Annotated in this window: 60 protein-coding genes and 1 tRNA gene (2 of these 61 running past the window's edge); 32 read left to right on the plus strand and 29 right to left on the minus strand. The window is 57.7% G+C overall.

Going from position 1 to position 55,418, the window contains the following annotated elements:
* Positions 1–533: the 3' portion of an aromatic amino acid exporter YddG gene (yddG, locus tag FHS21_RS22555; RefSeq protein ID WP_183664069.1), read on the plus strand. It extends 361 nt beyond the left edge of the window; only the last 533 of its 894 coding nucleotides appear in the window; its start codon lies off the left edge, out of view; its stop codon occupies positions 531–533.
* On the opposite strand, the gene FHS21_RS22560 is transcribed toward yddG, so the two are convergent.
* Both FHS21_RS22560 and gloB read right to left on the minus strand, forming a co-directional pair.
* Positions 497–931, minus strand: coding sequence for a cupin domain-containing protein (locus tag FHS21_RS22560; RefSeq protein ID WP_210283594.1), 435 nt, complete (start codon positions 929–931; stop codon positions 497–499). The two genes, yddG and FHS21_RS22560, sit on opposite strands and share 37 nt — an antisense overlap.
* Positions 931–1,701 carry a hydroxyacylglutathione hydrolase gene (gene gloB, locus FHS21_RS22565; protein WP_112523542.1) on the minus strand — a complete coding sequence of 257 codons (771 nt, stop codon included), beginning with the start codon at positions 1,699–1,701 and terminating at the stop codon, positions 931–933. Before gloB ends, FHS21_RS22560 begins: the two co-directional genes overlap by 1 nt.
* A gap of 104 nt (positions 1,702–1,805) precedes the next feature.
* On the opposite strand from gloB, the gene FHS21_RS22570 reads away from it, so the two are divergent.
* Positions 1,806–2,573: a class I SAM-dependent methyltransferase gene (locus tag FHS21_RS22570; protein WP_112523538.1), complete on the plus strand. Its 768-nt coding sequence runs from the start codon at positions 1,806–1,808 to the stop codon at positions 2,571–2,573.
* A 93-nt stretch (positions 2,574–2,666) separates the two neighbouring features.
* Here FHS21_RS22570 and metW read toward each other — a convergent pair whose 3' ends face one another.
* Positions 2,667–3,281 (minus strand): methionine biosynthesis protein MetW, encoded by a 615-nt coding sequence (metW, locus tag FHS21_RS22575; RefSeq protein ID WP_112523535.1) that lies wholly within the window; start codon positions 3,279–3,281, stop codon positions 2,667–2,669.
* Entirely contained in the window at positions 3,278–4,465 is a 1,188-nt protein-coding gene (gene metX / locus FHS21_RS22580; RefSeq protein ID WP_112523533.1) for a homoserine O-acetyltransferase MetX, read from the minus strand. Before metX ends, metW begins: the two co-directional genes overlap by 4 nt.
* A gap of 132 nt (positions 4,466–4,597) precedes the next feature.
* On the opposite strand from metX, the gene hisC reads away from it, so the two are divergent.
* The 4 genes from hisC to FHS21_RS22600 all read left to right on the plus strand — a co-directional run bounded on the left by hisC (position 4,598) and on the right by FHS21_RS22600 (position 7,427).
* Positions 4,598–5,698 (plus strand): histidinol-phosphate transaminase, encoded by a 1,101-nt coding sequence (gene hisC, locus FHS21_RS22585; RefSeq protein WP_183664071.1) that lies wholly within the window; start codon positions 4,598–4,600, stop codon positions 5,696–5,698.
* A gap of 145 nt (positions 5,699–5,843) precedes the next feature.
* Positions 5,844–6,776, plus strand: coding sequence for a prephenate/arogenate dehydrogenase family protein (locus FHS21_RS22590; RefSeq protein ID WP_183664073.1), 933 nt, complete (start codon positions 5,844–5,846; stop codon positions 6,774–6,776).
* A gap of 94 nt (positions 6,777–6,870) precedes the next feature.
* The gene (locus FHS21_RS22595; protein ID WP_112523527.1) at positions 6,871–7,131 is read left to right on the plus strand and encodes a type II toxin-antitoxin system ParD family antitoxin; all 261 of its coding nucleotides are present in this window, start codon (positions 6,871–6,873) and stop codon (positions 7,129–7,131) included.
* Positions 7,128–7,427 carry a type II toxin-antitoxin system RelE/ParE family toxin gene (locus FHS21_RS22600; RefSeq protein ID WP_112523524.1) on the plus strand — a complete coding sequence of 100 codons (300 nt, stop codon included), beginning with the start codon at positions 7,128–7,130 and terminating at the stop codon, positions 7,425–7,427. Before FHS21_RS22595 ends, FHS21_RS22600 begins: the two co-directional genes overlap by 4 nt.
* A 15-nt stretch (positions 7,428–7,442) precedes the next feature.
* Here FHS21_RS22600 and FHS21_RS22605 read toward each other — a convergent pair whose 3' ends face one another.
* Positions 7,443–8,552: a DUF2125 domain-containing protein gene (locus FHS21_RS22605; RefSeq protein ID WP_183664075.1), complete on the minus strand. Its 1,110-nt coding sequence runs from the start codon at positions 8,550–8,552 to the stop codon at positions 7,443–7,445.
* Positions 8,553–8,667: 115 nt separating this feature from the next.
* Here FHS21_RS22605 and FHS21_RS22610 point away from each other — a divergent pair, with 115 nt between their 5' ends.
* A complete protein-coding gene (locus tag FHS21_RS22610) occupies positions 8,668–9,186 on the plus strand; it encodes a gamma-glutamylcyclotransferase (RefSeq protein WP_112523518.1) in 519 nt (172 codons plus the stop codon).
* Between the two features lie 15 nt (positions 9,187–9,201).
* Here FHS21_RS22610 and tlpA read toward each other — a convergent pair whose 3' ends face one another.
* On the minus strand, positions 9,202–9,882 hold the full coding sequence (gene tlpA / locus FHS21_RS22615) for a thiol:disulfide interchange protein TlpA (RefSeq protein ID WP_112523515.1): 681 nt from the start codon (positions 9,880–9,882) through the stop codon (positions 9,202–9,204).
* Between the two features lie 35 nt (positions 9,883–9,917).
* Between tlpA and argH the strand changes: the two genes are divergently transcribed.
* The 4 genes from argH (at position 9,918) to FHS21_RS22635 (ending at position 15,715) form a co-directional block, all read left to right on the plus strand.
* Positions 9,918–11,318 (plus strand): argininosuccinate lyase, encoded by a 1,401-nt coding sequence (gene argH, locus FHS21_RS22620; protein WP_112523512.1) that lies wholly within the window; start codon positions 9,918–9,920, stop codon positions 11,316–11,318.
* Positions 11,319–11,397: 79 nt separating this feature from the next.
* A complete protein-coding gene (gene lptM, locus FHS21_RS22625; RefSeq protein WP_112523509.1) occupies positions 11,398–11,583 on the plus strand; it encodes an LPS translocon maturation chaperone LptM in 186 nt (61 codons plus the stop codon).
* 8 nt (positions 11,584–11,591) lie between these two features.
* On the plus strand, positions 11,592–12,857 hold the full coding sequence (gene lysA / locus FHS21_RS22630) for a diaminopimelate decarboxylase (RefSeq protein ID WP_183664077.1): 1,266 nt from the start codon (positions 11,592–11,594) through the stop codon (positions 12,855–12,857).
* Between the two features lie 290 nt (positions 12,858–13,147).
* Positions 13,148–15,715 (plus strand): TIGR02302 family protein, encoded by a 2,568-nt coding sequence (locus tag FHS21_RS22635; protein WP_112523504.1) that lies wholly within the window; start codon positions 13,148–13,150, stop codon positions 15,713–15,715.
* Positions 15,716–15,872: 157 nt separating this feature from the next.
* On the opposite strand, the gene hpt is transcribed toward FHS21_RS22635, so the two are convergent.
* Both hpt and FHS21_RS22645 read right to left on the minus strand, forming a co-directional pair.
* The gene (gene hpt / locus FHS21_RS22640) at positions 15,873–16,409 is read right to left on the minus strand and encodes a hypoxanthine phosphoribosyltransferase (RefSeq protein WP_112523501.1); all 537 of its coding nucleotides are present in this window, start codon (positions 16,407–16,409) and stop codon (positions 15,873–15,875) included.
* A gap of 94 nt (positions 16,410–16,503) precedes the next feature.
* On the minus strand, positions 16,504–16,884 hold the full coding sequence (locus tag FHS21_RS22645) for a hypothetical protein (protein ID WP_183664079.1): 381 nt from the start codon (positions 16,882–16,884) through the stop codon (positions 16,504–16,506).
* Positions 16,885–17,074: 190 nt separating this feature from the next.
* On the opposite strand from FHS21_RS22645, the gene ftsE reads away from it, so the two are divergent.
* The 4 genes from ftsE (at position 17,075) to FHS21_RS22665 (ending at position 20,346) form a co-directional block, all read left to right on the plus strand.
* Entirely contained in the window at positions 17,075–17,698 is a 624-nt protein-coding gene (gene ftsE / locus FHS21_RS22650; RefSeq protein WP_245426436.1) for a cell division ATP-binding protein FtsE, read from the plus strand.
* Positions 17,691–18,689 carry a cell division protein FtsX gene (locus FHS21_RS22655; protein ID WP_112523493.1) on the plus strand — a complete coding sequence of 333 codons (999 nt, stop codon included), beginning with the start codon at positions 17,691–17,693 and terminating at the stop codon, positions 18,687–18,689. Before ftsE ends, FHS21_RS22655 begins: the two co-directional genes overlap by 8 nt.
* Before the next feature lie 105 nt (positions 18,690–18,794).
* Positions 18,795–19,493, plus strand: a complete 699-nt coding sequence (locus FHS21_RS22660) for a YdcF family protein (RefSeq protein WP_246411146.1) — start codon at positions 18,795–18,797, stop codon at positions 19,491–19,493.
* Positions 19,494–19,560: 67 nt separating this feature from the next.
* On the plus strand, positions 19,561–20,346 hold the full coding sequence (locus tag FHS21_RS22665) for a lysophospholipid acyltransferase family protein (RefSeq protein WP_183664081.1): 786 nt from the start codon (positions 19,561–19,563) through the stop codon (positions 20,344–20,346).
* Positions 20,347–20,598: 252 nt separating this feature from the next.
* Here the strand turns inward: FHS21_RS22665 and FHS21_RS22670 are convergent, their stop codons facing one another.
* Positions 20,599–22,956: an alpha/beta hydrolase family protein gene (locus tag FHS21_RS22670; RefSeq protein ID WP_183664083.1), complete on the minus strand. Its 2,358-nt coding sequence runs from the start codon at positions 22,954–22,956 to the stop codon at positions 20,599–20,601.
* A gap of 277 nt (positions 22,957–23,233) precedes the next feature.
* Between FHS21_RS22670 and FHS21_RS22675 the strand changes: the two genes are divergently transcribed.
* Positions 23,234–23,392, plus strand: coding sequence for a hypothetical protein (locus tag FHS21_RS22675; RefSeq protein WP_183664085.1), 159 nt, complete (start codon positions 23,234–23,236; stop codon positions 23,390–23,392).
* Between the two features lie 69 nt (positions 23,393–23,461).
* Here FHS21_RS22675 and FHS21_RS22680 read toward each other — a convergent pair whose 3' ends face one another.
* The 10 genes from FHS21_RS22680 to FHS21_RS22725 all read right to left on the minus strand — a co-directional run bounded on the left by FHS21_RS22680 (position 23,462) and on the right by FHS21_RS22725 (position 32,093).
* The gene (locus FHS21_RS22680) at positions 23,462–25,390 is read right to left on the minus strand and encodes a DEAD/DEAH box helicase (RefSeq protein WP_183664087.1); all 1,929 of its coding nucleotides are present in this window, start codon (positions 25,388–25,390) and stop codon (positions 23,462–23,464) included.
* 150 nt (positions 25,391–25,540) lie between these two features.
* On the minus strand, positions 25,541–26,017 hold the full coding sequence (locus FHS21_RS22685; RefSeq protein ID WP_183664089.1) for a YaiI/YqxD family protein: 477 nt from the start codon (positions 26,015–26,017) through the stop codon (positions 25,541–25,543).
* Positions 26,018–26,019: 2 nt separating this feature from the next.
* Positions 26,020–26,643 (minus strand): exopolysaccharide biosynthesis protein, encoded by a 624-nt coding sequence (locus FHS21_RS22690; RefSeq protein WP_112523475.1) that lies wholly within the window; start codon positions 26,641–26,643, stop codon positions 26,020–26,022.
* A 114-nt stretch (positions 26,644–26,757) separates the two neighbouring features.
* On the minus strand, positions 26,758–27,639 hold the full coding sequence (locus tag FHS21_RS22695) for a 3-hydroxybutyryl-CoA dehydrogenase (protein WP_112523472.1): 882 nt from the start codon (positions 27,637–27,639) through the stop codon (positions 26,758–26,760).
* 105 nt (positions 27,640–27,744) lie between these two features.
* On the minus strand, positions 27,745–28,674 hold the full coding sequence (locus FHS21_RS22700) for an electron transfer flavoprotein subunit alpha/FixB family protein (protein WP_183664091.1): 930 nt from the start codon (positions 28,672–28,674) through the stop codon (positions 27,745–27,747).
* Between the two features lie 18 nt (positions 28,675–28,692).
* Complete coding sequence (locus tag FHS21_RS22705; protein WP_112523466.1) at positions 28,693–29,445, minus strand: electron transfer flavoprotein subunit beta/FixA family protein; 753 nt, start codon at positions 29,443–29,445, stop codon at positions 28,693–28,695.
* Between the two features lie 182 nt (positions 29,446–29,627).
* On the minus strand, positions 29,628–30,389 hold the full coding sequence (locus FHS21_RS22710; protein WP_112523463.1) for a rhomboid family intramembrane serine protease: 762 nt from the start codon (positions 30,387–30,389) through the stop codon (positions 29,628–29,630).
* A 34-nt stretch (positions 30,390–30,423) separates the two neighbouring features.
* The gene (locus FHS21_RS22715) at positions 30,424–31,005 is read right to left on the minus strand and encodes a cob(I)yrinic acid a,c-diamide adenosyltransferase (protein ID WP_112523460.1); all 582 of its coding nucleotides are present in this window, start codon (positions 31,003–31,005) and stop codon (positions 30,424–30,426) included.
* A 13-nt stretch (positions 31,006–31,018) separates the two neighbouring features.
* The gene (locus tag FHS21_RS22720) at positions 31,019–31,216 is read right to left on the minus strand and encodes a twin transmembrane helix small protein (protein ID WP_112523457.1); all 198 of its coding nucleotides are present in this window, start codon (positions 31,214–31,216) and stop codon (positions 31,019–31,021) included.
* 43 nt (positions 31,217–31,259) lie between these two features.
* Positions 31,260–32,093 carry an SDR family oxidoreductase gene (locus FHS21_RS22725; protein ID WP_112523454.1) on the minus strand — a complete coding sequence of 278 codons (834 nt, stop codon included), beginning with the start codon at positions 32,091–32,093 and terminating at the stop codon, positions 31,260–31,262.
* A gap of 95 nt (positions 32,094–32,188) precedes the next feature.
* On the opposite strand from FHS21_RS22725, the gene FHS21_RS22730 reads away from it, so the two are divergent.
* Positions 32,189–33,043 carry a YihY/virulence factor BrkB family protein gene (locus FHS21_RS22730; RefSeq protein ID WP_112523451.1) on the plus strand — a complete coding sequence of 285 codons (855 nt, stop codon included), beginning with the start codon at positions 32,189–32,191 and terminating at the stop codon, positions 33,041–33,043.
* On the opposite strand, the gene FHS21_RS22735 is transcribed toward FHS21_RS22730, so the two are convergent.
* Positions 33,010–33,894 carry a DMT family transporter gene (locus tag FHS21_RS22735; protein ID WP_112523449.1) on the minus strand — a complete coding sequence of 295 codons (885 nt, stop codon included), beginning with the start codon at positions 33,892–33,894 and terminating at the stop codon, positions 33,010–33,012. The two genes, FHS21_RS22730 and FHS21_RS22735, sit on opposite strands and share 34 nt — an antisense overlap.
* Before the next feature lie 67 nt (positions 33,895–33,961).
* Positions 33,962–34,822, minus strand: coding sequence for a tRNA glutamyl-Q(34) synthetase GluQRS (gene gluQRS, locus FHS21_RS22740; RefSeq protein WP_183664093.1), 861 nt, complete (start codon positions 34,820–34,822; stop codon positions 33,962–33,964).
* A gap of 80 nt (positions 34,823–34,902) precedes the next feature.
* Between gluQRS and FHS21_RS22745 the strand changes: the two genes are divergently transcribed.
* Together FHS21_RS22745 and FHS21_RS22750 are read left to right on the plus strand one after the other, a co-directional pair.
* Positions 34,903–35,547 (plus strand): DNA-3-methyladenine glycosylase family protein, encoded by a 645-nt coding sequence (locus FHS21_RS22745; RefSeq protein WP_112523444.1) that lies wholly within the window; start codon positions 34,903–34,905, stop codon positions 35,545–35,547.
* 110 nt (positions 35,548–35,657) lie between these two features.
* Positions 35,658–36,215, plus strand: coding sequence for an HNH endonuclease (locus tag FHS21_RS22750; protein ID WP_183664095.1), 558 nt, complete (start codon positions 35,658–35,660; stop codon positions 36,213–36,215).
* Between the two features lie 151 nt (positions 36,216–36,366).
* On the opposite strand, the gene FHS21_RS22755 is transcribed toward FHS21_RS22750, so the two are convergent.
* Positions 36,367–36,870, minus strand: coding sequence for a disulfide bond formation protein B (locus FHS21_RS22755; protein ID WP_183664097.1), 504 nt, complete (start codon positions 36,868–36,870; stop codon positions 36,367–36,369).
* A gap of 15 nt (positions 36,871–36,885) precedes the next feature.
* On the minus strand, positions 36,886–37,476 hold the full coding sequence (locus FHS21_RS22760) for a YqaA family protein (protein ID WP_183664099.1): 591 nt from the start codon (positions 37,474–37,476) through the stop codon (positions 36,886–36,888).
* Between the two features lie 259 nt (positions 37,477–37,735).
* Here FHS21_RS22760 and FHS21_RS22765 point away from each other — a divergent pair.
* Positions 37,736–37,820 (plus strand) — tRNA-Leu (locus FHS21_RS22765).
* A gap of 23 nt (positions 37,821–37,843) precedes the next feature.
* Here the strand turns inward: FHS21_RS22765 and bspF are convergent.
* The 3 genes from bspF to secA all read right to left on the minus strand — a co-directional run bounded on the left by bspF (position 37,844) and on the right by secA (position 43,397).
* Entirely contained in the window at positions 37,844–39,127 is a 1,284-nt protein-coding gene (gene bspF / locus FHS21_RS22770; RefSeq protein WP_183664101.1) for a type IV secretion system effector crotonyl transferase BspF, read from the minus strand.
* A complete protein-coding gene (locus FHS21_RS22775) occupies positions 39,127–40,542 on the minus strand; it encodes a lipopolysaccharide biosynthesis protein (protein WP_112532271.1) in 1,416 nt (471 codons plus the stop codon). The genes bspF and FHS21_RS22775 overlap by 1 nt, the downstream gene beginning before the upstream one ends.
* A 128-nt stretch (positions 40,543–40,670) precedes the next feature.
* Positions 40,671–43,397, minus strand: coding sequence for a preprotein translocase subunit SecA (secA, locus tag FHS21_RS22780; RefSeq protein WP_183664103.1), 2,727 nt, complete (start codon positions 43,395–43,397; stop codon positions 40,671–40,673).
* A gap of 270 nt (positions 43,398–43,667) precedes the next feature.
* Between secA and FHS21_RS22785 the strand changes: the two genes are divergently transcribed.
* The 5 genes from FHS21_RS22785 (at position 43,668) to FHS21_RS22805 (ending at position 47,662) form a co-directional block, all read left to right on the plus strand.
* Positions 43,668–44,585 carry a peptidylprolyl isomerase gene (locus tag FHS21_RS22785; protein WP_112532266.1) on the plus strand — a complete coding sequence of 306 codons (918 nt, stop codon included), beginning with the start codon at positions 43,668–43,670 and terminating at the stop codon, positions 44,583–44,585.
* A gap of 82 nt (positions 44,586–44,667) precedes the next feature.
* Entirely contained in the window at positions 44,668–45,909 is a 1,242-nt protein-coding gene (gene argJ / locus FHS21_RS22790; protein ID WP_112532265.1) for a bifunctional glutamate N-acetyltransferase/amino-acid acetyltransferase ArgJ, read from the plus strand.
* A gap of 156 nt (positions 45,910–46,065) precedes the next feature.
* Complete coding sequence (locus FHS21_RS22795; protein WP_112532263.1) at positions 46,066–46,818, plus strand: GNAT family N-acetyltransferase; 753 nt, start codon at positions 46,066–46,068, stop codon at positions 46,816–46,818.
* Positions 46,815–47,222, plus strand: coding sequence for a (deoxy)nucleoside triphosphate pyrophosphohydrolase (locus FHS21_RS22800; RefSeq protein WP_112532262.1), 408 nt, complete (start codon positions 46,815–46,817; stop codon positions 47,220–47,222). Before FHS21_RS22795 ends, FHS21_RS22800 begins: the two co-directional genes overlap by 4 nt.
* Positions 47,223–47,332: 110 nt before the next feature.
* On the plus strand, positions 47,333–47,662 hold the full coding sequence (locus FHS21_RS22805) for a hypothetical protein (RefSeq protein WP_112532261.1): 330 nt from the start codon (positions 47,333–47,335) through the stop codon (positions 47,660–47,662).
* Positions 47,663–47,808: 146 nt separating this feature from the next.
* Here FHS21_RS22805 and FHS21_RS22810 read toward each other — a convergent pair whose 3' ends face one another.
* Positions 47,809–48,699: a methyltransferase domain-containing protein gene (locus FHS21_RS22810; protein ID WP_112532260.1), complete on the minus strand. Its 891-nt coding sequence runs from the start codon at positions 48,697–48,699 to the stop codon at positions 47,809–47,811.
* A 62-nt stretch (positions 48,700–48,761) separates the two neighbouring features.
* On the opposite strand from FHS21_RS22810, the gene FHS21_RS22815 reads away from it, so the two are divergent.
* From FHS21_RS22815 to FHS21_RS22835, 5 genes are all read left to right on the plus strand, one after another.
* Complete coding sequence (locus tag FHS21_RS22815; protein WP_112532259.1) at positions 48,762–49,541, plus strand: ComF family protein; 780 nt, start codon at positions 48,762–48,764, stop codon at positions 49,539–49,541.
* Between the two features lie 77 nt (positions 49,542–49,618).
* Positions 49,619–49,888 carry a glutaredoxin 3 gene (gene grxC, locus FHS21_RS22820; protein WP_112532258.1) on the plus strand — a complete coding sequence of 90 codons (270 nt, stop codon included), beginning with the start codon at positions 49,619–49,621 and terminating at the stop codon, positions 49,886–49,888.
* A gap of 10 nt (positions 49,889–49,898) precedes the next feature.
* Positions 49,899–50,765 carry a carbon-nitrogen hydrolase family protein gene (locus tag FHS21_RS22825; RefSeq protein ID WP_183664105.1) on the plus strand — a complete coding sequence of 289 codons (867 nt, stop codon included), beginning with the start codon at positions 49,899–49,901 and terminating at the stop codon, positions 50,763–50,765.
* Positions 50,762–51,175 (plus strand): DUF1178 family protein, encoded by a 414-nt coding sequence (locus FHS21_RS22830; protein ID WP_112532256.1) that lies wholly within the window; start codon positions 50,762–50,764, stop codon positions 51,173–51,175. Before FHS21_RS22825 ends, FHS21_RS22830 begins: the two co-directional genes overlap by 4 nt.
* Before the next feature lie 64 nt (positions 51,176–51,239).
* Positions 51,240–52,145 carry a DMT family transporter gene (locus FHS21_RS22835; protein ID WP_112532255.1) on the plus strand — a complete coding sequence of 302 codons (906 nt, stop codon included), beginning with the start codon at positions 51,240–51,242 and terminating at the stop codon, positions 52,143–52,145.
* Here FHS21_RS22835 and ubiG read toward each other — a convergent pair.
* Both ubiG and FHS21_RS22845 read right to left on the minus strand, forming a co-directional pair.
* Complete coding sequence (gene ubiG, locus FHS21_RS22840) at positions 52,129–52,875, minus strand: bifunctional 2-polyprenyl-6-hydroxyphenol methylase/3-demethylubiquinol 3-O-methyltransferase UbiG (RefSeq protein ID WP_112532254.1); 747 nt, start codon at positions 52,873–52,875, stop codon at positions 52,129–52,131. The two genes, FHS21_RS22835 and ubiG, sit on opposite strands and share 17 nt — an antisense overlap.
* Positions 52,876–52,977: 102 nt before the next feature.
* Complete coding sequence (locus FHS21_RS22845) at positions 52,978–53,370, minus strand: GFA family protein (protein WP_112532253.1); 393 nt, start codon at positions 53,368–53,370, stop codon at positions 52,978–52,980.
* Between the two features lie 245 nt (positions 53,371–53,615).
* Here FHS21_RS22845 and FHS21_RS22850 point away from each other — a divergent pair, with 245 nt between their 5' ends.
* Both FHS21_RS22850 and ptsP read left to right on the plus strand, forming a co-directional pair.
* Positions 53,616–54,869 (plus strand): aspartate kinase, encoded by a 1,254-nt coding sequence (locus FHS21_RS22850; RefSeq protein WP_112532270.1) that lies wholly within the window; start codon positions 53,616–53,618, stop codon positions 54,867–54,869.
* Positions 54,870–55,007: 138 nt separating this feature from the next.
* On the plus strand, positions 55,008–55,418 hold the 5' portion of the coding sequence (gene ptsP, locus FHS21_RS22855; RefSeq protein WP_112532269.1) for a phosphoenolpyruvate--protein phosphotransferase. 1,830 nt of this gene lie beyond the right edge of the window; the window shows 411 of its 2,241 coding nt (coding positions 1–411); it begins with the start codon at positions 55,008–55,010; the stop codon falls past the right edge of the window.

A 55,418-nucleotide genomic window follows, 5' to 3' on the forward strand; every position in this document is an offset into this window, starting at 1 on the left:
CGCTGCTAGGTTTGGCTGGAACGGTGCTTATCATAACCAAAGGTGGCGGCCTCGGCTTCGACCCGCAATTTGGCTTCGGCTACGCCATGGCAGGCCTCTGCGCACTGACATGGGCCGCCTATTCGTTGTTGTCGCGACGCTTTTCCAACGTGCCAACGGATGCTGTGACAGGCTTCTGCATTGCAACGTCGATCCTGTCGTTGATTTCACACCTGCTCCTTGAGCAGACGGTCTGGCCCGATGGACTCGTCCAGTGGCTCGCCGTTCTTGGGCTTGGGCTATTCCCGGTTGGTGCGGCTTTCTATGTCTGGGACTATGGCGTCAAACATGGGAATATCCAGGTGCTCGGTGCGTCGAGCTATGCCGCACCGCTGCTTTCAACGCTTGTGCTGATCATCGCCGGGGTGACGGAGCCAACAGGACGCGTCATGCTCGCCTGCCTCTTGATCACGCTGGGCGCAGTTATCGCAGCAAAGGACATGCTCTTCAAGCGCCGTCAGGGCTCCCAGCCGGGCTCCGCCATTTCGAACTGAGCGAAATCAAATCCTGGGGCTACCGTGCACCCGACAAGTGTCCAAGCGCCGAGGCTCTTGGCCATTTGCCATTGTCCTGCCGGAACAACGGCTTGCGGGCGCTGCCCATTGGCAAGGTCAAGTCCAAGCGTATGGGTTTCGTGCGGTGAGCCCTCAGTCGCCACGGTCAAAAGCAGTGGTGCACCACCATACCAGTGCCAGACTTCGGCAGCATCCTTGACGCGGTGCCAAGCCGAGATTTGGCCTTCCTCAAGCAGAAAGTAGATGGCCGTCGAGTGCCCGCGCCCGCCTTCTGGCCATTCCCCCTGGTTGTCGCGGAAAGTCTGGACATAGAAGCCGCCTTCCGGATGCGGCTGAAGCCCGAGGTGTTCGCGAATCTCGTCTGCTGTCAGCACCATCAAAAGTTGTCCTTGCGCTTGCGGATTTCAGCGAAAACCGCCTCATCGGTTGCGCTCTCCATTTTGAGGTTTTTGCGGATCGCGGGATCGTGCCAGCGAAGAAACGGGTTGGTCGCCATCTCGCGCATGAGCGTTGTTGGCAGGGTCGGCAAATCCGCCTCCCGCAAAGTCTTGATTTCCTTGGCCCGCTCCTTGAGCGCCGAGTTTTCCGGGTCGATAGTCAGGGCAAAACGCGCATTGCTCTCGCTGTATTCGTGGCCGCAATAGATTTCCGTTTCGCCCGGCAGTCCGATCAACCGCTGCAACGACTTGAACATGGTCGCGGGCGTTCCTTCGAAAAGCCGCCCGCAGCCGAGCGAAAACAGGGTGTCGCCGGTAAACGCGACCTTGGCGATAGGGATATGAAAGGAGATTTCGCCCGCGGTGTGCCCCGGTGTGGAAATGACCTCGACCTCGAAATTGCCGAACTTGAACCGTTCGCCGTGACGGACGCCGCGGTCAATACCCGGTATTTTCGTCTTTTCGTCCTCCGGACCAATGATTTCCAGACCGAATCGTTTCTTGAGCGCCAGATTTGCCTCAACATGATCGGTATGGTGATGCGTGGTGAAAATATGGGTCAGTTTCCAGCCACGGCGCTTGAGCGCGTCAAGAATCGGCTGTTCCTCCGGGGCATCGATTGACGCGGTCAGGCCAGCTTCAGGATCATGGATCAGCACGCCGAAATTATCGCTGCGTGCCGTGAATTGTTCTATCTGCAATTGGGGCATGGTCGTTCTCTTCATTCTTTGCTGGGCAAGATAATCCCGGTTAAGCCAAGCCTGCAACCCATGTCATTTCTTGATGTTCTCATCTTCCATGTTACGTTGCGACCATGCATCTCGACATCATCGATCTTCGCTCATTTTACGCTTCAACGCTCGGCCATCTGACCGAGCGCTCTATTACGATGGCCTTGGTGCCGCTCTGGCCGAAGCTGCCAGGCGAGCGGCTGGTTGGTCTCGGATACGCCGTACCTTACCTCGACCGGTTCCGCGGCGACACAGAACGCACATTCGCCTTCATGCCGGCCGGGCAGGGCGCCGCCAGCTGGCCGCCTGTTGAGCCATCCGCTACAGCATTGATATTCGAAGAGGATTTGCCTCTGCCCGACTCCGCAGTGGACAGAGTACTAATGGTACATGCGCTGGAACATGCGGAAGATCCACGCGAAACATTGAAGGAAATGTGGCGTGTTCTCGCGCCCAACGGCCGGCTCGTCATCGTCGTTCCGAACCGGCGCGGGCTATGGGCAAGGTTCGAACATACGCCTTTCGGCAGCGGCCGCCCCTACAGCCGAGGTCAGCTGACGCGTCTCCTGAGGGAGGCAAACTTCACGCCCGGACCGTGGGGCGAAGCTCTGTTCTTCCCGCCGTCATCGCGAAAAGCGATGATGCGGCCTTCCTCATTGTTTGAGCGGGTAGGCCGTCGTTTTTGGCCGATGTTCTCTGGCGTATTGATCGTTGAGGCGCAAAAACGCATCTATCAGGGGCTGCCCGTTGCCAAGCGTGCGTCGCGGCGTGTGTTCGTACCGGTGCTCTCACCGCAAGGTACGGCAAGCGCCAGTTCGCGTCGGCACAATCAAATTACCCGCATTGATTGAAATTCTTGCGGCGGAATCGATGATTCTTGCACCGGAATCGCAACTCTTCGTGTGAGATTCGAGGATTCTTGCGTAAATCCTAAACAGGGTTCACTAGCGTTTGAGCAAAAACACAGCCTGCTGGCCGAAGAGGTTCCAGAACCCCCATGGCATGTTGAATCCGAGGCGCTCTCCCAAGGCATTCAACGCGACGGCGGACTCGACCACTGCGCCGACTTCCTTGGTCATGTCGACAAAATCATTGATCGTGCAGAAGTGGATATTCGGCGTGTCGTACCAGCTATAGGGCAGGTCTTTGGTGACCGGCATGCGACCGTTGACCGCGAGCGATGCGCGAACCCGCCAATGCCCGAAATTGGGAAATGACACGATGGCCTTTTCGCCAATGCGCAGAAGTTCGGTGAGGACATTCTTCGGGTTGCGGGTCGCCTGCAAGGTCTGCGACAGGATCACATAATCGAAACCGCCATCCGGATAATATTTGAGATCGCTATCGGCATCGCCCTGGATGACCGACAGGCCGCGCGCAACCGATTCGTTGACACCCTTTTGCGAGAGCTCGACGCCGCGTCCATCCACATCCTTGGTACTCTGCAAAAGCTCCAGCAGTTCGCCATCGCCGCAGCCGACGTCAAGCACGCGTGATCCCGGCTCGACCAGCGAAGCGATGACGGCAAAATCGACGCGGGGATGGACGTTCACACTCATGACGGCAAAAGCCCCCTGGCGCGGGCAGCAGAGCGGATAAATCCGGTGATCGTGGAAAACATCTCGGGCTCATCGAGCAGGAACGAGTCGTGGCCCCGATCCGACTCGATTTCGACGAAGGACACCGACGCGCCAGCCGCATTCAGCGCATGGGCGACTGTCCGGCTTTCGCCGGTCGGGAATAGCCAGTCGCTGGTGAATGAAACAATGCAGAACCGGGTTTTCGATCCAGCGAAGGCATCGGCAAGGCGGCCACCATGTTCCGCCGCCAAGTCGAAATAGTCCATCGCCCGGGTCATGTAGAGATAGGAATTCGGGTCGAAGCGCTCGACGAACGTCGTGCCCTGATGGCGCAGATAACTTTCAATCTGGAAATCCGCGTCGAATCCGAAGGTCAGTTTCTGCCGGTCCTGAAGATTGCGTCCGAACTTGTTGTGCAAGGCGGTCTCGGACAGATAGGTGATATGCGCCGCCATGCGGGCGACCGAAAGACCCTTGCGCGGAACAGTGCCGGCTTCGAGATAGCGGCCTTCCTTCCAATCGGGATCAGCCATGACCGCCTGCCGGCCCACTTCATGGAAGGCGATATTCTGCGACGAGTGGCGCGCACCGGTCGCGATCGCCACGGCCGCAAATACCTTGTCGGAATGGCTCGACGCCCATTCCAGCACCTGCATGCCGCCCATGGATCCACCGATCACGGCAAAAAGCTGTTTGATGCCCAAGTGCTCGATGAGCATCGCCTGGGCACGCACCATGTCCGCTATCGTGATGATCGGAAGGTCAAGCGCATAGGCCTTGCCTGTTTCGGGATTGATCGAGGCCGGGCCTGTCGACCCAAGGCAACCCCCGAGTACATTGGAACAGAGCACGAAATAGCGGTCCGTATCGATGGGTTTGCCCGGGCCAATGAGCAACTCCCACCAGCCGGGCTTGCCGGTTACGGGATGGACATTGGCGACATGCTGATCGCCAGTCAGCGCATGACAGACGAGGATTGCGTTCGACTTGTCGGCGTTGAGTTCGCCATAGGACTGATAGGCGATACGAAACGGCGAAAGCGACACACCGCTATCCAGGTGCAACGGCTTGCCGGCGCCAAAATCCACCACCGGACTGTGGGGATTTGTCGCTTCCTGGCTTTGCTGAGCTTTTTTAGCGGTTGGTCGGCTGATTTTCGTCATGTCTGCGCAATTGAGGGCGTGATCGCGCGTAGGTATGGTCGCAGTTCGCGCAAAGTCAAGTTGTTCTCGACATCCGGGCTCCATGCAGCTATGTCCGCACGGTGCTTTTGCCCGTTACGGACCCGAAGAATTATGACACGACAAGACATGCGCCCAACTCCGAAAGCCGGTATACTTGACGTAGCAGCCTATGTCCCCGGCAAGGAACATGCTCCGGGTGTCGCGAAGGTCCACAAGCTGTCGGCAAATGAAACGCCGCTCGGCGCCAGCAAGCACGCTATAGATGCCTTTCGTGAGGCTGCTGGGAAGCTTGCGATCTACCCGGATGGACAGGCAACGGAACTGAAAAAGGCGATCGCCGATGTGCACCGTCTAAATGCCGGGAACATTCTTTGCGGCAATGGCTCTGACGAACTGCTTGGCCTGCTTTGCCAGACCTATCTTTCGCCCGGCGACGAGGCGATCTACACCGAACATGGCTTTCTGGTATACAGAAACTACATCATGGCTGCAGGCGCGACGCCGGTTGTTGCACGCGAAAATAGCGAACGGGCCGAGGTCGACTCCATACTGAGCGCGGTCACGCCGCGCACGAAGATAATTTTCCTTGCCAACCCAAACAATCCGACCGGCACGTACCTGCCTTTCGAAGAAGTACGCCGTCTGCATGACGGCCTGCCGAAGCATGTACTGCTGGTAATTGATGCTGCCTACGCAGAATATGTGCGCCGTAATGACTACGAAGCGGGTGTCGAACTCGTGTCATCCTTCGAGAATGTCGTGATGACCCGGACCTTTTCCAAGATTTATGGCCTGGCGGCGCTTCGCATCGGCTGGATGTTCGCACCCGTCCACGTCATCGATGCGGTCAATCGCATTCGCGGCCCCTTCAACATGAACTCGGCGGCCATTCTTGCCGGCAGTGCCGCTGTCCGCGACCGCGCACATGTCGCCGAAGCTGCCGCGTTCAACGAGACATGGCGTGTCTGGCTCACCGAACAATTGACCGGGCTTGGGCTTCGGGTCACGCCGTCGGTCGGAAATTTCCTTCTCGTGCACTTTCCCGAAGATCCGGCGAAATCGGCAGAGAAGGCAGACGCTTACCTTACGAGCAAAGGCTATATTTTGCGCCGCGTCACGGGATACGGATTTCCGAACGCGTTGCGCCTTTCCATTGGATCCGAAGAAGCCAATCGTGGCGTAATCGCCGCACTCTCTGAGTTCTTAAAGTAGATTCACACCATGACGGGCTGCAAATGGCGTTTTCCTGTGCTCCGGTGCTCACGTACCTTAAAGTACGCTACGCTCCGGTGCTCGAAAACCACCATCTTCGCCGCGTCATAGCGCGAATCTCAGCGCAGTTACAGGTCATAGAAACATGTCCGACGTTCATTTTAATACAATCGCACTGATCGGCATCGGCCTCATCGGTTCGTCGCTGGCGCGCGTCATCAAGCGCGAGGGACTTGCCGACAAGATCGTCATTTCCACCCGCAGCGAAGCCACACTGGCTCGGGCAAGGGAGCTTGGCCTCGGCGATAGCTATACACTTGATAGCTCAGAGGCGGTGAAGAACGCCGATCTCGTTATCGTTTCGGTACCTGTGGGTTCGTCAGGCGACGTGGCCCGGCAGATTGCCGGCTCGCTGAAGCCCGGCGCGATCGTGACCGATGTCGGTTCAACCAAGGGTTCGGTGATTGCGCAGATGCAGCCGGAACTTCCCGCGAATGTGCATTTCATTCCAGGACATCCGCTGGCAGGAACGGAATATTCCGGCCCCGATGCCGGGTTTGCCGATCTGTTCATCAACCGCTGGTGTATCCTCACGCCGCTCGAAGGCACGGACCCGGACGCTATCGCGAAGCTGACGAAGTTCTGGGAAGCCTGCGGTTCGCGGCTCGACACGATGGACCCTTTGCATCACGACCGCGTCCTCGCCATCGTATCGCATCTCCCGCACCTGATAGCCTACAATATCGTCGGCACGGCGAGCGATCTGGAAGAAGTGACGAACTCCGAAGTCATCAAATATTCGGCTTCCGGTTTTCGCGATTTCACCCGTCTGGCCGCATCTGATCCCACCATGTGGCGCGATGTCTGCCTGCACAACAAGGACGCCATCCTTGAAATGCTGTCGCGGTTTTCCGAGGACCTCGCCTCGTTGCAGCGATCGGTTCGCTGGGGCGATGGCGATGCCCTATTCGACCTTTTCACCCGGACACGTGCGGTTCGTCGCGGCATCATCGATGCGGGTCAGGAAGTGGATGCTCCGGACTTTGGACGGCAAAAGGCAGGACAGAGCTCGACGTGACGGCGAATGGGCGGTTCATTGGTGGCGTCGCACATCAAATTTGACTTGATAACTATTATCGAAACTTCATATAATGGCTATGGAGGTACGGCAAATGGCTCAAAGCGTCGAACTTGGCAATCTGGAATCCGTGCTCAATCGGCTGGTTGAAAGCGGTCGGTACAACTCGAAAAGCGAAGTCCTGCGGGAAGGTATCCGGCTCGTTGACGAGAGGGAAAAGCGTTTGGCGGCACTCGATGCTGCGTTGGCGCGGGGTTTGGCCGATGTCGAGGCGGGCCGAATCCGGCCATTAGAAGATGTCTTTGACGAGTTGAAAACGCGTTACGCCAAGATGGCGGAAGAACGTGGCCTTTGAAGGTCATTTTCACAGAAGAAGCGCGCCTGGATTTGCTCGCTATCGGCGACTACATTGCTGAAGACAATCCGCGGAGAGCTTGGACCTTTCTGAATGAATTGCGGGCTCGTTGCGTGTCTATCGGGGATTTTCCCGAGGCCAGCCCGTTGCTGTCACGCCACGAGGGGACAAGCATCAGACGGGCTGTTCATGGCAACTACGCTATATTTTATGTTGTCGGTCTCGAAACAGTTAATGTTTTGCGTGTCCTCAATAGCTCGATAAATTATGAACGGTTCCTGTTTGAAGAAGACTGATGCCGTATTCTTCAATTAAAGCGCAGGCAATCGTCCGATACCGATAAAGCCAACCGACATTTTGCCGTTCTTCACCGTGATAGGCAGCGTCGGCGCGCCGCTCGCGTCTTTCGGAACGAACGCCATCGCCTGAACAACAGTCGAAATCGTATTGCCTGCTTCAGGGAAAATGCCCTGCATGACTTTGGCGACACCTTCCGGATTGCGCATCGTCACCTTGAAATCGCCGCTGATGCGTCCATCATCGGCAACGGAAAACGGACCGGAAATCGCAATCCCGCTACCATCCTCGAAGGACAGTTCGACTTTGCGCAGCGTTCCCGTCTGGCCGCGCAGAACCGACAGGTCATGCTCGGGTTTTGCCAGAAGCGCGAAACCATTGGCAAGCTGGACATCGGCCGCGCCGGTCAATTCGGGCAATGGTCTGTCGAGGACAATATTGTCGGCGATCTTCAACTTGTCGAAGGATAGTGCGATATCCATCTGCGGTTGGGCGGTGTTGAACTCAAGTTTCCCGGACTGCATGACGGCGAGCGGAACAGGATTGCTCACATTCCCGCGCTCATTGACCATGACATTGCTGCCTTCGATCGACAATTGTTTGGGAAGCGGTTTGTCGAGCCGCACACTCGTGGCGAGATGTTCCCATTTCACGTCGAGGGGCGGAGCGCCGGGCACGTCCACCGCGGCAGGACCTTCGACGCTGCTGACGATTTTTAGCGGGTCGTAGACTTGTGCCGCGGAACGAAAGCTGCCGGCGGTAATGGATATGTTTTTGGCCTGGTCGACCCAACCCACTTTCGAGCAGTCGAGACCAACCCGTAAGGGATAGCCGCTCGCCCTGGCGTTTTCGCAGGTGGCGTCAATACCCTGTTGCTTGAACGCCGCGATATTCGTCGCGACCCGGCTTTCCAATTGATTGGCCAGATAGTACCAGCCGCCGGTGTAGATCACGCCGGCAAGGATAATCAGTGCGCCGATGATGATCGGAAGTCTCGAAGGCTTGCGGCTCTTTTCGGCAGTGCTTGACGGCATGGGGCGGGTCTCGCTATCGGTCAGGGAGAGACCGTTGACAATCCACCCCGACGGCCATTTGATGCGATTTTCTGCACTTCCGGTGCTCATGGACCAAATGTCCACTGCGCTCCGGGTCTCGAAAACCACATCAACTGACTCGCCGGGCTGAATTCTCAAACAGTTCTCTCAGGCAAATCTATCAGGCAAATCTATCAGGACGGATATGGGCGATTTTTGGGTCTTTGGCTACGGCTCTCTGATGTGGAAGCCGGGCTTTGCACATGTGGAGACCCTGCACGCCCGGCTGCACGGCTATCGAAGGGCACTGTGCGTGCGCTCCTATGTGCATCGTGGGACGCCGGAACGGCCGGGGCTGGTGCTCGGCCTTGACCGGGGCGGGTCCTGCCTCGGAATGGCGTTTCGCGTCCCTGGCGATCTTGAGGACGAGGTTGTCGCCTATTTGCGAGAGCGCGAGCTGGTCACGAATGTCTATCTCGAACGGCGGCTGGGCATACAGCTCGAAGACGGGCGCAAGGTCGAGGCGCTGACCTATATCGTCGACCGCAGCCATGTTCAGTATGCGGGCAGGCTTTCCGTAAGCGAAGCTGCGACGGCTGTGCGCGGCTCTGTGGGGCAATCGGGCCGCAATGAAGACTATGTGCACAGTACGCTCGAGCACATGCACAAGATGAAGATCCGCGATCATTGGATGGAGGCAGTCGTCGCCGCCGTCGATCGCTAGCCCAGACCCTGCAACCTACAGGCCGGTCGCTGTATCGACAAAACGGGCAGCGTCATCGCTGGACCAATCGGCCGGACCGTTCATCGCCGCAATCTGGCAGCCGTCCTTGTCGACAAGCATCGTCACGGGCAGGCCGAAAGCGAGGTTCTTGCGCTTCAGATCGTTGAATACGCCCATCGATGGATCGCGATAGAGCTGCAGCGACTTGACGCCGATCTCGCTAAGGAACGCCTTCGGCTTTTCATCATCGCCCGTATCGATATTGATGGTCACTACCTGGAAATTGTCGCCGCCCTTCTTCGTCTCCAGCGCGTCGAGGGCCGGCATTTCCTCGCGGCATGGCACGCACCACGTTGCCCACAGATTGACGAGAAGCGTCTTGCCCTTGAAATCGCCGAGGCGGGCAGGCTTTCCATCGGGAGCGGTGAAAGTCAAAGCCGACATGGATTGAGGTGAGTCCGCGCCGCGCATGGCCGCAACGGCGCCGACGGCGGCCCCGTCTATCTTCTTGGCATCCGCGGTTTTCAAAGCGCATTGATCGGCGGACGGGTTTGTGCCGGCGACAATATTGCCAGAAGGGCGTTCCATCACGTATACCGCAACCGCACCGGCAAGAATGCCTGCGAGTGCTGCAGACAGGATGATCTTCCTGCTGTTGTCGCGTGGCGTTTTCTGCGTTTCGTTGCCGTCCGTCATTTTACTCTTCTCGCTTCTCACCCAAGGCGCTACCCATGTCCGACAACAAGAACAGCAATGAAATGTGGGGAGGCCGTTTTGCCTCGGGTCCCGCCGCGATCATGGAAGAAATCAACGCTTCCATCGGCTTCGACCAGAAACTCTACGCCCAGGACATTCAGGGTTCGCTTGCCCATGCTGCCATGCTTGCGAAAACCGGCATAATAGCGGCGGACGATCACGACAAGATCGCAAAGGGCCTGAACACGATATTGTCAGAGATAGAGACGGGAAAATTCACGTTTTCGCGCAAGCTCGAAGACATCCACATGAATATCGAGTCGAGATTGGCCGAACTGATCGGCGCACCGGCGGGGCGGTTGCATACGGCGCGCTCGCGCAATGATCAGGTCGCCGTCGATTTCCGCCTCTGGGTCAAGGCGGAATTCGAGAGGACGGCGATTGCCCTGAAGAAGCTGATCGAAGCATTTTTGAAGCGTGCCGAGGAACATGCATCGACGCTGATGCCAGGCTTCACGCATCTGCAGACGGCGCAACCTGTCACCTTCGGTCACCACTGCATGGCCTATGTCGAGATGTTCGGCCGCGATTTGAGCCGGGTCCGGGACGCCACCCTCCGCATGGACTATTCGCCGCTGGGTGCCGCGGCGCTGGCCGGGACCGGCTTTCCGATCGACCGCCACATGACCGCCAAGGCGCTCGGCTTCCGCGAGCCGACGCGTAACTCCCTCGACAGTGTTTCGGATCGCGATTATGCGCTGGAATTCCTCTCGACCGCCGCCATCACCGCGACGCACCTGTCGCGGCTGGCCGAAGAAATCGTCATCTGGTCGACGCCGCAGTTCGGGTTCGTGCGCCTGTCCGACAGTTTCTCCACCGGCTCGTCGATCATGCCACAGAAGAAAAACCCCGATGCTGCCGAACTGGTGCGCGCCAAGACCGGGCGTATCACAGGCTCGCTGGTCGGTCTCCTGACGGTGATGAAAGGCCTGCCGCTGACCTATTCCAAGGACATGCAGGAAGACAAGGAAGCCGTCTTCGATGCGGCGGAGACGCTGGAACTATGCATTGCCGCGATGACCGGCATGGTCGGCGACATGACCATCAACACCGCCGCAATGAAAAAAGCGGCCGGTTCTGGTTATTCCACTGCGACCGATCTTGCCGACTGGCTTGTACGCGAACTCGGCCTGCCTTTCCGCGAGGCGCATCACGTGACCGGACGCGCAGTCGCACTGGCGGAACAGAAGAAAGCCGAGCTCGGCAAGCTGTCGCTGGAGGATCTGCAGGCGATACATCCCGGCATCACCGATGCGGTGTTCGGTTATCTGACCGTCGACAAATCGGTGCGCAGCCGCAAATCCTATGGCGGTACGGCGCCGGGCGAGGTACGCCGCCAGATCAAATTCTGGCAAAAGCGCATCGCAAAACTCTAAAACAATATTGGCTGGCGATGGGGGTGCAAAGAGCGCCTTCATACGCTAGACAGAGTAAACGCCATTCGGGATCAAACTTATGACGAGCCGTTCTTTTTTGACGACAATACTGATGTCGATTGCAATTTTAAGCGCTGTTTCGGCTTGCGGCCGAAAGGGCGATCCTGAGCTGCCGCCGGCGTCTGTTACGACGATGCCCGGCGAGCCGAAGACGGAAAAACCGCCGGTTCAGGACAAGCGTTTCATCCTCGACCCGTTGATCTAGGCACGTACGTGAACCACTTCGACTATAAAGACGGCGTTCTCCATGCCGAGGGCGTCAGCATTCCCGATATCGCCAAGGCGGTCGGAACGCCTTTCTATTGCTATTCCACAGCGACGATAGAACGGCATTTCAAGGTCTTCTCGGCGGCGTTCGCCGATATGGATACGCTCGTCGCCTACGCGCTCAAGGCCAACTCCAATCAAGCCGTCCTGAAGACACTGGCTCGCCTCGGTTCAAGCGCCGACGTGGTCTCCGAGGGAGAGATGCGCCGCGCTCTGGCTGCAGGCATCCCGGCCAACAAGATCGTTTTTTCCGGCGTCGGCAAGAAGCCCGGCGAAATGGATTATGCGCTGGCAGCAGGCATTCATTGTTTTAATGTCGAATCCGAGCCGGAGCTTGAAATACTTTCCGGGCGCGCGGTTGCTGCCGGCAAGATTGCGCCGGTATCGCTACGCATAAACCCGGATGTGGACGCCAAGACCCACAAGAAGATTTCCACGGGCAAATCCGAGAACAAGTTCGGCATTCCGCTTGCGAAGGCCAGCACGATCTATGCGCATGCCGCCAAGCTGCCCGGTCTCAAGGTCACCGGCATCGACATGCATATCGGCAGCCAGATCACCGATCTCGAGCCGTTCGACAATGCGTTCCGGCTGCTGGCCGAACTGGTTGCGCAGCTCCAGGCGGACGGCCACGATATCAAGCATGTCGATCTCGGTGGTGGCTTGGGCATTCCCTATCATTTCGACAATAACCCGCCGCCGCTGCCAGATGCCTATGCGCAAATCGTGCAAAAGCACATCAAGCCCCTAGGCCTGAAGACCATTTTCGAACCGGGCCGTCTCATCGTCGGCAATGCCGGTATATTGGTCAGCGAGGTGATTTACCTCAAGGAAGGCGATGCGCGGAATTTCATCATCGTCGATGCGGCCATGAACGATCTCATCCGTCCGACGCTTTACGACGCCTTTCATATCATCCGCCCGGTCAAGGAGCCTGCGGTCAACGATCCGCGTATTCGCGGCGATGTTGTCGGTCCCGTTTGCGAAACCGGCGATTATCTTGGCCTCGATCGCGATCTGCCGCGCCCGGCTCCGGGCGATCTCATCGCTATCGGAACGGCAGGCGCGTACGGCGCAGTACAGGCCGGCACCTATAACACGCGTCTGCTCGTGCCGGAGGTTCTGGTCAATGGCGACCGGTTCCATGTGGTGCGGCCCAGGACGACGTATGACGAGCTGATCGGCTTGGATTCGGTGCCAGACTGGCTATAGCAGTCCTAAGAAAGACCCCTCCCTGCTGCTACGCAGCCTCCCTCCCCACAAGGGGGGAGGGTAGGACCGTCGCACCCTTGATGTACGTACATGCAAATCTCCGGGATGTATGAGCTAGCGCCTGACCCTCCCCCTTGTGGGGAGGGACGGAGCGAAGCGACGGGGAGGGGCATCTTGCCCCTCTACACAAAACTATGATCGCATTTTTACCCCAAGGCCTCGCCTTTGCCATGATGAATGGTATTGTTCTATGATGCCGGCACCGTCGATGCCGGCGAGATGGAGTGCGTATGACCGATCAACACCCCGAAAAACGGGACGCTGAAAGGTTTAGGTTCGATATTTTCAAAAGTATCGATCGCCTCCGTTTGTCTACATGGTTGACCGTTGTGTTCGAACGCCTGTGGCCGCTGGTACTGCCGCTGCTGCTTTCCGTTGCCGTTTTCCTGTGCCTGTCCTGGTTCGGTATCTTCCGGATAATTCCGGACGCGTTGCGACTGGCACTGCTCGGACTTTTTGTTCTCTCGCTGCCCCTCTGCCTCTATCTCCTGCTGAGATTCCGCCTTCCCGATCACTCGGAAATCAGCCAGCGGCTGGAAAGCGTCAACACGCTCGATCACCAGCCGATCACTATCCAGTCGGAAGAGCTCGTCAACAAGACCATTGATCCGTTTGCTCAAGCGCTGTGGGACGAACATCGCAAGCGCATGGCCGAGCGCATCCAGAACCTGAAGAGCGGCCTGCCGCAAACCCGTATTCCGGAACGCGATCCCTGGGCATTGCGCGGCATTGTCGGCCTGCTTCTCGTCGTCGCCTTTGCCTTTTCCGGCGGGCCGCTCGGCGGCCGCGTCAACGATGCATTCCGCAGTCATAGCAAGAGTGAAGCCATTCCGCCCCGTATCGATGCTTGGGTAACGCCTCCGCGCTATACCGGACGCGCACCGCTCTTCCTGACAGCGGCAGCCAATGACGAAGAAAAACAGTTCACCATTCCGCAGGACAGCACGCTTATCGTCCGCATTATCGGCGGCAGCGGATCGGAGAAGGTCACCCAGACATCGATGGATGGGGAGGCAACCGATATTGCGGCGAAGGACCAAGGCAAGCCGGAAGACAATCCAACGACTGCCAAAGCCCGGCCGCGTAATTTCGAACTGCCGATCGGTGCCAACAGCACCGTCAGCCTGTCAGATGATGGCAACCCGCTTGCCGAATGGGCGTTTTCCGTAACGCCCGACCAGCCGCCTTCCATCCGTTTCACCAAGGATCCTTCCAGTGCTGCCAACGGCACGATGGAGGTTTCCTACGAAATCAAGGATGATTACGGCGCATCGAGCGCGGTGGCGCAAATCGAGCAGGCATTGCCTGCCGACAAGGATGCGCGACCGCTCTTCAAAGCGCCCGACCTGCCTCTGGCACTGCCGCGGCGCGGCGATCAGCCCAAGGAAACCACGACCACCAAGGATCTCACCGAGCATCCATGGGCTGGTTCCGAAATTCGTATGACCCTGGTCGCGACCGACGATGCGAAACAGGAAGCCAGAAGCGAGACCAAGACGTTCGTCATGCCCGAACGCCCCTTCGCCAACCCGCTGGCCAAGGCTGTCGTGGAACAGCGTCGCATGCTGGCGCTCAACGCCAATGCCAAGCCGCAAGTGCTCGATATGCTCGATGCGATCACCATCTGGCCGGAAGAGACGATCAAGAACGCGTCTCATTACCTCGCTTTGCGCAGCGTGCGCTCGCGGCTCAATCTCGCGCGCAGCGACGACCAGTTGCGCGATGTCGTCGCCTATATGTGGCAAGTCGCGCGTGGCATCGAAGATGGCGCGCTTTCGGACGCCGAGCGGCGCCTGCGTCAGGCACAGGAAGCCTTGAAGCAAGCGATCGAACAGGGTGCAAGCCAGGAAGAAATCGAAAAGCGCATGAAAGAATTGCGCAGCGCCATGAACGAGTATCTGCGCGAATTTGCCCAGAAAGCCCAGAAGAACCCGAATATGGCTCAAATGCCAAATCCTAACGCGATGGAACTGCGGCAGGAGGACATAGACCGCATGCTCGACCGCATCGAGGATCTGGCCAAGCAGGGCGCGAAGGATCAGGCGCAGCAGCTGCTTTCCGAACTCGAAAACATGATGAACAATCTGCAGATGGGCCAGCAGCAGCAAAATCAGCAGGGCCAAGGTCAGATGAGACAGCAGATGGACAAGCTGGGCGAATTGATGCGGCGCCAGCAGGAGATGATGAACCAGACTAACCGGCTTGAGCAACAGCGTCAGAACGGCATGCAGCAGGACCAAGGCCAAAGCCAGCAGGGTCAAAACGGCCAGGAGGGCCAGCAAGGCCAAATGTCCGAAGAGGATATCGCCAAGGCCCTGCGCGGCCTGCAGGAAGGCCAGGGCAAGCTGCAGTCTGATCTCGAGCAAATGATGAAGGATTTGAAAGGGCTCGGTATCAATCCCGGTGAAGGGTTCGGCGATGCCAACAAATCCATGGGCCAGGCGGGGAAGGCACTGGGCGATGCGGATGGCGGACAGGCGGTTGACCGGCAGAGCAATGCACTCGATGCCTTGCGCCGCGGCGGGCAGGATATGATGAAGCAGATGCAGCAGGCCATGGGTCAGGAAGGCCAGACTGGCGGACCCAACGGACAGCAGCAGCAAAATGGCAGGCTCGATCCCTTGGGACGGCAACGCTCCAGGGGAGATTTCTTCGACGACTCCAAGAATATCGTCCCCAAAGATCTGGATATCCAGCGGGCACGCGAAATCCTGGAGGAAATCCGCAAGCGCCTCGGCAATGCGCTGAGCCCGCAGATGGAAAAAGACTATCTGGAGAGATTGCTGAAATTCGATTGAATTTAGCGCAATCGCATAAGGTTAGCGCCATACCCTCCCCCTTGTGGGGAGGGAAGCTGCGAAGCAGCAGGGAGGGGCTTTTTTAAAGCAGCAAGCAAGACCCCTCCCCGTCGCTCCGCTCCGTCCCTCCCCACAAGGGGGAGGGTGGGACGTCGAGCTAATCCGCGACCACACCCACATAGGGCAGTTGCCGGAATGAATGGCCAACGTCCATGCCGTATCCCACCACGAAATAATCCGGGCATTCGAAACCTTTGAAATCGGCTTCGATGTCGGTCTTGCGCTTGACGCTCTTGTCGAGCAGCACCGCGATGGAAACGCTGCGTGCGCCGCGTTCCAGCATGAGTTCCCGGGTGAACTTCAGCGTTTTCCCGGATTCAAGAATATCGTCGATCAGAAGCACGTCGCGGCCATGCACATCGCTGTCGATATCGCGGAGCAAACGCACTTCGGTGCTTTCCGTGCCCTTGCCATAGCTCGATACCGTTATGAACTCCACGTCCGGTTCCGCTCCCGCATCATGCATGGCGCGGATGAGGTCTGCGGCGAAGATGAAAGATCCCTTGAGGATCGAGATCACGAGCAAGTTCTCGAAGTTGCGGGCAACGATTGCCCTGGCAAGTTCGAGGTTCCGCTCCGCGATCGTCTCGGCGCTGAAAAGGACCTCGATAGTTTTTCCGCCGACTTTTGGCATACAGTTCTTCCTGATTGAGAGCCCGTTGGAAACTTACTTTCCAACGGGTTCTGACCGATATGCAACTGCTATAGCCCGATCGCCGCCTGGAAATCTAGCGCGCGAGTTCGTTCTTATGTGCAACGGAACCTGTGGTCAGCATCGGATCGTCAGCGGGTGACGCTCCGGACATTAATGTATGGCCGCCGGTTATCCAGAAGACCGAGACGGCAACCAACGCGACCACTACCCAATAGCCGAAGCCCGGCCCCTTGAGTTCCGTGCTTTCGCGCGCGTGCAATATCGTCATCGCTTCATCGCTGGGCAACAGGCGTTGCCATGTCTCAGCCCCAGCCTCCTTGGTGACAGGACCGCGTGCCAATGTCTCGAAATCGACATCCTCCGCACCACCTTTGTCGATGGAAGGCACAGCATTCAAACTCAGATTATCTTTGGTTTCCATTGTATCGATCTTTGCAAAATACGGTTTTGGCATCGTCTGCCCTCATGCAGACAATTTTTTCCGAATCATGGGACAGCCTATCCCACAAAAATTAATGTTTTGGCCGATGCCCGGCTGCGTTTGATGGGTGGCCAAATCCGTCCACACAAAATAGAACACGCATGGACACGAGATTGGAAAGTTACGCTTGATTCGCTTTGAGAATGTCGGTTTGCGATACGGAATGGGCCCGGAGGTTCTGCGTGATGTCAGCCTCCATATTTCACCGCGGTCGTTCCAGTTCCTGACCGGCCCGTCGGGTGCTGGAAAGACGTCACTGCTGCGGCTGTTGTTCATGACGCTGAAACCGACGCGCGGCCTGATCAACGTCTTTGGCAAGGATATCGCCACGATCTCGTCGAAGGAAATGCCGCTGTTGCGGCGACGCATTGGCGTGGTTTTCCAGGATTTCCGTCTGCTCGATCACATGACCACCTATCAGAATGTGGCGCTGCCGCTGCGTGTGCGCGGCAAGGAGGAAGCGACCTATCGCGCCGAAGTCGAAGAGCTTCTCGACTGGGTTGGCCTTGGCGAACGCATGCATGTGCTGCCGCCGGTCCTTTCCGGCGGCGAGAAGCAGCGCGCGGCAATCGCGCGGGCTTTGATCGATCAACCTGAAATTCTGCTCGCCGATGAGCCGACCGGCAATGTCGACCCGCCGCTGGCGAGGCGCCTGCTTCGGCTTTTCGGCGAGCTGAACCGCTCGGGCACGGCGGTCGTCATCGCGACGCATGATCTGACGCTGATGGACCAGATCAATGCGCGGCGCATGATCCTCGATCAGGGGAGGCTCGACATTTATGATTGACGCCGCCCGCATCAAATATCTGGCACTCGATCTTATTGGCCGTGCCATGGAGCGGTTTCAGGCCAAAAGCGGACAGGCGCCGATTGTGCCCGCCGGCAATGTCGTTGGCCACGCCCTGATGATCGTCATCGCCATCATGACTTTTCTCGCCTGCCTGACCATTGGCGCCGTCAGTCTCGTTCAGTCGACGGCGGCGACGTGGCAGAGCCAGATTTCGACCGAGGCCACCATCCAGATACGTCCGGTCGAGGGCCAGGACATGGAGGCGCTGCTTAACCAGGCGAGCACCATTGCGCAGGGTTTTACCGGGGTGAAATCGACGCGCATCATCGACCGTGCCGCCACTGAGCGTCTGCTGGAGCCATGGCTTGGAACCGGTCTCGATATCGATGAGCTGCCGGTGCCAAGGCTGGTGATCGTCACGCTCGACGAAGCTTCACCGCCGGATTTCGCGGCAATTCGCGCGGCGCTGGTCAAGGAGGTTCCGGGCGCCAGTTTCGACGATCATCGCAACTGGGTCGACCGGCTCGTTTCCATGGCGCGTTCGACGGTGCTGATCGGCATGGCGGTGCTTGCGCTCGTCGTCGCAGCGACTGTGCTAACGGTTATTTTCGCGACACGTGGCGCAATGGCCGGCAACGGACATATCATAGAGGTTCTGCATTTTATCGGTGCCGACCAGAATTTCGTTGCGCGTCAGTTCGAGCGGCACTTCTTCTGGACGGCGCTAAAAGGTGCCGCTTGCGGCGGCGCGCTTGCCATCATCATTTTCCTGTGTATCGGCTGGTGGTCATCACACAATCTGGCGACGCCCGAGGCAGATCAGGCGACGGCGCTTTTCGGCAATTTTTCCATTGGATCAGGCGGCTATACGGGCGTCGTTCTCATCATATTGGCGGTCAGCATCCTGACCATGATTACAACAAGAATGACGGTCATAGCGCATTTGAGACGGGTTGACGGGCGCAGCGGCGAAAGTCACGAAACCTGATGCCATTTCATTCATTTTAATATCCGGATTGTACAAAAGCTGAGCCCCGGCACTCTTTTTAGTCAGAACAAGAACAAACCTCGAACAAGGCATTTCTAATCCATCATGGGCGGCGCAAACGACGGCAACCAGCAAGATCACATCGCTACTACGCGCGGCGGGCGGCTGCTCGCGTTCATCCGCAGGCGCATCGTGCTGCCGCTGTTCATCGTCTGCGTTCTCGGCCTTGTCCTGTTCATCGGCGGGTTCATTCTTTTTGCCGATCGCGTCACCACCTTGGAGGCACCGGACCTTACCCGGCCTGCCGATGGGATAATCGTTCTGACCGGCGGCTATTCCCGGATCGAAGGGGCCCTCGATCTCCTCAAGAACAAGCGTGGCGAGCGCCTGTTCATCAGTGGCGTGCATCCAACGACCAATCGCAATGAATTGCAGCGTGTGACGGGCGGCGACGCCACCCTGTTCGAATGCTGTGTCGATATCGACCGTTCGGCGCTGGATACGGTCGGCAATGCGGCCGAGAGCGTCAAGTGGGCCCATTCGAACCAGTACAAGCGGGTGATCGTGGTCACCAACAACTACCATATCCCCCGCACGATGGTGGAACTCCGGCGCGTCTCGCAGGACATCGAATTCATCCCCTATCCGATTATCAACACCAACCTGCGAGACGGGGACTGGATTTCCCGCGGCCTGGTGGTGCGGGTGCTTCTGGTCGAATATATGAAATATCTTGGTGCTGAAGTTCGCTCGCATCTCCCCGATAGCCTGTTCGGGTTCAAGCTTGGCGCGAAGACTTTTTGAGAGTTCACGGCAAGGCTACATTGGTATAGGAAGGCGCAGGCCAACCCTATCCCGAGTCCTGACCTAAATGACGATCATTCGATCAATCGCCTTCAACACACTCTTCTACCTGAATTTGATCATCCGGATGATCATCTTCACGCCCTATTATTTCGTGAGCCCGCGCAAGCAGGCGTGGAGCGTTCCGAAAAACTGGGCGAAATCAAATCTGTGGCTGCAAAAGGTGATCGTCGGCGCAGACGTCCACATCGATGGGCTGGAGAATATTCCGGATGGTCCGTATATATGTGCGCCGAAGCACCAATCCTTCTGGGACACCTATGCCTTCCTGCCGCACATCGCCGATCCGGTCTATATCCTCAAGCGGGAACTGACCTGGATTCCGCTGTTCGGCTGGTACATTCAGAAAATGAAAATGGTGCCGATCGATCGCGGCAAGCGCTCCGCGGCCATGAAAGTGGCGGTGAGGGGCGCGCGCGAAGCTGTCGCCGGAGGCCGGCAGCTGATGATTTATCCTGAAGGCACACGGACCGCGCCGGGTGCGCCGCCGCATTACAAATACGGCGTTGCGCACATCTATGGCGAACTCGGTGTTCCCGTCGTTCCGATCGCGCACAATGCCGGCCTCTATTGGCCGCGCCGCAAGTTCATGCGCTATCCCGGTGTCATCCGCTGCCGTATCCTGCCGCCGATCCAGCCGGGTCTCGACAATGACGCGTTTTTGAAGAAGCTCGAAGAGGTCACCGAAGCTGCCTGCGACGAGCTCCTGATCGAAGCAGCGAAGTCGGACAATCCGCCGCCCATGCCGCCAACGGCGGTGAAGCGGCTGAAAGAACTTGGGGTGAGCGTGTAGAGCCTGTCAGGTGAACACACTCTTCTTCCACCACCTCCGTCATCCTAAGTCCTCGGGTTAAACCCGAGGACCCACACCTTCTTGAAGAAACACGAACGCAGCGCTGTGATTCGGGCATCCCAATGGGTCCTCGGGTCAAGCCCGAGGATGACGGAGAGGGAGAGCGTTTCAGTCAAAACCTGAAACCCTATCGCACCCCCGACGTGCGGTTCTACCCTCCCCATCGAGGAGAGGGCAAGAGGTAGCGGCTCGCTATTGCTTGGCGAGTTTCTGCGCAGGCTTGTCCCGTCCGAGATTCTGCAGCTCGATATCGGTGATCGCGACCTTGCCGCTCTCCTTGGGGAAGACGAGTTTCAGCTCTTTGAGGCTGGTCAAGTCGATGCCCTCGAAGGCCTTCAGCGGGATGGCGACCATGTTCAGAAGCTGTCGCAGCTTTCCTATCCATTGCTCGTCGTCAATATGGTCGACGAGGGGTATTCCGTCGCCCATCTTGCGCGGTGTATTGTATAGAGCATCGCTGAAATCACTTGCGGTCACAGTTGCCGTTTTACCGGCGTTGTCGGTAAGTGTCACCAACACTTCCTGGCCTATCGGATGCACCACCGCAATGCGGAAGGTCAGAGAATCCATGCCCTTGGCGGAGAGCCCCGTAAGATCAGTTTTTATAACAGCGTTCGGTTGCGACCAGATCAACTCGGCATGATCGGCAACCGAGAGAAAGCCTGATGCACCCCAACCGGCATATTTGAACTCCGGCAATTGTGGAGAACTGCAGTTGCTGGCTACGCCACCGCCCAGAGACATGTCGCAACGCACAAGACCGCCGCTATCAAGGCCAGAAAACGCGATAGCCCCGCCAAGTTGATTACGGTGGAGGCTGTCAGCCTTTTCGAAGCGTTGGATAAGCTTTCGCTTGCGATCGCTCTTCTGCACGGTCAGCATCACACGTTCATCGCAGGTTTTTATCCCTTTCTCGCAAGCGGCCTCAGGCAATTGCGCATGACCGTTCCAGTAGGCCGCGAATTTTTGCTCGCCTCCTACATGGTAGCGCATGAAGGAATTGATAAGAAAAAGCCCGTTGCGCTCCTGGTTAGGCCGGCTCAGGCTAATTCTGTCGTGGCGCGTCTCGCTACAATATTCACCCACACGATCATTGCCCCATTCTCTGTTGTAGAAATCGTGATTCGCTCCCTTCACCAGGATTTGATAGCGCGGTGCGGTGTCGGTTTTGGGGCCAAACCGGTTGTGATCGTACGCCAATGCACCCTCGAGATCAGCCACGTCCCCATCGCAGGATGGCAGCAAATTTACCAATGGAACATTGTTCAGGCCAAGATTGCCATCAAAATCTGTCGGCGCCAGCATGAAGGCCGCCTTGAAATCATAGGGCTCTGCAGCCTCCTTGCCCGCTGCATAATAGATGTTGTATTTTTTTAGCGCTGCATCGAACTTCTGCTTGTCAAGGCTGGCAGGTGCTGCCTTGACCTCGGGTTTGGCCTCCACAGCCGGATGCGTGACCTCCGGTACGACAGTGTCGGCAAAAAAAGGAAAAAGTTTTCCAAGGACAGCGGGGGCTTTGAGCAAGGCTGGTTTTATGCTGTCTGCAGTGGCACCCTGAAGAAACGGTCCGTACTTCTCGAAAGCGAGTGCGAATTTTGCCTCGTCAATGGTGGCTGGCTCGACCGTCTCAGGCGTTGCCTCCACCGCGGGTTGGAATTTGATCTCCGCTGTGACAGCGGCGGCCAGATCCGGATAGGAATAGAAAAAGGAGGTAGGACTATCCTTCAGGGCGGTTTGCAGGTTGTCTGCGTTTGTGCCCAAACGGGACAAGTTGAGTTTGATAGCGGCTGAAACGCCTTGCCCGCCGCGCGAATGGCCCATAATCCCGACGCGGGTAAAATCGAGCTTGCCTTGCAAGGCATTGAGCAGGCCGGGCTTGCCGTCGCTATCGATCTGGCCGTTGCTATCGATTTGGCGCAGGCGGTCCAGCGTACCCAGGATCAATTGGCCGCGTGATTGGCTGCTAGCATCGCCCATGGCATTGTTTCGACCCGCGTGGATCGAGACCACGACATAGCCATGGCTGACGAGTTCTTCGGAAAGATAGTCATAGCCCTTATAGCTCGTTTCATGATCTCCCATTCCGTGTTCAAAGATGATGACCGGAAACGGCCCGAGTTGTGCCGCCTCAAGCTCTGCGGCCGCCACAGGGTATTGTATCCAGCCTTTGATCGGAGCGATAAAGAGCTCGTTATCCGTGGGTTTGCGAAAGTCTATGACAGGCCAAGTATCGTTTGACCACGATACGAGATTGCCCAGATCATAGTCGATCATGCCTGAGGGCACGAATGTGTCGCCATCCGTCGTACTTGGCGCAACCTCGGTAAACCGCGCCGCCTTGCCGGCAGGGTCGACCAGAGGTGTTGCTTTTCCGCCATCGGTTACCAGCTTTTTCGGCTCGGTCTCCGGAACTTCTGTGGCCGTGCCGACGACCGGCTCTTCTGAGATGATGAGCTTTTCGGCAATCGCGACTGGTGCCGGCACATCGAATGTCGAGCCGGAGGCTGGTGTCTTATCCTCATTGCAGCCTGATAAAGCGCCAACAAGCATTGCAGATATGCACGCTGTTTGTGCAAGTCTGCACGCCAAGCGCGTGCCTGGTTTCAACCATTGCGTCATTGTAAATAATTCCCTCAACTGGGGGTCGTATTTTGAATAATCGACCGTGAATGACAAAAATATAAGATGGCAAATAATCATGGGCTGCGGGACATACGTGCCCGCATCCATCATATAAGCAATGATCGTGCCAGTTTGGTTCAGTGGGGGATTTTAAGTCGGGAAATACCTCCCACTCCGTCATCCTCGGGCTTGACCCGAGGACCCATTGGAATTTCCAAATGGCAGCGTCGAGCTCTTGTTTCTGCACGAAGTGTGGGTCCTCGGGTCAAGCCCGAGGATGACGGAGAGGGAGGAGGATGACGGAGAGGGCGGCGTCAGGGAGCGCAACCTTCCGATCGTGAAGGCCGCTGAGCGCTATTCCTGAAACAATCCCGGGCATAAAAAAAGCTCCATCGTGAGATGGAGCCTTTTTAGATTATGCGAACGCGCTGAATTACTCAGCTCCTCCTGCTGCGGCTTTCCGTGCCTTCTTGGCTTTGTACTTGTCAAAGCCATGCAGTTCGCCTGGTTTGCGTTCTTTTGGTGTTTTCTTCGGCTTTTCAGGCTTTTCTGTGGTCCAGCCTTCCGGCTTCGCCTTGGCTGGCTTGGCCGCCCAATCGGTCCTGGGCTTCTCGTCATTCGAGCGTGGCTTGCGATTGTCGAATTCGCGCTTCTCGCCGAATTGCTTCCTCGGCTTGAAGTCGCCGCCCTCAGTACGACGCGGCGATGAAGGCCCAGCCCCTTCGCTGCGCGTGATGTTCACACCCTTTTCGCCAGAACCGAACTGCTTGATCCGCGCCATGAAGGCATCGGCTTTGCTGGCTGTGATTTCAAAACGCGTCTCCGTCTCGAGGATCTTGATCGAGCCGACATCCGTCTTGGTGATATCGCCGGCCTTGCAGATCAGCGGCAGGAGCCAGCGCGGCTCGGCGCGCTGTTTGCGGCCAACGCTCAAGGAAAACCATGCGCCGCTTTCGAACTCAACGAAACGATCCGAGCGCGACGTACGCTCGCCGCGGCCCGGACGATCCTCGAAACTGCCTTTGCGGATCGGTTCGAGGACATGGGACGGCGTGCTGGAAAGTTCTTCCGGGGCAGGGCGCGCCGCCATCTGCTGGCGCAGATAGGCCGCTGCGATCTGTTCGGCTGAATGCAGGCCGAGCAATTCGGCTACATATCCGGCCTCTTCCTCGCTCACGACTTCCGTCAGGGAAGGGTCATTGAGAATGCGGTCATGGTTGCGCTTGTTGATCGCATCGGCATCCGGTGGCGGCACCATGGTCGTCGACAGCTTGGCACCCTGCAGCAGGCGCTCGGCGGTGCGGCGGCGCGATGCCGGCACGATCAAGACGCAAATGCCTTTGCGCCCCGCGCGTCCGGTACGGCCGCTACGATGCAAAAGCGTCTCGGAATTGTTCGGCAGGTCGGCGTGAATGACGAGATCGAGATTGGGCAGATCGATACCACGCGCCGCAACATCGGTCGCAACGCAAACACGGGCACGGCCATCGCGCATCGCCTGCAGGGCGTTGGTGCGCTCGGCCTGGCTGAGTTCGCCTGAAAGGGAAACGACGGAAAAGCCGCGATTGGACAGACGGCTGGTCAGGTGCTTCACCGCCTCGCGGGTCGATCCGAAAATAATGGTGTTTTGTGCATCATAGAAGAGCAGGGAATTGATGATGGCGTTTTCGCGCTCACGCGGCGCCACCGGCATGATGTGGTATTCGATATCCGCGTGCTGCTCGCGGTCGCTCGTGGCGGAAATGCGCAAGGCATCTTTCTGGAATTGCTTGGCGAGCAAGGCGATGGGTTTTGGTACCGTTGCCGAGAACATCAGGGTGCGGCGGTCTTTGGGCGCTTCGCCGAGAATGAATTCGAGGTCTTCGCGGAAACCGAGATCGAGCATCTCGTCGGCTTCATCGAGCACGACTGCGCGCAGTTCCTTCATGTCGAGCGAACCGCGGGTGATATGGTCGCGCAAACGACCGGGTGTGCCGACGACGATATGCGCGCCCTGTTGAAGCGCACGGCGCTCCTTGGTCATGTCCATGCCGCCAACGCAGGAGGCGATGCGCGCTCCGGTGGGCTCGTAGAGCCATTCGAGTTCGCGGCGAACCTGCAATGCCAGTTCGCGCGTCGGGGCGATGACCAGCGCGTAAGGTGCGCCAATGGATGTGAAGCGGTCTTCGCCTTCAAGCAAGGTCGGTGCGATGGCGATACCGAAGGCGACGGTCTTGCCGGAGCCGGTCTGGGCGGAGACCAGGAGGTCGGCGCCCTCGGCTTCCGGAGCCAGAACAGCGGTCTGCACCGGCGTCAGGGTCTCGTAGCCACGGGCTGCCAATGCACCGGACAACGCCGGAGCGATAGAATCAAAAATAGTCATCAATGAACTTTCAGTGCTGGTTTGGGCGTGTGGTTGGCTCGGCGTCAATGGGAGCACGAGCGGCACGCATGTAGCTTTGTTGCGCTCTCGTAGAGCCTGCGACGCGTTCCGTCAATGCCAAGAAACGCATAGCTCCCATCCGCACTCCCGTCAGGAGGTGAAGCCCGCACGTTTCAAACGCACAATAGCGAGGTCGAGCGCGGAAAGAAAGCTCGAACGATCTTTCAGGGAAAATGGTCGCGGACCGCCGGTGATCTGCCCGGCGGAGCGCAGTTCGTCCATGAGATTGCGTGTTGCGAGCGTGTTGCCGATGGAGGCTTCGGTAAAGGCGCGCCCGGTCGGCGAAATGGCGTCGGCCCCGGCTTTGACGCAGCGGCTGGCGAGCGGAATGTCCGCCGTCACCACCACATCGCCGCGCGAGACGCGCTCCGCGATCCAGTCATCGGCGGCGTCGAAGCCATCGCTGACGATGACACGCTCGATCATCGGATCGCGCGGAATTGCCATCATCGAGTTGGAGACAACGAAGACCTTGACGCCATAGCGCTCGGCAACGCGGTAAATTTCCGCCTTGACCGGGCAGGCATCGGCGTCGACATAGATTGTGATCTTTTTCTCTTCAGTCATATTTATCCAAAAATGTGCAGAGCCGCGAGCCCAACCGAGGCACCGAGCCCGATGGCGATGCCTGCAGCAAGCGCTGCCACCAAAAGGCCTGTTCCGAGCCAGACGCCATCCTGTTCGCCAAGGCCGATGGCCAAAAGGACAATGCTGAGCGCCGGCAGCTGATTGATGAGCGGGACCGGCAGGATGACAATCAGCGACATCAGCAGCGCGACGATGCTGACGGCACGCTCGACGATCATTTGCGGAACGAACCAATAGCGCGGGCGTGCCAGCTTTTCAAAGCGAACAAGCATGGGCTCCAGCCTTGCAATGAACCGGCGATACGTTTCAACCTGCATTGATTTGCGCCGCATGAAGGCTGGAAACCACGGCTTTTCAAAGCCGAGCAGCATCTGGATCGAGAGCAGCACCAGCGGAATGCCGAAGATCGTGGAAGTGCCCGGAGGAAGCGGCACAAGATTGAGCGCCGCAAATAGAATCATCAGCGCGCCGAAACTGCGTTCAGACAAGGCGTCGAGAATGTCGTCGAACGATATTCTCGTCGCGGGATCCGCGCCGATCTCGACAAGGACTTTGGACAAGCGCCGTGTATCCGGATCGTACGGCGTGCTATCGTCGCCGCTCATCGATATTCACGCTCTGACGGCCTGCAAATGGCGTTTTTCTGCGCTCCGGTGCTCGAAACCCACCATTTTCGTCGGGTCATGGCATGAATCTCAACAGTCATGCGTAGAGGACATTCAGCGCGTCGGAACGGGATGTTCGCCCCGATAATCATAGAAGCCGCGGCCGGCCTTGCGTCCAAGCCAACCGGCCTCGACATATTTTACCAGGAGTGGGCAGGGGCGATATTTGGAATCCGCCAGACCGTCATAAAGGACCTGCATGATCGACAGGCAGGTATCGAGGCCGATGAAATCGGCCAGCTGCAACGGTCCCATGGGGTGATTGGCGCCGAGTTTCATCGCGGTATCGATGGCATCGACCGAGCCGACGCCCTCATAGAGCACGTAAATCGCTTCGTTGATCATCGGCAACAGGATGCGATTGACGATGAATGCCGGAAAATCCTCCGATACGGTAATAGTCTTGTCGAGGCTGGCGACAAATTCCCGGGCACTTTCGAATGTGACGTTCTCTGTTGCGATGCCTCGAATAAGCTCCACGAGATGCATCACCGGAACCGGATTCATGAAGTGAATGCCGATGAATCGTTCCGGGCGATCGGTGGTCGCAGCAAGGCGTGTGATCGAGATCGATGACGTGTTGGTGGCGAGGATGGCTTCCGGATTGAGGTTTGGACAAAGCTGCGCGAAAATCTTGCGTTTTACGGTCTCATCTTCCGTGGCTGCTTCAATGGCAAGATCGACACCGGAAAGGTCCTCCATCCGCAAGGCCGGACGGATACGCGACATTCCCTTGACACGCTCCGCTTCCTCGAGCTTGCCGTGGGATACCTGGCGGGCCATATTGCCGTTAACGGTGGCGAGGGCCTTTTCGATCTGATCGGCCGACTGGTCATGGATCAAAACATCGTATCCAGCCAAAGCGCAGACATGTGCAATACCGCTGCCCATCTGCCCTGCGCCAACAATGCCTACGGTCTTGATCGAGCCTGCCATGTTTCCATCCCGTCTTATTATGAATATATCACACAAACTAAATGGCCGGGGTAGCGTTCGTCTACCCCGGCCAAGCAATTTCATTTTAAAGTTCGAATTAGATAATCAAAGCGCCTTTTCAAGCTCCGGCAGGATGACGAAGAGATCGCCGACGAGACCATAATCAGCGACCTGGAAGATCGGGGCTTCCTCGTCCTTGTTGATGGCGACGATGACCTTCGAGTCCTTCATCCCAGCCAGATGCTGGATCGCGCCGGAAATACCGACGGCAATGTAAAGATCCGGTGCCACCACCTTGCCGGTCTGGCCAACCTGCCAGTCGTTCGGAGCGTAGCCGGCATCCACCGCGGCGCGCGAGGCGCCAACAGCTGCACCGAGCTTGTCGGCGACAGGAAGGATCACTTCCTTGAACTTCTCGTTCGAGCCGAGGGCACGGCCACCGGAAATGATGATCCTGGCGGACGTCAGTTCCGGACGGTCGCCGCCGGAAAGCTTGGCCTCGACGAACTTCGACAGGCCGGGATTGGCTGCAGCCGAGACGTTCTCGACAGAAGCCGAACCGCCTTCACCGGCGGCCGCGAAGGTCGCAGTGCGCACGGTGATGACCTTCTTGGCATCCGTTGCCTGCACGGTCTGGATGGCGTTGCCCGCATAGATCGGGCGCTTGAAGGTATCGGCCGAGATCACTTCGATGATGTCCGAGACCTGCATGACGTCGAGTAGCGCTGCAACACGTGGCAGGATGTTCTTGCCGTTGGTGGTGGCGGCCGCAATGATCGTGTCGTAATTGCCAGCGAGTGAAACGATGAGCGCTGCGCTTGCTTCGGCAAGGCGGTTGGCCAGATCGTCACTGTCGGCCAGCAGGACCTTTTTGACACCGGCAAGCTTGGCAGCCTGCTCGGCGACGCCCTTGGCGCCTTTGCCTGCGACCAGCACATGCACGTCCGAGCCGATGGCAAGGGCTGCCGTCAGTGCCTTTGCAGTCTGGTCGGAAAGGGTCTCGTTATCGTGTTCGGCAAAAAGAAGAATAGCCATGGTGAAATTCCTTATCCTTTAAATCAGAACGCCGGCTTCGTTCTTCAGCTTGCTGATGAGTTCAGCGACATCCTTGACCTTGACACCTGCCTTGCGGCCGCCCGGCTCTTCGGTCTTGATGACCTTGAGGCGCGGCTTGGTATCGACGCCGTAATCGGCAGCGGACTTTTCATCCAGCGGCTTCTTCTTGGCCTTCATAATGTTGGGCAGCGAGGCATAACGCGGCTGGTTCAAGCGCAGGTCGGTGGTGACGATCGCCGGAAGCGTGATTTCGATGGTCTGCAGACCGCCATCGACTTCGCGGGTGACCTTGGCATTGTCGCTACCGAGCTCGACCTTCGATGCGAAAGTGCCCTGGCTCCAGCCGAGCAGGGCCGCAAGCATCTGACCTGTCTGGTTGGCATCATCGTCGATAGCCTGCTTGCCGAGGATGACCAGCTTTGGCTGTTCGGCATCGACGACGCCTTTCAGGATCTTGGCGACAGCGAGCGGCTCGACGATATCGTCGACCTTGACCAGAATGCCGCGGTCGGCACCCATGGCGAGCGCAGTGCGGATGGTTTCCTGCGCCTGCGCCGGTCCGATCGACACGACGATCACTTCCTCGACCTTGCCTGCTTCCTTCAGACGGAGCGCTTCCTCGACTGCGATTTCGTCGAACGGGTTCATCGACATCTTCACATTGGCAAGTTCAACGCCGGAGCCGTCGCCTTTAACCCTGATCTTCACGTTGTAATCGACTACCCGCTTTACCGGTACGAGGACTTTCATAGGGATTCCCTCTCAAATAAACGAAGGACAGATTTACCTGTCCGGTGGTGCTACCCGCTTGCCGGAAGCCGACATGGAGGTGAGAAAAACGACACTGCCGCGTCTGAGTTGCGCGGGACCGTAAATATGAGCGGAGTAAAGGTCAATCTGGCTGCGCCAAGTTCAACCGATTGAAAGAACGATCATCGGCCCCACTTGACCGGTTCTGCCTCGCGGGTGACGGGTTCCGGTTGTTTCTCTACAACTACTGCGCGCGGCGAAACGATGGCCCGGTCAAACAGTGGCACGCTTCGGCGCTTCATGATCACGATGAGAACAGCGCCGGCGATGATGCCGCCGACATGGGCCGGCCAGGACACCTGTTCCTGCCCGCCCCATAAAAGCATTGCGAATTGTGTCACGACCCACAGCACCAGCGGATAGATTGCCGGGATGCGCAGGGGAATGCGCCCAAATGCCAGCACCCAGACCTTTACGCGTGGATGCAGCAGCAGATAGGCGGAGACAATGCCGGCGATGGCGCCAGAAGCGCCGATGAGCGGCGCTTCTGAATCGGGCAGGATCACGCCATGCAGGAACGCTCCGGCGGCGGCGCACAGAAGATAGAAAATCAGAAACTTGATGTGGCCAAGCGCATCTTCGACGTTGTCGCCGAAGACCCAGAGGAACAGCATATTGCCGCCGAGATGGAAGATGTCGGCGTGCAGGAAAGCGTAGGTGATGTAGGTGAAATCGGACGGGACGAAATAATAACTGGCAGGCAGAACCGCCATGTCATGGATGACGGCGGGTATGTAACCGAGACCGATCGCGGCCGCCTGCGCAGTCTCGCCGTCAACAGCCATGACCAGATAGACAAGCACGTTGATGACGATCAGCGAAAGCGTCACATATTGCAGCTTGATGTATTTGAGACTGTTGGCGTCATGCAATGGAATGAACATCGGCGCCGGTCCCCTGCCTCAGCGATCGTGACATTTAGCGATTGTGGCCGGGCACCCATAACACGTCCTTCGCGCCGTTGTCATTGACCACCCGGGCCGCGACGAAGAGAAAATCCGACACGCGGTTGATGTATTTCAGGGCGGCCGGTGTGACCGTCTCGTCAGGCTTCTGCGCGAGTTCGACCATGTGCCGCTCGGCGCGGCGCGCAACAGTGCGGGCGAGATGCAGCGCGGCGGATGCGGGCGAACCGCCGGGCAGCACAAAGGAGCGCAATGGCGCGAGGTTTGCGTTCAACCGGTCAATCTCCGCTTCAAGCCGCAGGACCTGGTTGTCGATAATGCGCAAGGGCTCATAAGGAAGCGTTTCGCCTGTGTCGGGCGTTGCAAGATCGGCACCGAGATCGAAGAGGTCGTTCTGGATGCGCATGAGCATGGCGTCGAGTTCGGGGAAGGCTTTTTCCGTATGAAGCCGCGCAAGCCCGAGACAAGAATTCGCTTCGTCCACGGTGCCGTAGGCTTCAACGCGCAAATCATGTTTCAGACGCCGTTCGCCGCTGCCGAGACCGGTCGTGCCGTCATCGCCGGTCCGAGTGTATATCTTGTTGAGCTTGACCATATGATTGGTGTCTCTAGCCTGCCGCGCGGTGGAAATAGATTGCACCGACGATGAGGATGATGGCGACCAGCTGCAATAATATGCGCAATTGCATCATCTTGTTGGAGAAGTTGGCGTCGCCGCCCTTCATCATGTTGCGCAGGCCAATCAGAAGCACAATGGTCACCGCGGCAATTGCCACGAGCGCCAGAAATTTGAAAATAACATCCATACTCTATTCCTTGATCGTCAGACTTGCCTGCAGTCTGCTCCTGTCACGACTGGCTCGCAAGCACGCGATATAGCGCACGTGCGGATAGAAATCTGCGGGCAAAGTTTGTAATTTTTGCCGGGCGTGTCACCAGATAATGAGGACGCGGGCGGGGATTTTCCAATGCGTCCTTAAGCACCGCATAGACCGCATCAGGACCGAGTTTAAATTTCGACTTGGTGCCGCCCCCCGAAAGCCGAGCTATCAGCCTGCGGTACTCGTCACGATGCACCGAGTTTTCGACGTCGATGTACTTTTCGATCTGCTTGCGGGCATTGTAGGTGAACCGCGTGGCGATGGGCCCTGGCTCGATCAGCGACATTTGGACGCCTGAGCCTTCCAGTTCCATCCGCTGCACCAGCATCAGCCCTTCCAGCGCGAATTTTGATGCGACATAGGCGCCGCGCCATTTCATCGGTACGAGGCCAAGGATGGACGAGCAGTGGACGATCCGGCCATGGCCCTGCTTGCGCATCACCGGTACAAGACACTGGGTGAGCTCATGCCAACCGAAGAAATTGCTGTCGAACTGTTCGCGCAGTCCATTGATGGGGAGATCTTCCACCGCGCCGGGCAAAGCGTAGGCGCCATTGTTGAAGAGGGCATCTAGCGTGCCGCCGGTTTCGCTGAGAACTGCTTCGACAAGCGCAGAGATCGATTCGGATTTGCTGTAGTCCATATAGAAGGCGGCGAATCCATCTGCTTGAAGCATTTCAATATCGGTGGGATTCCGGGCGGTCGCGAAGACGGTCCAGCCATCCTGCTTCAACGCCCGGGCACAATAGGCACCTATCCCGCTGGAACATCCTGTGATCAAAATCGTTCTAGAACGGGTCATGTTTTCCGGATGTTTTTCAATTGATTGCACGAAAAGACTTCACATATTCCCCGGCGCCTTGCAATCTGCTCAGTTGAAGGGGCGAACAATCATCAATGCGTAGGGCAAAATCTTTTCTTTGGCGTGTTGTCGTCGATACGTGGCGGCATTTCAGCACCGATGATGGTTGGGCGCTCGCAAGCCACGTTGCCCTTTCGGGAATTCTTGCGCTTTTTCCGTTCCTGATTTTTGCGACTTCGCTCGCAAGTTTTCTTGGGGCGAGCGCCTTTACCGATACGGCTGTTCATGTGATCTTCGATACTTGGCCGGAGGTAATCGCCAAGCCGATTGCGCAGGAAGTGCGCAATGTCCTCAATATCCAGCGCGGCGGCCTTTTGACGATCAGCGTGATCGCGGCGGCCTATTTTGCTTCAAACGGTATCGAAGCGCTGCGGGTGGCGCTCAACCGCGCCTATCGCGTGATCGATACGCGTTCGATCATCTATTGCCGCCTGCAAAGCCTCGGCTATGTGATAGTCGCAACAATCGGTATCATGGCCATCAGCTTCCTGCTGATCCTTGCGCCGCTCGCCATGCGTATAGCGACCATCTATATCCCGGAACTGGTTCTCGTATCAGGAACGATCAGTTTCTGGCGCTACTGTATTGCCTCGGCCGTGCTGATCATCGGCTTGCTGGTCGTGCATTTGTGGCTGCCGGCCGGGCACCGCCGGTTTGTCGAGATCTTGCCCGGCGTCCTGTTGACGCTGCTCGCATGGACCGTTGGCGCTACGATCTTTGCAAGTTATCTCGAAACCTTTGCAACCTATGTGTCGACCTATGCGGGTCTCGCATCGATCATGGCGGCGATCGTTTTCCTCTATATCGTCGCGGCGATCTTCATCATCGGCGCGGAAATCAACGCCGCGATCATCCGCTATTGGGAAATCGAGGAAGCCACGCGTCTCTGACCTGTCGAGAGGGCAACGCCTAGGCTGGCAATGACCATTCCCACCAATTGAAACGGTGTCAGTGTTTCGCCGAACAGCGCATAGGCCATCAGTGCCGTGACTCCCGGAACCAGATAGAACAGCGATGCAACCTTGGACACCGCTCCCTGATTGATGAGCAGCATCAGCAGAAGCACGGCGCCGATCGACAGGACGAATACCAGCCAGAACATGGCGAATATCAATTCGCCCGACCAGACGATCGTGTGCGTCTCCAGCAACAGCGAGCATATGCCAGTGAGTACGGCAGCGCCGAGATATTGCAGGGTCGTACCCGCCTTCAGGTCGATAGTGCCGACGAAGCGTTTTTGCCAGACAGTGCCAATACTGATGGCGACAACTGAAAAGATTGCTGCCGAAACGGTCGCCGGGGTGATGCCACCGGCGGAAATGACGAGCTTCGGCCAAAGGACCATGGCGACGCCGATGCAGCCGACGGCAAGCCCGGCCCAATGGCGCGGCTGGATGGTTTCGCCGAGTACCAGCCCCGCGATCAGGGCTGTGATCAAGGGCTGCAGCCCGACAACCAGTGCCGACATGCCTGCGGGCAATCCATTGTGAATGGCCCAGAAGGCGGCGCCGAGATAGGCCCCGTGGATGAGGCACCCCGCAATGATGGCGTGCATTGCGCCGCGCCTGTTTGGCCAGTGATTGCCGTCCAGAACAACCCAAAGACCAAGAATTGCTCCCGCGATCAGAAACCGTATCGTGAGGAAATAGAACGGCTCCATATAGGGCATGGCGTAGCGCGCGCCGATGAAGCCGGTGGCCCAAAGAACGACGAACAGAGCGGGGAAATAGCGGACAGGCATAGTCACGGGACCGGATCTGGAATGCATTGTGCTGCTGATCTATACCCGAACGAGCAGTGGCGATAGATCACAACCCGATCATGGCGTGTATCTCCTGACAGGTGACACCTTCTTGCCGCAGTGAACGCAACGCGGTGTCCTTGCGGCTTTTCGAAAGTTTCTCCCCGTCGTGATCCAGGATAAGTGCATGGTGATGATAGAGAGGGGGCTCGATATCGAACAATCGCTGCAGCAGCCGATGGACACTTGTGGCCTCGAAAAGGTCCTTGCCGCGCACGACGTGGGTGATGCCTTGCAACGCATCGTCGATGACGACGGATAGATGATAGCTCGTCGGCATATCCTTTCGCGCAATGATGACGTCACCCCAAACGCGCGGTGCGGTTTCAACAGCGCGGTTCTCAGGTGCAAGTTCGGTCCAGAAAAGTGGCTCGCCGATATGTTCAAGCGCACGGTCCATGTTCAAACGCCATGAAAACGGTTGTCCTTCGCCGATACGCCGTTCGCGCTCGGCGTTTGAAAGCTGCCGGTCCGTTGGCGGATAGAGCAGGGCTCCGTCCGGATCGCGCGGCCAACCTCCATTTCCGCCAAGGTTTTCGATTTCGTGTTTGATCTCGCCGCGGCTCAGAAACGCTGGATAAACAAGCTCCATATCGATCAGCCTGTCGAGCGCCTCGCTGTAGACAGGGAAGTGTTCCGACTGGCGGCGGACAGGCTTCTCCCAATCGAAGCCGATCCAGTGCAGGTCCTCCTGCATCGTCTGTTCGAGTTCCGGCGTGCAGCGCTCCCGGTCGATATCCTCCATGCGCAGGAGCAATCTGCCGCCTGCATCGCGCGCCATTTGCTGGTTGAGCAACGCGGAATAGGCATGGCCGAGGTGCAGATGGCCATTGGGACTGGGGGCAAAACGGAATACCGGAACTGTCATGAGTGATGAGTGGCGTTCTTGCGTGGGTATCGAGGCAATTGATACGGTGTTTCCCAAACGAAGCAAAGTGAACGATTGAAATGCGCAGAATTGATACGCTCGAGGATATTGCGGAAGGGCTGGAAGCCTTGCTGCAAACCCACCCGGAACTTGCGGCGATAGCGGAACGCGCCGGGCCACTGCCGTTGCGCCGCTCCGTCCCGGGCTTCGAGAGCCTTGCCTCGGTGATCGTTTCGCAGCAGGTCTCCAAGGCCAGTGCCGATTCGATCTGGAAGCGGCTTGTCAGCATCATCGATCCCCTAACTCCGGAAAACTATCTTGCGGCCGGCGAAGAGGCGTGGCGGGTTGCCGGCTTATCCCGTGCAAAGCAGGCGACTCTCGCCCGGATCAGCGAAGCGGTCATTGCCGGAGAACTCGATCTTACTGCTTTGGCGGATATGCCGATCGACGAGGCCATGCAGGTCATGACCAATGTGAAGGGCATCGGTCCCTGGACGGCGGAAGTCTACTTGCTGTTTTCCGCGGGCCATGCGGATGTCTTCCCGTCGGGCGACGTCGCTCTCCAGCATGCCTATGCCCATGCCTATGGCGAATCAGTGCGGCCGGACTCCAAGGCTCTGCGGCTGTTTGCCGAGCGCTGGACCCCGTGGCGCGGTGTTGCCGCCCGACTTTTCTGGGCTTACTATGCCGCAACGCGTGGCCGCGATGGCACACCAGTGCCATGAAGTTGAAATAACGGGGTTTTTCCTAAGCAAACACCGCAATTTGCTTCACATTCCTGTCACGTCCAGCTTACAATAATGCAAGCCTGATGGTTGGATTGGGAGTTGATTCCTTGACAATAGCCGTCTCGCCGGACGGGTTACCGGCTCTGGTACTCAATGCGGACTACCGTCCGCTCAGTTATTATCCCTTGTCGCTCTGGTCCTGGCAGGACGCGATCAAGGCGGTTTTTCTTGACCGTGTGAACATCGTCGCCGAATACGAGCACGAGGTTTCCTCGCCCTCCTTCGCGATGCGGCTACCCAGCGTGGTATCGCTCAAGACCTACATCAAACCTTCGCGCAATCCTGCCTTTACCCGGTTCAACGTCTTCCTGCGTGACCGGTTCGAATGCCAATATTGCGGCTCGGAAGAAGATCTGACTTTCGATCATGTCATCCCGCGCTGTGCCGGCGGCGAGACGATCTGGCAGAATGTCGTGGCGGCCTGTTCACCTTGCAATCTTCGCAAGGGCGGTCTGATGCCCAACCGTGCCAAAATGTGGCCGCGGCAGAAGCCCTATGAGCCGACAGTGCATGATCTGCACAATAACGGCCGGCTGTTTCCGCCAAACCATCTGCACGAAAGCTGGATGGATTATCTCTACTGGGATGTCGAGCTGGAACCCTGAGACCTCTGCCAATCCACCCCGATGGCCATCTGATGTGGTTTTCTGCGCTTCCGTTGCTCACGAGCCCAAAAGTTCGCTGCGCTACGGTTCTCGAAAACCACAACCAGCTGACTCAGCGGGATGAATTTTCAGATGGTCCTCAGCGACGGCGCTACGCCTTCGCTGCGCCCCGGAAGGCAATGACCATCAGAATAAAGCTGGCGATGGCATTCCAGCCGGCAAAGGACAGTCCAAGCACGCGCAGCGCGGCCGTATCGCATGCGGGCGGGTGAATGGCGTTCATATCCTTCAGAAGATTACCCGCATCGGTGGTGATCGACATGGACACCGCGGTGCAATCCGTCGGGCCGGCCCAGAATTTCCATTCAACGCCGGCGTGGAAGATGGCAAGGCCGAGGCCAATGAGCATGAGCAGCCCGCCAAGTGCCAGCAGGAGACGCGTAAGGCTCGCTGGCCATTTCAGGCTGGACGAGGCAACAGCCAATGCCATCAGCGGAATGCCGGCATAATAGGGGAAGCGCTGCTCCAGGCACAATTTGCAGGGCAGATACCCGCCGATATATTGAAAACCGAGCGCGGACCCGACCGTGACAACCATTGCGAGGAAGAGAAATACAGCCGTCCTGAAATGGATGGGGGAATTCGTTGCAGTCATAATATCTTGACGTCCTTACAACTGGGTGTAGTGGAACAGAGCATAGAGCAAAATCAGGACAAGCGCCGCTGCGCCCGCGATCAGGCCGAGCCGCTTTTCGATGAAGTGGCGAATGGGTTCGCCGTAGCGCCGCAAAAGCCAGGCGAGGAAGAAAAAGCGCGCCCCGCGCGCAAGCACCGCCGAGACGATGAACAGCCAGATATTGATACCTGCCGCTCCGGAAAGGATCGTCACGACCTTGATCGGCGGCAGATGGGCCAGGCCCGATGTGACGAGCAGGAGCAGGATCGCATCGGCGCTCGTCGAACCGCGCAACTGTTCGAAGGCATCGAGCTTGCCGTACATTTCAAGGATCGGCTTCGCCAATGTCTCATAGGCATAGTAGCCGAGCAGCCAGCCCGCTATGCCGCCGAGGACAGATGCGATGGTTGCCACCAGCGCATAGCGATATGCCCGTTCAGGACGTGCCAGTGCCATCGGCAGGAACAGCACGTCGGCGGGGACAAGAAACACCGAGCTTTCGATGAACGCGATGACGGCAAGCCAGACTTCCGCCGATTTGCGCGCAGCCAGAGACATGGTCCAATCGTATAGTCTGCGCAGCATCAAATCGGTTCCTGTGGGGGAGGCTATTTTGAAAAGTCGGGTGATCTTTAGAGCAAACCGCAGCCAAATGGAATCGTTTCGCTCAATTTTTGCCAAGGCTGGTTTCTTGGCCATTCGCCTCTATTTGTCTCGTGCGGGCAGGGCAACACACGACTGTGTTACATTTAAGAAATCATCTTATTGTTGTTGACCGAAGGGTGGCTCTGCATGTATTTGGCTTTTCACGGTCGTGGGTTCACCCATGTCCGACGCTCTTGCGGCCCCCTTGGCGGAATTGGTAGACGCGCCTGACTCAAAATCAGGTTCCGAAAGGAGTGCTGGTTCGATTCCGGCAGGGGGCACCACACCTACCCAATCCCACGAACATTCACTTCCGGCCGGTCAAGTTCCGCAAACGCTCGCGGACCAGTCGCGCGATATTCTGCGTGCGCCGGTAAAGGTGAAGCTGTGAAGCTGCCTGCCGGGCGGCGCGGTCGGCGGCGGGTGTCAATCCGATCACCAGCGTGCCGACGGGTTCACGCTCCATGAACAGGCGCGACGCGACAGGATGGTCGGGTACGGCACAGGAATCGGTCCGGTCGATGTTGGGATCGTCCAGATGGTTTTTCAGCATCTCGATCATCAGGAGAACGCCGGGCGAATAGGTAGCGAGGCTCTCGTCATAGGCGGTCTTCCACGTCCAAGCTTCGCCGGCTTCGACAAAGACCACGAGGACGGCGATGGTCTTGCCGTCGAGTTCGAGTGTGTGGATGCGGGCGAGATCGCGGGTCGCGAGGTTGTTGACCGCCTCGCGGGCAAAGGCAGCACGGAAACGGTCGACCGCCATGGCGGAACCGCGCTGGCCTTTCCAGCCGCTCGCTTCGAGCACGAGGAAGTCCTCCAGCCGTACGCGGATATCTTCCTCGCTGCGGCTGACGGTGTAGGTCAGCTTGCCCTTGTCGGCGAGGCGGCGCCACAGCCGGCGATATTCCTTGGCGTGCTTGGCACCAATGGCATCACGCAAGTACTCTTCGCCTTCCTTGGCGCTTTCAAGGAAGGGGCGTTCGACCTGGTTGACGGTCACCATTGTAAGATTACGGTCCAGCGCGATGGAGCGGATCAGCTGTGCTGCAGTGCGGTTCAGCAGTATGTCGGGCAAAACCAGAATCTCTGGGAACTTCAGGTGCTTGCGCCCCAGCATGTCGAACAGGTCATTGAGGACCCCGACCGGATCGTCGCGGTCGATCAACGGCGTGCCCTGTGGTCCGAAGGGCGTGGCCCAGGCGCGGATGATGGAAGCCGTTACATTGAAACCCGGCCGTTCGATCGTATAGGGCATGAGGAAGCGCAGACGGCTCTTCACATCGTTCTCGTCGCGCATGACCATGAAGCGAACCTGCCGGTCGTCAAGGCGTGGCATTGCGGGGGCGAGGAAACGCGGATTGAAGAAGATGTTGGGCTCGACCGTGCGATACGTCAGATATTCAAGCTCATCGAGGAGTTCGAAACCGGCGGAGGCAGAATAGACGGAAAGCTTGCGCGGAACGGCACGCGTGCCGAGGGTCTCCTCGAGCTGCTTGGTCGCCTCGTGCGACTCGAAGCCCGAGAGCTGGGAGAGGATCTGCGAGGACGGGCCTCCGGCAAGTTCTTCGAGAAGCGGTATGGCTGCCATCAGACTTCTTCCTTGGCAGCGCCTGTCCTGCCCGCAAAAACGAACATCGTAATGTTCAGACGATTATAAACAGTCAGCGCCAGCGTCACCGCTTCGAATACCATCGAGAATGCAGTCGCAAAAGCGGCACCAGCAAGGCCGTAGGCCGGTATCAATACAATGCTGAGACAGATATTAACAATCAGTGTGACCGCATAGACCATGGCGCATATTTTCTGCTTGCCGGCCATGTTGAGGAGGCTTTCCGCCGGACCGACCGAGGCGCGGGCGACGACGCCAATCACCAGAATGAACAACAGCGGATAACCATCGGTAAACTGGGCGCCGAAGAGCAGGAGCAACGGCTTGCCGAGAATGAGAAGGATGATCGCCATCGCCAAGGACGGCCAGAAGGTCCAGCGCGCCGTATCGCTGGCGAATTGTGCAAGCTGGTCGTGGTCATGGGTATGCATCAGCTCGGAATAGCGCTGGGCGGCGCCGGCCTTGACCGAGAAATAGACGAAATGGACCAATGCGAGCAATTTGACCGTTGCGAAATAGGTCGCGACCTTGTCCGGGTCCATATAACGGCCGACCATCAGGACGTCGGCATTGGTCAAAAGGAAGAAGAACCCTTCGACCAAAAAGATCGGTAGCGAGACCGCAAACCATTCTCCAAAACGGATCGCCTTCGGACCGGGCGACACAACCTCTCTGAACCTGTGATTGACGACCGCTAATTGCACCAGCGAGGTCATATAGGTCGCAATAATCGCCGATATCACCGCCGCCACCGCTGTCGGCGCGAAGCCGGCCACATGGGCGATGGTCATAATGAGAAGAGTGAGAATTGGACGGATGATGTAGGTTGGCGTCAACGCGACCAATGCCCAGGATCGTGACCGTGCGGTTCCGTCCAGCGTATCGCCGAGCGCTATCATCGGCAGGCAGATGAAGCCGATGATGAAGGGCGCGACGTAATAGGATTCGATCGCATCGCGTAAGAAGTAGACCCCGGCAGCGCCGATGATCGCGATGCAGGTCGTCAGGCCAAGCGCGAATATCTTGCTGGTGAACAAGATGCCGCGCAGGTGATCAAGCTGCCGGTGTTCCAGATATTCCGGCACGAAGCGGATGACGCTGGTCTGGAAACCCAGACAGGAGAGATTCCCGAGAATAACCACTGTCACCCAGACAAGGACGAAAATGCCGTATTCGAACTGCCCCATCCAGCGCGCGAAGATGACCTGTGAGACGAGTGCGATGGCGGCGCTGATGATACGGATGGAAAAGGCGATCAGTGACACGCGCTGCGCAGCGGCGTGCTCCATTGAACCGTCAAACAGCTGATCGAGGCGGACTAGCCACGGACGGAGCTGCTGTGACAGTTTCCCCGGCAGATACCGGTCTGCAGCTTCGACCGCAGAAATTCGCAAGGGCAGCTCCACTCGTTTCCAATGCAAGACGCTTACTGCCTAAACGTTTAGAAACGGTTCGGAAAGTCAACGGGTTGTGCTGTTGGAACAAGAGAAAAGGCCGCGTTTTGAGCGCGGCCTTTGGTTCGTCAGACGAAAGCGCCGTGACAGTGCTTGTATTTCTTGCCCGAACCGCAGGGGCAGGCCTCGTTGCGGCCAACCTTGCCCCATGTCTGCGGGTTATTCGGATCGCGATCCTTGGGATCAACGACGCGCAGATCCTGCTGTACCGCAAGAACACTGCCGCCACCGAAATCGTCCTCACCCGTGAGGCCATCGAGGTGATGCGCTTCCATCACCGGCAGTTCCGGCTCGGGCGCACTTGCGGCCTCGCGCACGAGTTCCACGCGCATCAACTGGCTGGTCACGTTCTGGCGCAAATTGGCCAGCAGCGTCTGGAAGAGTTCGAAGCCCTCGCTCTTGTACTCATTGAGCGGGTCGCGCTGGGCGTAACCGCGGAAGCCGACGACCGAGCGAAGATGGTCGAGATTGACCAGATGTTCGCGCCACAGGGCATCGAGGGTCTGCAAAATGACAGACTTCTCGACATAGGCCATGATTTCCGGACCAAACCGCTCGGCACGATCGGCGGCGGCCTTCTCGACGGCTTCCGTCAGACGTTCCCGGATATCGTCGGGCGTAATACCGTCTTCGAGGGCCCATTCGGTGATCGGCAGATTGAGATTGAGAACATTGCGCACATCCTCGTCGAGCTCGGCGATCTTCCATTGTTCCGCGTAAGCGCCTTCGGGCGTGTAGCGCGCGATGAGATCGTCCACCACATCCTCGCGCATTTCCCTGGTGGTCTGGCTGAGATCGGTGCTGTCCATCAATTCGATGCGCTGCTCGAAGATCACCTTGCGCTGATCATTCATCACGTCATCATATTTCAGAAGGTTCTTGCGGATATCGAAGTTGCGCGCCTCGACCTTCTTCTGCGCTTTTTCCAGCGCCTTGTTGATCCAGGGATGGACGATGGCTTCGTCTTCCTTGAGGCCAAGCTTCTGCAGCATGCCGTCCATGCGTTCGGAACCGAATATCCGCATCAGATCGTCCTGCAGCGACAGGAAGAACTTCGAGCGGCCGGGATCGCCCTGACGGCCTGAACGGCCGCGCAACTGGTTGTCGATGCGGCGGCTTTCATGGCGTTCGGTCGCAAGAACGTAAAGCCCGCCAGCGGCAAGTGCCTTTTCCTTGAGCTTGGCGATGTCGGCGCGGATCGCGGCTTCTTTTGCCTTGCGCTCTTCGCCCTCGGCCATATCGTCGAGTTCGCGCGCTATGCGCATCTCCAGATTGCCGCCAAGCTGAATGTCGGTACCACGACCTGCCATGTTGGTGGCGATGGTGATGGCACCTGGAACACCGGCTTGCGCGACGATATGGGCTTCCTGTTCATGATAGCGGGCATTCAGAACCTGGAAGTCCTTGAAGCCTTCCTTGCGCAGGCGATCAGCCAATTGCTCGGATTTCTCGATCGACGTGGTGCCAACGAGGATAGGCTGGCCCTTGGCTGTCGCATCACGAATATCGCGAACGATCGCCTTGTATTTTTCCTCGACGGTGCGGTAGACCTCGTCGTCCTCGTCGAGACGCTGAACGGGAAGGTTGGTCGGAATTTCCGTTACTTCGAGACCGTAGATATTGCCGAATTCTTCCGCTTCAGTGGAAGCTGTACCGGTCATGCCGGCAAGTTTCTTGTACATGCGGAAATAGTTCTGGAAGGTGATCGAGGCCAGTGTCTGGTTTTCCGGCTGGATCGTCACATGCTCCTTGGCTTCCAGCGCCTGATGCAAGCCTTCCGAGAAACGGCGGCCCGGCATCATGCGGCCTGTGAACTCATCGATGATGACGATTTCGTCATTGCGAACGATGTAGTCCTTGTCCTTCTGGAAGAGCTTGTGCGCGCGCAGGGCATTGTTGACGTGGTGCACGACAGCAACGTTCTCGATATCGTAAAGGCCTTCGCCCTTGAGATGACCGGCTTCCCTCAGGAGGTTTTCGAGCTTCTCGGTGCCCTCCTCGGTAAAGATCGCCGTCTTCTGCTTCTCGTCGATCTCATAGTCTTCGGGGTTCAATGGTTTGATGAACGCATCGATGAGATTGTAGAAATCGGACCGGTCATCGAGCGGGCCGGAAATGATCAGCGGCGTGCGCGCTTCATCGACGAGGATCGAATCCACTTCGTCGACGATCGCATAGTTGTGCGGACGCTGCACCATCTGGGCGCGTTCATATTTCATATTGTCGCGCAGGTAATCGAAGCCGAGTTCATTGTTGGTGGCGTAGGTGATATCGGCATTGTAGGCCTTGGCACGCTCTTCATCATCAAGACCGTGCACGATGATGCCATAGGAGAGGCCGAGGAAATTATAAATCTGGCCCATCCAGTGCGCATCGCGGGTGGCGAGGTAGTCGTTCACAGTGACGACATGAACGCCTTTGCCTTCCAGCGCATTCAGATAGACCGGCAGGGTAGCGACCAGCGTTTTGCCTTCGCCAGTGCGCATTTCCGAAATGCCGCCATTGTGCAGGACCATGCCGCCGATCAGCTGGACGTCGAAGGGGCGCATGCCAAGAACGCGCTTGGCAGCTTCACGTGCCACGGCAAAGGCCGGAACGAGGAGATCGTCGAGCTTGGTGCCATTGGCGAGACTTGCGCGAAATTCCGCGGTTTTTGCCTTGAGCTCATCGTCCGTAAGCGACGAGATTTCTGCCTCAAGCGCATTGATCTGGTCAACGCGGGGTTTGAAGCTGCGGACGCGGCGCTCATTCGAGGAGCCGAAAATCTTGCGGGCGAGGCCGCCGAAACTGACCATCCCTGGTCCTCTCTATAATACGTTTTGCCAGCAACTGTGGCATTTGAGGCATCCAAAGCCTGACATTCGAGACGCCTGATACAATACGGACACCAAGCCCAAGGTATAAGTCTATCTGTTGCCAAGCTATCTGGACGCAAAGCCGATGGACAGATAAGAGGGGGCACGAATGATGTCAATGTTGAAGCAACAAGCGATCGATCGCAGCCTCTTGGCAAAATTCTGCCGTATTCATAGCCCGTACCGGTCCTCCCAAGGAGAAATTGACCCATGAACCAATTGCGTAAAACCCTTTCATTAATGACTGTCGCTGCACTTTTGACCGGTATATCTTCTGTGGCAATAGCCCAGGAAGCTGGCAAGACAGAACCTGCCAAGCCGGATGCAGCCCAGGCGGAAACTGCCAAGGCCGATCCCGATAAGGTGCTTGCAACAATCAACGGCAGCAAGATCACAAACAAGGACGTAGACCAGATTTCTGCGGACCTCGATCCGCAATTTGCCAAACTGCCTGATGACCAGCGGCGTTTGGCCGCCCTGGCTGCCATTATCGATATCAAGTCACTTGCGGCGAAGGCTGAGGCCGAAAAGCTTGACCAGACCCCTGAGTTCCAGGCTCGTCTGGAGTTCCTGAAGGACCGCGCCCTGCACAATGACTACTTCAAGCAGCAAGTTGTCGACAAAATCACCGACGCTGACATTCGCGCCCGCTACGATAAGGAAATCGCAGCGATGCCGCCACAAAATGAAGTCCGCGCCCGTCACATTCTGGTGAAGACCAAGGAAGAAGCTGAAGCCATCATCAAGCAGCTCGATGGCGGAGCGAAGTTCGAAGACATTGCCAAGGAGAAATCGACGGACGGCTCGGCTGCGCAGGGCGGCGATCTCGGCTATTTCGGACCAGGCCAGATGGTGCCGGAATTTGACAAGGCAGCCAATGCGCTGGAAGTCGGCCAGTACACCAAGGAACCCGTCCAGACCCAGTTCGGCTTCCATGTGATCAAGCTTGAGGACAAGCGTACCCAGCAGCCGCCAGCGTTCGATCAGGTCAAGGACCAGGTAAAATCCATCCTCATTCGCGAGAAGTACATGGAGCTGGTGAAGAAGGACCGCGGCGACCTGAAGATCGAATATACCGATCCGGCAACGGAAGCGGCGATCAAGGCTGCAACCGAAGCCCAGCAGTAACAATATAAGACCCGGTGCAAGTCGCCGGGTCTTCCTTAGGTAATTTGTGACCTGTCAAAAAAAGCGCTTTTCGAGGTAGCCGATGTCCACATCCGTCTCTCCGCTGGCTCCGAAACACTATCCGACCGTGCCGGAAATTCACGGGGTAAAGATCGCCACAGCTGAAGCCGGTATCAAATACAAGGGCCGGACAGACGTTTTGCTCATCGTATTCGATCGGCCAACGGCGGTGGCCGGTGTATTCACACGGTCCAAATGCCCTTCGGCAGCCGTGGATTACTGCCGTACAAGTCTTGAGGGTGGCACGGCGCGGGCCGTCGTTGTCAATTCCGGTAATGCCAATGCCTTTACCGGGAAAAAGGGTCGTGAGTCTGCCAAAATGACAGCTGCAGCGGCCGCAAAGGCTGTGGGTTGCAAGCCTCACCATATTTTTCTTGCCTCGACCGGCGTGATCGGTGAGCCGCTCGATGCGGGTAAATTCAGCCATCTTTTGACGGACATGACCAAGAATGCCGTTGCCGAGCGCTGGCAAGATGCCGCGAGCGCCATCATGACGACCGATACGTTTCCCAAGGTCGCAACCGAAACAGTACTGCTGGGCCGTGTGCCGGTGACAATCAATGGCATCGCCAAAGGTGCTGGCATGATCGCGCCGGATATGGCCACGATGCTGTCTTTCGTAGCCACCGATGCACCGATTGCGGCCGATGTGCTGCAGAAGCTCCTGTCGAAATCCGTTGGCAAGAGTTTCAATTCCGTCACCGTCGACAGCGATACATCGACATCCGACACACTGTTGCTTTTCGCCACCGGGTCGGCTGCCGAGCGGGGCGCTGCGCCTGTTACGAAGCTCAAGGACAAGCGTCTCAAGCCTTTCGCCAAAGCGCTTGACCGCGTTCTCAAGGATCTCGCGCTGCAAGTGGTGCGTGACGGCGAGGGCGCACGCAAGATGCTCGAAATCAGCGTAACGGGTGCGACCTCCGCGCGCTCCGCCAAGCGCATTGCGCTGTCGATTGCAAATTCGCCGCTGGTCAAGACGGCGGCTGCTGGCGAAGACGCCAATTGGGGCCGCGTCGTCATGGCCGTCGGCAAGGCTGGCGAGCCGGCCGACCGCGATCGGCTGGCGATCTGGTTCGGGGATATCCGCGTTGCCCGCGAAGGCGAGCGCGATCCGGACTATTCGGAAGAAGCGACCTCCGCCTATATGAAGAATGACGATATCAATATCCGTGTCGACATCGGTCTCGGCAAAGGCAAGGCGACTGTCTGGACCTGTGACCTGACCAAGGAATATGTGGCGATCAATGGCGATTATCGCAGCTGAAAGCCCAACGAAAATTCGCCATGACGGGCTGCAAATGGCGTTTTTCTGCGCTCCGATGCTCACGTACCCAAATGTACGCTGCGCTTCGGTGCTCGAAAACCACCATTTTCGCCGCGTCCTGACGAATTTTCGCTTGGGCTTTAATAGGGATCATGCATGCAGTTAGCCCAAATCAGACAGTTTGAGGCGGTTGGTTTCCGGTCCTGGCCCGCATCGTCGGTGCATTACGATGGAAGCTGGGCAATTCGCATGACGGCCAGCCACCCGTCGAAGCGGTTGAATTCGGTCAATCCGCTCGATCCCGGTGATACCGACAATCTCGAACAGCGGGTGGCACGTGCTGCACAACGGTTTCGCGCCTATGGCAGGCCGCCGATTTTCCGCCAGTCACCGCTCGCGCCGGAAGCACTTGATCATTACCTCGAAGAGCTTGGCTGGGCACGGTTTGATGAATCCATGGTTATGGTCGTCGATCTGGCAAATGTCGATCTTTCGGACGCGCTCGATCAAATTCCGCTCAAAGACATCGGCCGGTTCATCGATGCCGCCTTGCAGGTACAGGGAGACAATGCTGCGCTGAAACCTGGCCTCTTCGAAGTTATCAATGCTATTCGTCCATCCAAGGGCTTGTTCGTCATCGAAGAGGGCGCCGTCCCGGTGTCGACGGCAATCTGTGTGCAGGATGGAGCACTGGCAGGCCTGTTCAACATCGGAACGGCGGCAAACCGGCGTCGCGTGGGCCTTGGCCGGACGATTATCAAATCGGCATTGAAATGGGCCTTGCAGCACGGCGCGAAAAAGGCGTGGTTACAGGTCGAAGTAGCGAACACGGGCGCCGTCGCGCTCTACGAGCAGATGGGCTTCAATGAAGCCTATCGCTATGCTTACAGGCAGGCGCCGGGGACATGAGCGAACACCCGATCGTTCTTGTGACGGCCTGTGCGCTGGTCGACTCTGATGGCCGGGTGTTGCTGACGCAGCGTCCGGAAGGCAAATCGCTCGCCGGTCTCTGGGAGTTTCCGGGCGGCAAGGTCGATCCGGGGGAAACGCCGGAAGAAAGCCTGATCCGCGAACTGCACGAAGAACTCGGTATCATTGTCAAACCGGCTTGCCTCGCGCCGCTGACCTTTGCCAGCCACACCTATGAAACCTTCCATCTGCTGATGCCGTTGTTCATCTGCCGGCGCTATGAGGGAATACCGCGCGGAATGGAGGGGCAGGTTCTCAAATGGGTACGGCCAAAGGACATGCGCGACTATCCAATGCCGCCAGCAGATATCCCGCTCATCCCGTTCCTTGTCGATCTCCTATAACTTTTCGCGACCACAGACTGTATTCTTGCCGCGTTAACTCTGATGCTTAATTGATCCTTCACCTGATTGAGCGACTTTTAGTTAATCTTGACGCGTATTTCAGGTGGGGCATGGGGCGTAAGAACGACTATCTCGATGACGAATTGTTGCAACCGAGCGCTCTTTCGGGTGCAGCCGGAGGCATCCTGCGGATCACGTTGCTGTTCGGTTCGGCAGCCGTTGCGCTGGCTCTGATCATTGCGCCGCTTGCTGATCGCGGTTCGCAGGCTGTCGTCGATTATTCGACCAGCCGTTCCATCGATGAGATCCAGACCGGATCGATCAAGAAGCCCGAACCGATAACCACGTCCACCTATACCATTCGCCGGAGTGTATTGCAGTCTTCACCCAAGGCGGTTTGTATATTGAACAGCGATGGCTCAAAGATCGGCGACTGCTGAGAAAACTCTACTGCGGCGGGCATCTGACGCGATTTTCTGCGCTTCCGGTGCTCACGTACTTAGGTACGCTGCGCTCGTCGCAAGAGCGACTCCAAAAAAACCACGCCATATGTCTCGCCGCAGCGACTTTTCAAATGGGCTCACGATTATTTCTTCTCGTGTGTTTCCACATCCTTAAGAAAATCGGCAAGCGATGCCTTGGCGGAGCCGGGCTTCAACGGCTTCTGCTGCGATTCGTGCGCAGCCCAGCCTGACATCCAGATGAACGAGAACGTCGCCCTGATTCGGCCGTCGGGATCGCTGAAGCGTTCCGCATAAATCTCCGCAACCCGCATGAAATAATGCCGCGTCAATGGCCGGCGCGATCGTCCGATGAGGATATTCTGCATGCCCATGGCGCGCAGGTCACGCATCAGGGCGAAGGCCGAGTCGTAGCGCACCGTATAAGTCTCCATATCGGTGACGGGCAGGGTAAAACCCGCGCGCTGCAACAGGCCGCCGACACCGCGGACATCGGCAAAGGGTACAACGCGCGGAGAGGCACCGCCATAAATCTCGCTCTCAGCCGCCAGCAGGCATTCGCGCAATTCCGCCAACGTATTCTCGCCGGCCATCGCACCGAGGAACAGACCATCGGGTTTTAGCGCGCGACGGATTTGCAAGAAGGTGCCCGGAGTGTCGTTGGTGAGATGCAAGGATAGTAGTGACACAATAAGGTCCATGCTTGCCGGTTTAAGCGGCAGGATCTCCTCATCCGCGACGACTGCAGGAAACGCATTGTCGAGAAACTGCCGCGCGTGCTCGACACGCACGATTGTCGTGACCTTGCCGGACCGCTGGATTGCGCGCGCGGCGAGACCTGTGTGGCTCGCCAGATCCACGGCAACGTCGAATTTACGTTCAACGGCGGACAGGCGCTCTTCCAGATCTTCGCAAGCGCGCGCAAGCAGGAAATCCGCAGAATTTCCATGCTGCCGCAAAGCGCGCAAACGCCTCACCAGCAATAAATTTCGATCGAAGACCTGATGCCGATCCATTCCGGATTTCTCTGATGTCTGTATAGTTGGGGCGTAGATGCGTCGCCTTGGAACGAATTGCAATGAAAACCAGCGGGAAAACAATCGGAGCAACGATAAGTCTCTTCGCACGCAGCGCAACCGATGGGTTGTTTGGACTGCTGTTTCCGCCGGTTTGCGCCGGCTGTGACAAGCATGTCGCCGAGCCAGGCTCACTCTGCGGTCAATGCTGGTCAAAGGTGCGTTTCATCGAGAAGCCCTATTGTCCGGTCCTCGGCATCCCTTTCAGTCATGATCTTGGCGCCGAAATCCTCTCCGCAGAAGCAATTGCCGAGCCGCCGCCGTTCCGTCGCGCCCGTTCAGTCGCCGTGCACGAAGGTGTCATCCGCGATTTGGTGCATCGGCTCAAATATAATGATCGCACTGACCTCGGGCCATGGATGGCGCGCTGGATGGTACGCGCCGGTGGCGAACTGCTGGATGATTGCGATATTATCGTGCCGGTCCCGCTGCACGCGCGACGTTTCTGGTTTCGCCGGTTCAACCAATCCGCCGAACTTGCCCGGCATCTGGCGCGGTCGAGCGGCAAGGCATTCGATCCGGATGCGATCAAACGCATCAAACAGACGAAACAGCAAGTGGGCCTCGGCCTGAACGAGCGTGTCGCCAATGTGCGCGGTGCGTTCAAAGTGCCCGTGACGCAGGAAATCAAGGTGCGCGGCCGCAACGTGCTCCTGATCGACGACGTCTATACAACTGGCGCGACCGTCAAAGCCGCCGCCCGCGCCTTGCTTCGAGGCGGCGCCGTGAGCGTCGATGTTTTGACTTTCGGCCGGGTCTTGTCGAAAGAATTGCCTATTTGACAATGCTTCCGCGCAAAAAACAGGTCTTTTCGGTTAAAGTTTTGATGCCTATATAGAAAGGCAAACGGAGCTTTCGAATGGTTGATGTAACAATCTATACGCGAAACGGTTGTGGTTATTGTACAGCCGCCAAAAGCCTTTTGTCCAAAAAGGGCGTCGCTTTTACCGAGCACAATGCCTCGATCGAACCCGCCGCCCGTCAGGAAATGCTGGCGCGCTCCAATGGGCGCACGACATTTCCGCAAATCTTCATCGGCGACGCTCATGTCGGTGGTTGTGATGATCTGTATGCGCTGGAAAATCAGGGCCGTCTCGACACATTGTTGAAGACCGGCGAACTCGCTTGAGGACGATGATATGAGTTCATTTCGCGCTGCCGCCATCCAGATGCGCTCGGGCACAAACCCGGAAGCCAATGCCGCGGATCTTGCGACCTATGTTGCAGATGCGGCCGGCCAAGGTGCCGTTTACGTCCAGACACCGGAAATGACCGGTTCATTGCAGCGCGATCGCAAGGCTCTTGCCAGTGTTTTGAAAAGTGAGAGCGACGACATCATCGTTCGCACGGCTTCGGAGCTAGCGGCGAAGCACGGAATTCATCTTCATATAGGATCGACTGCGATTGCCCGCGACGATGGCAAGATTGCCAACCGCGCGTTTCTCTTCGGGCCGGACGGCAATATTCTCACGCGGTATGACAAGATCCACATGTTCGACGTCGATCTCGACAATGGCGAAAGCTGGCGCGAGTCCGCTGTCTACGCGCCGGGCGCCGATACGGTCGTGATCGATCTGCCTTTTGCGCGGCTCGGTCTTGCCATCTGCTATGATGTACGTTTTCCGCAATTGTTCCGCGCCCAGGCTCTGGCCGGTGCATCGGTGATTTCGGCGCCTGCCGCTTTCACCCGGCAGACCGGCGAAGCGCATTGGCACGTGCTGCAGCGCGCGCGTGCGATCGAGAATGGCGCCTTCATGATTTCGGCGGCTCAGGGCGGTGTGCATGAGGATGGCCGGGAAACCTATGGTCATTCCATCATCGTCGCGCCGTGGGGTGAGGTTTTGGCGGAGGCCGATCATGCGGAACCTGCGGTTATTGTGGCAGATATCGATCCGGCATTGAGTGCAGCAGCACGAACGAAGGTACCCAACCTCAAGAACGCCCGGCCATTCGGGGTAGTCGTGGAAAACGATGGGCAGGCGACGAGGTTCAACGCCGCATCATGATTCGATTTTCCCTCCACTGCGACCATGACCATGAGTTCGAAGGCTGGTTTCGCAGTAATGACGATTTCGACACGCAAGTGCAGAAGCAGCTCGTTTCCTGCCCTGTCTGCAGTTCGCATAAAGTCGACAAGGCTTTGATGGCGCCGTCGGTTGCCACTGGTCGCCAGAAGGAAAAGATCGCCATTGCGATGAGCAAGATGGCCCGTGAACTGCGTGAAATGGCCAAGAAGGTTCGCGAAAACTCCGACTATGTTGGCAGTGATTTTGCTGAGGAAGCCCGCAAAATTCACTTCGGCGAGGCAGAACAGCGCGGCATTTATGGCGAGGCGACGCGCGACGAAGTCGAAGCGCTCGTGGATGACGGTGTCGATGTGATGCCGCTGCCGGTGTTTCCCGACGACCACAATTGATCTTGATAGGCTGATGGCGATGTCTATGGTGCGGTAGTCGATTCTGACTAACCGGATGAATTCCATGCCATTTCTGAATTCCGCTCCCGCGCTGCTCGTGTTGACGGGAGCTTTTCTGGGGTTGACGTTGCCTTTCGGCAAGTTGGCTTTCGCCGCGGGCATTGCTCCATCACTTTGGGCGTTCGTTATCTCGACCGGCGCCGGGACGGTGCTTCTGGCGGCCTTTCTTCTCATGGGAAAGCGTCCGCGTATCGATGCGCATATGATACGGTACTACCTTATCGCCGCCCTGATCTCCTATGCCATCCCGAACCTCATGACCCTCTCGGCGATTCCACACCTCGGCTCAGGGTTTACGGGGATCATGTACACGTTGTCCCCTGTGTTCACCCTTCTGCTTTCCATCCTTTTCAAGATGCGCAGCCCAAACCTCCTCGGACTTCTCGGCATATTCGTCGGCTTTGCCGGGGCCGTCCTCGTGGGATTTACCCGCGGTCAGGTCGGCCAGCCGGCTGAACCTCTCTGGGTGGCGATTGGCTTGCTCATCCCGGTCCTGCTTGCTCTCGGCAATGTCTATCGCACGATCGATTGGCCGAAAGGTGCTGATCCGACCGAGCTTGCGGCTGGCAGCCATCTGACCACAGCGGTGCTGCTGGTTCCGATTATTTTCTTGATGACAGGCACATTCCCCGTTGAACCACTCGGCGCTGTGCCATGGCTGGTCTTTGTCCAGGTTCTGGCGTCAGCTTGCATGTTCGCGCTGTACTTCCGGCTCCAGGCCGTTGGCGGACCAGTCTATCTCAGCCAGATCGGTTATGTCGGCGCGGCAGTTGCATTGCTCGCCGGAACGCTTTTTCTTGGTGAGGTCTATCAACTCGCAACCTGGATCGGTGCGGCGATCATCACCATTGGCGTGTTGATGACCACGAAAGCCCAGCAGATGCAGCAGAAAGCTACAAAGGTCGCGTAGCCAGAACCATATAGTTTACATTGGTATCGCGTGAACGATTCCAGCTGTCTGCCAAGGGATTATAGGTCACGCCGACTTTTTCCACGACTTCCAGTCCAGCGCGTGACATGGCGGTTTCGAGCTCCTCTGGCCGGACCAGCTTTTCATATTGGTGCGTTCCGCGCGGCAACCAGCGAAGCACATACTCCGCACCGAATATGGCAAGGCCGAGCGCCTTCAAAGTCCGGTTGATGGTGGCGACAAAGGTCATGCCGCCGGGTTTGACCATTTGGGAACAGGCAGACATGTAGAGCTCGACATCGGCAACGTGTTCGACGACTTCCATATTCAGGACCACGTCGAACTGTTCTCCCGCATCGGCGAGAGCTTCGGCAGTCGTTGCGCGATAATCGATCGAGAGCCCGCTCTGCGCCGCGTGGATCTTCGCAACTTCGATATTTGTTTCGCCGGCATCGGCGCCGACGACTGTCGCTCCAAGGCGCGCCATGGGTTCGCACAGAAGGCCGCCGCCGCAACCGATATCAAGAATACGCAAGCCCGCGAAGGGTGCCGGGACATTCGGATCGATGCCGTAGTGGGCGCAGACTTTCTCCTTGATATAGGCAAGGCGTGTGGGATTGAACTTGTGCAAGGGACGGAATTTGCCTTGCGGATTCCACCATTCTGCTGCCATACGCGAGAAACGCTCGACTTCTGCGTCATCAATTGTCGTGCGCTGTGCTGTTGCCATCGGTTCCGTCCTTGTTGTTCTCTTCGAGTGGACCCTTCCAGCAAAAAATGTCAAGCCGTACTCGGCATTCTGCTGCTCACGCCGTCGCACCATTCGTGCGACCTAGTCCTCAAAACGACCCGTGGCTTCACGATCACGGTCGTATCGTTTCATGAGCGGAAACGGCGGCAACCACGACTCGCGACGAATGGTCCAGCTTTCGTAAGTTGGCATCAGTTGGTCGGGGGCATCCAAAGCTCCCAGGTGCACTTCGATTTCGTCTGCTGTGCGGGCGAAAACGGATGAGCCGCAGCGGGGGCAGAAAAACCGTCCAGCGTAGTCGCGTGTTTCGCCGTCGATCGTTACTGCATCCTGAGGGAATACCGCGGCAGCGTAGAAAAGGGCCCCATGGTGCTTGCGGCAGTCGAGGCAGTGACAAAGACCAACCCGGTACGGTCGTCCCGACGCCACAATTCGGACGTTGCCGCACAGGCAGCCGCCAGTGAATCGGTCCATACTGTGTCTCCTTTGAAATCAAGGGAGCGGAATGTTTACAACGAACGGCACTGACCCCGCAATTGCCCGCTGCGGGTGGACCGCGTCGTTGTTCTGTAGCAGGTGATAGTTCAAACAGCCGTCGGGCGTTCTTGCAGTCCGGTGATATTTTCGGTATGGGAGCCGCATTCATTTGGCGGGTGGCTGTTCCGATTCAAGCAGCTCCTTACCAATTTATTTCAGGCATTCCAGAACGGTACCTTCCCATGGCACGCATTGTGATGAAATTCGGTGGCACTTCGGTGGCCGATATTGACCGCATCCGTAATGTGGCCAGGCATGTCAAACGCGAAGTCGATGCGGGACATGAGGTCGCTGTCGTGGTTTCGGCCATGGCAGGGAAGACCAATGAGCTCGTGGCCTGGACGCGGCAGACATCGCCAATGCACGACGCGCGCGAGTATGATGCAATTGTCGCATCAGGCGAGCAGGTGACGGCTGGTCTGCTTGCAATCGCCCTGCAGGCGATGGGCGTCCACGCCCGTTCATGGCAAGGCTGGCAAATTCCGATCAAGACTGACAATGCCCATGGCGCTGCGCGTATTCTCGATATCGATGGTTCGTTCTTGATCGAGCGGTTCGCTGAGGGCCAGGTGGCTGTGATCTCCGGATTTCAGGGCATTGGTCCGGATAATCGCATTTCCACACTGGGACGCGGCGGTTCAGATACCAGTGCGGTTGCAATCGCAGCTTCGGTGAAGGCCGATCGATGTGATATCTATACCGACGTCGATGGTGTCTACACGACCGATCCGCGCGTCGAACCGAAGGCGCGGCGGCTGTCGCGGATATCGTTCGAAGAAATGCTGGAGATGGCATCTCTTGGCGCGAAAGTCCTGCAGGTGCGGTCTGTCGAGCTTGCCATGGTGCACAAAGTGCGCACCTTTGTAAGGTCCAGTTTCGAGGACCCCGATGCGCCGGGCATGGGTGATCTCATCAATCCGCCCGGAACGCTTATTTGCGACGAGGAAGAAATCGTGGAACAGCAGGTTGTCACAGGAATTGCCTACGCCAAGGACGAAGCCCAGATTTCGCTGCGCCGTGTTGCCGACCGTCCGGGCATATCCGCCGCTATTTTTGGCCCGCTCGCCGAGTCGCATATCAATGTCGACATGATCGTCCAGAATGTTTCCGAAGACGGTACCAAGACCGACATGACTTTCACCGTGCCCTCGGGCGATCTCGACAAGGCTCTCGTGGTCCTCGAAAAGGTCAAGGCGGAGATCGGCTGCGACATCATCCAGTCGGAAGCCGGCATGGTCAAGGTATCGGTCATAGGTATTGGCATGCGCAGTCATGCGGGTGTTGCCGCAACGGCGTTTCGCGCGCTGGCAGACAAGGGAATCAACATCCGGGCCATCACGACCTCGGAGATTAAGATTTCCATTCTAATTGATGGCCCGTATGCGGAACTTGCCGTACGCACTTTGCATTCTGTGTACGGTCTGGATAAGCATTAGAATCAAGAAAATGTTTGTCGGCCGCGTCGCTGGCTGACATGATCACTCGAATGCGGTGAGGCCATCCGGTCTTGCCGGTATTCTTATGGAGAAAGGCCCCCAGTGCCAACGCGCGAGCAGACAACAGGTCCCCGTGTCATGCTGAAGCGTCTTCGCGAATTGATGGCGGAGGCGCTTGAGCCGCAGGAGAGGCTTGACCGGATCGTTCGCGATATCGCGCAGAACATGGTTGCGGAAGTGTGCTCGTTCTACGTTCTTCGCTCCGATGGTGTCCTGGAACTTTATGCAACCGAAGGTTTGAACCCGTCCGCCGTGCATTTGGCGCAATTGCGTCTTGGGCAGGGCCTTGTCGGTACCATCGCAGCCAGCGCCCGCCCGCTCAATCTGACCGACGCGCAGACACATCCGGCCTTCGCCTATCTGCCGGAGACGGGCGAGGAGGTCTACAATTCATTCCTTGGCGTGCCGATCCTCCGGGCGGGGCGCACCCTGGGCGTCCTCGTCGTGCAGAACCGGACCAAGCGCGTCTATCGCGAGGATGAGGTCGAA

This window comes from Phyllobacterium trifolii (assembly GCF_014192095.1).
GTDB classification, from domain to species: domain Bacteria; phylum Pseudomonadota; class Alphaproteobacteria; order Rhizobiales; family Rhizobiaceae; genus Phyllobacterium; species Phyllobacterium trifolii.

Coding starts and splice junctions, on each gene's coding strand:
- FHS21_RS22635 (WP_112523504.1), top strand. CDS start 13,148: ATGACCGATCAACACCCCGAAAAACGGGACGCTGAAAGGTTTAGGTTC.
- FHS21_RS22710 (WP_112523463.1), bottom strand. CDS start 30,389: ATGTTCATTCCATTGCATGACGCCAACAGTCTCAAATACATCAAGCTG.
- hisC (WP_183664071.1), top strand. CDS start 4,598: ATGACACGACAAGACATGCGCCCAACTCCGAAAGCCGGTATACTTGAC.
- FHS21_RS22685 (WP_183664089.1), bottom strand. CDS start 26,017: ATGACTGAAGAGAAAAAGATCACAATCTATGTCGACGCCGATGCCTGC.
- FHS21_RS22570 (WP_112523538.1), top strand. CDS start 1,806: ATGCATCTCGACATCATCGATCTTCGCTCATTTTACGCTTCAACGCTC.
- FHS21_RS22690 (WP_112523475.1), bottom strand. CDS start 26,643: ATGAGCGGCGACGATAGCACGCCGTACGATCCGGATACACGGCGCTTG.
- FHS21_RS22835 (WP_112532255.1), top strand. CDS start 51,240: ATGCCATTTCTGAATTCCGCTCCCGCGCTGCTCGTGTTGACGGGAGCT.
- FHS21_RS22655 (WP_112523493.1), top strand. CDS start 17,691: ATGATTGACGCCGCCCGCATCAAATATCTGGCACTCGATCTTATTGGC.
- tlpA (WP_112523515.1), bottom strand. CDS start 9,882: ATGACGGACGGCAACGAAACGCAGAAAACGCCACGCGACAACAGCAGG.
- FHS21_RS22610 (WP_112523518.1), top strand. CDS start 8,668: ATGGGCGATTTTTGGGTCTTTGGCTACGGCTCTCTGATGTGGAAGCCG.
- ubiG (WP_112532254.1), bottom strand. CDS start 52,875: ATGGCAACAGCACAGCGCACGACAATTGATGACGCAGAAGTCGAGCGT.
- FHS21_RS22560 (WP_210283594.1), bottom strand. CDS start 931: ATGGTGCTGACAGCAGACGAGATTCGCGAACACCTCGGGCTTCAGCCG.
- grxC (WP_112532258.1), top strand. CDS start 49,619: ATGGTTGATGTAACAATCTATACGCGAAACGGTTGTGGTTATTGTACA.
- FHS21_RS22725 (WP_112523454.1), bottom strand. CDS start 32,093: ATGACCCGTTCTAGAACGATTTTGATCACAGGATGTTCCAGCGGGATA.
- FHS21_RS22700 (WP_183664091.1), bottom strand. CDS start 28,674: ATGGCTATTCTTCTTTTTGCCGAACACGATAACGAGACCCTTTCCGAC.
- FHS21_RS22645 (WP_183664079.1), bottom strand. CDS start 16,884: ATGCCAAAACCGTATTTTGCAAAGATCGATACAATGGAAACCAAAGAT.
- FHS21_RS22735 (WP_112523449.1), bottom strand. CDS start 33,894: ATGCCTGTCCGCTATTTCCCCGCTCTGTTCGTCGTTCTTTGGGCCACC.
- bspF (WP_183664101.1), bottom strand. CDS start 39,127: ATGGCAGCCATACCGCTTCTCGAAGAACTTGCCGGAGGCCCGTCCTCG.
- FHS21_RS22660 (WP_246411146.1), top strand. CDS start 18,795: ATGGGCGGCGCAAACGACGGCAACCAGCAAGATCACATCGCTACTACG.
- FHS21_RS22605 (WP_183664075.1), bottom strand. CDS start 8,552: ATGAGCACCGGAAGTGCAGAAAATCGCATCAAATGGCCGTCGGGGTGG.
- ftsE (WP_245426436.1), top strand. CDS start 17,075: ATGGGCCCGGAGGTTCTGCGTGATGTCAGCCTCCATATTTCACCGCGG.
- FHS21_RS22665 (WP_183664081.1), top strand. CDS start 19,561: ATGACGATCATTCGATCAATCGCCTTCAACACACTCTTCTACCTGAAT.
- FHS21_RS22795 (WP_112532263.1), top strand. CDS start 46,066: ATGCAGTTAGCCCAAATCAGACAGTTTGAGGCGGTTGGTTTCCGGTCC.
- metW (WP_112523535.1), bottom strand. CDS start 3,281: ATGAGTGTGAACGTCCATCCCCGCGTCGATTTTGCCGTCATCGCTTCG.
- secA (WP_183664103.1), bottom strand. CDS start 43,397: ATGGTCAGTTTCGGCGGCCTCGCCCGCAAGATTTTCGGCTCCTCGAAT.
- FHS21_RS22680 (WP_183664087.1), bottom strand. CDS start 25,390: ATGACTATTTTTGATTCTATCGCTCCGGCGTTGTCCGGTGCATTGGCA.
- FHS21_RS22715 (WP_112523460.1), bottom strand. CDS start 31,005: ATGGTCAAGCTCAACAAGATATACACTCGGACCGGCGATGACGGCACG.
- FHS21_RS22705 (WP_112523466.1), bottom strand. CDS start 29,445: ATGAAAGTCCTCGTACCGGTAAAGCGGGTAGTCGATTACAACGTGAAG.
- FHS21_RS22810 (WP_112532260.1), bottom strand. CDS start 48,699: ATGGATCGGCATCAGGTCTTCGATCGAAATTTATTGCTGGTGAGGCGT.
- argJ (WP_112532265.1), top strand. CDS start 44,668: ATGTCCACATCCGTCTCTCCGCTGGCTCCGAAACACTATCCGACCGTG.
- FHS21_RS22745 (WP_112523444.1), top strand. CDS start 34,903: ATGCGCAGAATTGATACGCTCGAGGATATTGCGGAAGGGCTGGAAGCC.
- gluQRS (WP_183664093.1), bottom strand. CDS start 34,822: ATGACAGTTCCGGTATTCCGTTTTGCCCCCAGTCCCAATGGCCATCTG.
- FHS21_RS22755 (WP_183664097.1), bottom strand. CDS start 36,870: ATGACTGCAACGAATTCCCCCATCCATTTCAGGACGGCTGTATTTCTC.
- FHS21_RS22590 (WP_183664073.1), top strand. CDS start 5,844: ATGTCCGACGTTCATTTTAATACAATCGCACTGATCGGCATCGGCCTC.
- FHS21_RS22595 (WP_112523527.1), top strand. CDS start 6,871: ATGGCTCAAAGCGTCGAACTTGGCAATCTGGAATCCGTGCTCAATCGG.
- FHS21_RS22800 (WP_112532262.1), top strand. CDS start 46,815: ATGAGCGAACACCCGATCGTTCTTGTGACGGCCTGTGCGCTGGTCGAC.
- FHS21_RS22730 (WP_112523451.1), top strand. CDS start 32,189: ATGCGTAGGGCAAAATCTTTTCTTTGGCGTGTTGTCGTCGATACGTGG.
- FHS21_RS22695 (WP_112523472.1), bottom strand. CDS start 27,639: ATGGCAGGCTCGATCAAGACCGTAGGCATTGTTGGCGCAGGGCAGATG.
- FHS21_RS22760 (WP_183664099.1), bottom strand. CDS start 37,476: ATGCTGCGCAGACTATACGATTGGACCATGTCTCTGGCTGCGCGCAAA.
- FHS21_RS22825 (WP_183664105.1), top strand. CDS start 49,899: ATGAGTTCATTTCGCGCTGCCGCCATCCAGATGCGCTCGGGCACAAAC.
- FHS21_RS22850 (WP_112532270.1), top strand. CDS start 53,616: ATGGCACGCATTGTGATGAAATTCGGTGGCACTTCGGTGGCCGATATT.
- FHS21_RS22805 (WP_112532261.1), top strand. CDS start 47,333: ATGGGGCGTAAGAACGACTATCTCGATGACGAATTGTTGCAACCGAGC.
- FHS21_RS22830 (WP_112532256.1), top strand. CDS start 50,762: ATGATTCGATTTTCCCTCCACTGCGACCATGACCATGAGTTCGAAGGC.
- FHS21_RS22845 (WP_112532253.1), bottom strand. CDS start 53,370: ATGGACCGATTCACTGGCGGCTGCCTGTGCGGCAACGTCCGAATTGTG.
- FHS21_RS22815 (WP_112532259.1), top strand. CDS start 48,762: ATGAAAACCAGCGGGAAAACAATCGGAGCAACGATAAGTCTCTTCGCA.
- lptM (WP_112523509.1), top strand. CDS start 11,398: ATGACGAGCCGTTCTTTTTTGACGACAATACTGATGTCGATTGCAATT.
- argH (WP_112523512.1), top strand. CDS start 9,918: ATGTCCGACAACAAGAACAGCAATGAAATGTGGGGAGGCCGTTTTGCC.
- metX (WP_112523533.1), bottom strand. CDS start 4,465: ATGACGAAAATCAGCCGACCAACCGCTAAAAAAGCTCAGCAAAGCCAG.
- gloB (WP_112523542.1), bottom strand. CDS start 1,701: ATGCCCCAATTGCAGATAGAACAATTCACGGCACGCAGCGATAATTTC.
- hpt (WP_112523501.1), bottom strand. CDS start 16,409: ATGCCAAAAGTCGGCGGAAAAACTATCGAGGTCCTTTTCAGCGCCGAG.
- FHS21_RS22720 (WP_112523457.1), bottom strand. CDS start 31,216: ATGGATGTTATTTTCAAATTTCTGGCGCTCGTGGCAATTGCCGCGGTG.
- FHS21_RS22670 (WP_183664083.1), bottom strand. CDS start 22,956: ATGCTTGTTGGCGCTTTATCAGGCTGCAATGAGGATAAGACACCAGCC.
- FHS21_RS22785 (WP_112532266.1), top strand. CDS start 43,668: ATGAACCAATTGCGTAAAACCCTTTCATTAATGACTGTCGCTGCACTT.